General features: G+C 37.2%; 41 protein-coding genes and 2 tRNA genes. 19 read left to right on the forward strand and 24 right to left on the reverse strand.

The window, feature by feature from the left end:
* Positions 1 to 266 precede the first annotated feature (266 nt).
* From GX311_07165 to GX311_07195, 7 genes are all read right to left on the reverse strand, one after another.
* A complete protein-coding gene (locus GX311_07165; GenBank protein NLK16158.1) occupies positions 267 to 1,658 on the reverse strand; it encodes an aminopeptidase P family protein in 1,392 nt (463 codons plus the stop codon).
* A gap of 12 nt (positions 1,659 to 1,670) precedes the next feature.
* On the reverse strand, positions 1,671 to 3,908 hold the full coding sequence (locus GX311_07170; GenBank protein NLK16159.1) for a prolyl oligopeptidase family serine peptidase: 2,238 nt from the start codon (positions 3,906 to 3,908) through the stop codon (positions 1,671 to 1,673).
* 77 nt (positions 3,909 to 3,985) lie between these two features.
* Positions 3,986 to 4,888: a glycyl-radical enzyme activating protein gene (locus GX311_07175; protein NLK16160.1), complete on the reverse strand. Its 903-nt coding sequence runs from the start codon at positions 4,886 to 4,888 to the stop codon at positions 3,986 to 3,988.
* Between the two features lie 24 nt (positions 4,889 to 4,912).
* On the reverse strand, positions 4,913 to 7,276 hold the full coding sequence (locus GX311_07180; protein ID NLK16161.1) for a glycyl radical protein: 2,364 nt from the start codon (positions 7,274 to 7,276) through the stop codon (positions 4,913 to 4,915).
* A 289-nt stretch (positions 7,277 to 7,565) separates the two neighbouring features.
* Positions 7,566 to 8,624, reverse strand: a complete 1,059-nt coding sequence (locus tag GX311_07185; GenBank protein ID NLK16162.1) for a hypothetical protein — start codon at positions 8,622 to 8,624, stop codon at positions 7,566 to 7,568.
* On the reverse strand, positions 8,599 to 9,471 hold the full coding sequence (locus GX311_07190; protein NLK16163.1) for a hypothetical protein: 873 nt from the start codon (positions 9,469 to 9,471) through the stop codon (positions 8,599 to 8,601). The genes GX311_07185 and GX311_07190 overlap by 26 nt, the downstream gene beginning before the upstream one ends.
* Before the next feature lie 80 nt (positions 9,472 to 9,551).
* Positions 9,552 to 10,340 (reverse strand): hypothetical protein, encoded by a 789-nt coding sequence (locus GX311_07195; GenBank protein ID NLK16164.1) that lies wholly within the window; start codon positions 10,338 to 10,340, stop codon positions 9,552 to 9,554.
* Positions 10,341 to 10,947: 607 nt separating this feature from the next.
* Between GX311_07195 and GX311_07200 the strand changes: the two genes are divergently transcribed.
* From GX311_07200 to GX311_07215, 4 genes are read left to right on the forward strand one after another with little or no spacing between them, the layout of a single operon-like run.
* Entirely contained in the window at positions 10,948 to 12,858 is a 1,911-nt protein-coding gene (locus GX311_07200) for a RecQ family ATP-dependent DNA helicase (protein ID NLK16165.1), read from the forward strand.
* Between the two features lie 7 nt (positions 12,859 to 12,865).
* Entirely contained in the window at positions 12,866 to 13,405 is a 540-nt protein-coding gene (locus GX311_07205) for a DUF5063 domain-containing protein (protein ID NLK16166.1), read from the forward strand.
* Between the two features lie 13 nt (positions 13,406 to 13,418).
* Positions 13,419 to 14,069 carry a 3'-5' exonuclease domain-containing protein 2 gene (locus tag GX311_07210; GenBank protein NLK16167.1) on the forward strand — a complete coding sequence of 217 codons (651 nt, stop codon included), beginning with the start codon at positions 13,419 to 13,421 and terminating at the stop codon, positions 14,067 to 14,069.
* Positions 14,059 to 15,249, forward strand: coding sequence for a class I SAM-dependent rRNA methyltransferase (locus GX311_07215; protein NLK16168.1), 1,191 nt, complete (start codon positions 14,059 to 14,061; stop codon positions 15,247 to 15,249). Before GX311_07210 ends, GX311_07215 begins: the two co-directional genes overlap by 11 nt.
* Before the next feature lie 181 nt (positions 15,250 to 15,430).
* On the opposite strand, the gene GX311_07220 is transcribed toward GX311_07215, so the two are convergent.
* Positions 15,431 to 16,699 (reverse strand): adenylosuccinate synthase, encoded by a 1,269-nt coding sequence (locus tag GX311_07220; GenBank protein NLK16169.1) that lies wholly within the window; start codon positions 16,697 to 16,699, stop codon positions 15,431 to 15,433.
* Between the two features lie 235 nt (positions 16,700 to 16,934).
* Between GX311_07220 and GX311_07225 the strand changes: the two genes are divergently transcribed.
* The 4 genes from GX311_07225 to GX311_07240 are packed head-to-tail and all read left to right on the forward strand — an operon-like array spanning position 16,935 to position 20,731.
* Entirely contained in the window at positions 16,935 to 17,819 is an 885-nt protein-coding gene (locus GX311_07225; protein NLK16170.1) for a GTPase Era, read from the forward strand.
* Positions 17,820 to 17,838: 19 nt separating this feature from the next.
* Positions 17,839 to 19,149, forward strand: a complete 1,311-nt coding sequence (locus GX311_07230) for a ribosome biogenesis GTPase Der (GenBank protein ID NLK16171.1) — start codon at positions 17,839 to 17,841, stop codon at positions 19,147 to 19,149.
* 30 nt (positions 19,150 to 19,179) lie between these two features.
* Positions 19,180 to 19,698 (forward strand): hypothetical protein, encoded by a 519-nt coding sequence (locus GX311_07235; protein NLK16172.1) that lies wholly within the window; start codon positions 19,180 to 19,182, stop codon positions 19,696 to 19,698.
* A 52-nt stretch (positions 19,699 to 19,750) separates the two neighbouring features.
* On the forward strand, positions 19,751 to 20,731 hold the full coding sequence (locus tag GX311_07240; protein NLK16173.1) for a nitronate monooxygenase: 981 nt from the start codon (positions 19,751 to 19,753) through the stop codon (positions 20,729 to 20,731).
* Between the two features lie 291 nt (positions 20,732 to 21,022).
* On the opposite strand, the gene GX311_07245 is transcribed toward GX311_07240, so the two are convergent.
* The 4 genes from GX311_07245 to GX311_07260 all read right to left on the reverse strand — a co-directional run bounded on the left by GX311_07245 (position 21,023) and on the right by GX311_07260 (position 26,467).
* Entirely contained in the window at positions 21,023 to 21,769 is a 747-nt protein-coding gene (locus GX311_07245; protein ID NLK16174.1) for a copper homeostasis protein CutC, read from the reverse strand.
* Between the two features lie 33 nt (positions 21,770 to 21,802).
* Positions 21,803 to 24,010: an amino acid permease gene (locus GX311_07250; protein NLK16175.1), complete on the reverse strand. Its 2,208-nt coding sequence runs from the start codon at positions 24,008 to 24,010 to the stop codon at positions 21,803 to 21,805.
* A gap of 104 nt (positions 24,011 to 24,114) precedes the next feature.
* A complete protein-coding gene (locus GX311_07255) occupies positions 24,115 to 25,749 on the reverse strand; it encodes a Zn-dependent hydrolase (GenBank protein ID NLK16176.1) in 1,635 nt (544 codons plus the stop codon).
* A gap of 19 nt (positions 25,750 to 25,768) precedes the next feature.
* On the reverse strand, positions 25,769 to 26,467 hold the full coding sequence (locus tag GX311_07260; protein ID NLK16177.1) for a hypothetical protein: 699 nt from the start codon (positions 26,465 to 26,467) through the stop codon (positions 25,769 to 25,771).
* Positions 26,468 to 26,781: 314 nt separating this feature from the next.
* Between GX311_07260 and GX311_07265 the strand changes: the two genes are divergently transcribed.
* A complete protein-coding gene (locus GX311_07265; GenBank protein ID NLK16178.1) occupies positions 26,782 to 27,285 on the forward strand; it encodes an RNA polymerase sigma factor in 504 nt (167 codons plus the stop codon).
* 135 nt (positions 27,286 to 27,420) lie between these two features.
* Here GX311_07265 and GX311_07270 read toward each other — a convergent pair whose 3' ends face one another.
* On the reverse strand, positions 27,421 to 28,896 hold the full coding sequence (locus GX311_07270; protein NLK16179.1) for a proline--tRNA ligase: 1,476 nt from the start codon (positions 28,894 to 28,896) through the stop codon (positions 27,421 to 27,423).
* Between the two features lie 300 nt (positions 28,897 to 29,196).
* On the opposite strand from GX311_07270, the gene GX311_07275 reads away from it, so the two are divergent.
* On the forward strand, positions 29,197 to 30,498 hold the full coding sequence (locus GX311_07275) for a hypothetical protein (protein ID NLK16180.1): 1,302 nt from the start codon (positions 29,197 to 29,199) through the stop codon (positions 30,496 to 30,498).
* A gap of 67 nt (positions 30,499 to 30,565) precedes the next feature.
* Entirely contained in the window at positions 30,566 to 32,014 is a 1,449-nt protein-coding gene (locus tag GX311_07280) for a hypothetical protein (GenBank protein NLK16181.1), read from the forward strand.
* 60 nt (positions 32,015 to 32,074) lie between these two features.
* Here GX311_07280 and GX311_07285 read toward each other — a convergent pair.
* From GX311_07285 to mqnB, 4 genes are all read right to left on the reverse strand, one after another.
* Positions 32,075 to 32,162, reverse strand: a tRNA-Ser gene (locus GX311_07285).
* A gap of 413 nt (positions 32,163 to 32,575) precedes the next feature.
* Positions 32,576 to 33,616: a DUF4421 domain-containing protein gene (locus tag GX311_07290; protein NLK16182.1), complete on the reverse strand. Its 1,041-nt coding sequence runs from the start codon at positions 33,614 to 33,616 to the stop codon at positions 32,576 to 32,578.
* Between the two features lie 3 nt (positions 33,617 to 33,619).
* Positions 33,620 to 34,447: a 1,4-dihydroxy-6-naphthoate synthase gene (locus tag GX311_07295; GenBank protein ID NLK16183.1), complete on the reverse strand. Its 828-nt coding sequence runs from the start codon at positions 34,445 to 34,447 to the stop codon at positions 33,620 to 33,622.
* Positions 34,437 to 35,123 (reverse strand): futalosine hydrolase, encoded by a 687-nt coding sequence (gene mqnB / locus GX311_07300; GenBank protein NLK16184.1) that lies wholly within the window; start codon positions 35,121 to 35,123, stop codon positions 34,437 to 34,439. The genes GX311_07295 and mqnB overlap by 11 nt, the downstream gene beginning before the upstream one ends.
* Positions 35,124 to 35,370: 247 nt before the next feature.
* Between mqnB and folE the strand changes: the two genes are divergently transcribed.
* Positions 35,371 to 36,006, forward strand: a complete 636-nt coding sequence (gene folE, locus GX311_07305; GenBank protein NLK16185.1) for a GTP cyclohydrolase I FolE — start codon at positions 35,371 to 35,373, stop codon at positions 36,004 to 36,006.
* Positions 36,007 to 36,028: 22 nt separating this feature from the next.
* Here folE and GX311_07310 read toward each other — a convergent pair whose 3' ends face one another.
* From GX311_07310 to GX311_07320, 3 genes are all read right to left on the reverse strand, one after another.
* Positions 36,029 to 37,075, reverse strand: coding sequence for a hypothetical protein (locus GX311_07310; GenBank protein NLK16186.1), 1,047 nt, complete (start codon positions 37,073 to 37,075; stop codon positions 36,029 to 36,031).
* A gap of 115 nt (positions 37,076 to 37,190) precedes the next feature.
* Positions 37,191 to 38,219 carry a hypothetical protein gene (locus tag GX311_07315; protein NLK16187.1) on the reverse strand — a complete coding sequence of 343 codons (1,029 nt, stop codon included), beginning with the start codon at positions 38,217 to 38,219 and terminating at the stop codon, positions 37,191 to 37,193.
* A gap of 67 nt (positions 38,220 to 38,286) precedes the next feature.
* Positions 38,287 to 38,832: an RNA methyltransferase gene (locus GX311_07320; GenBank protein ID NLK16188.1), complete on the reverse strand. Its 546-nt coding sequence runs from the start codon at positions 38,830 to 38,832 to the stop codon at positions 38,287 to 38,289.
* 125 nt (positions 38,833 to 38,957) lie between these two features.
* Between GX311_07320 and sucC the strand changes: the two genes are divergently transcribed.
* From sucC to GX311_07350, 6 genes are all read left to right on the forward strand, one after another.
* On the forward strand, positions 38,958 to 40,151 hold the full coding sequence (gene sucC, locus GX311_07325; GenBank protein ID NLK16189.1) for an ADP-forming succinate--CoA ligase subunit beta: 1,194 nt from the start codon (positions 38,958 to 38,960) through the stop codon (positions 40,149 to 40,151).
* A 127-nt stretch (positions 40,152 to 40,278) separates the two neighbouring features.
* Positions 40,279 to 40,353, forward strand: a tRNA-Asp gene (locus GX311_07330).
* Between the two features lie 216 nt (positions 40,354 to 40,569).
* On the forward strand, positions 40,570 to 42,726 hold the full coding sequence (locus GX311_07335) for an elongation factor G (GenBank protein ID NLK16190.1): 2,157 nt from the start codon (positions 40,570 to 40,572) through the stop codon (positions 42,724 to 42,726).
* A 185-nt stretch (positions 42,727 to 42,911) separates the two neighbouring features.
* Positions 42,912 to 43,775: a YicC family protein gene (locus GX311_07340; protein ID NLK16191.1), complete on the forward strand. Its 864-nt coding sequence runs from the start codon at positions 42,912 to 42,914 to the stop codon at positions 43,773 to 43,775.
* Positions 43,775 to 44,347 (forward strand): guanylate kinase, encoded by a 573-nt coding sequence (gene gmk / locus GX311_07345; protein NLK16192.1) that lies wholly within the window; start codon positions 43,775 to 43,777, stop codon positions 44,345 to 44,347. Before GX311_07340 ends, gmk begins: the two co-directional genes overlap by 1 nt.
* Before the next feature lie 2 nt (positions 44,348 to 44,349).
* Positions 44,350 to 44,934 (forward strand): nicotinate-nucleotide adenylyltransferase, encoded by a 585-nt coding sequence (locus GX311_07350; protein NLK16193.1) that lies wholly within the window; start codon positions 44,350 to 44,352, stop codon positions 44,932 to 44,934.
* Between the two features lies 1 nt (position 44,935).
* On the opposite strand, the gene GX311_07355 is transcribed toward GX311_07350, so the two are convergent.
* The 4 genes from GX311_07355 to rfbD all read right to left on the reverse strand — a co-directional run bounded on the left by GX311_07355 (position 44,936) and on the right by rfbD (position 50,623).
* Entirely contained in the window at positions 44,936 to 45,769 is an 834-nt protein-coding gene (locus GX311_07355; GenBank protein NLK16194.1) for a GntR family transcriptional regulator, read from the reverse strand.
* 55 nt (positions 45,770 to 45,824) lie between these two features.
* Positions 45,825 to 47,927 carry an ATP-dependent DNA helicase RecG gene (gene recG, locus GX311_07360; protein NLK16195.1) on the reverse strand — a complete coding sequence of 701 codons (2,103 nt, stop codon included), beginning with the start codon at positions 47,925 to 47,927 and terminating at the stop codon, positions 45,825 to 45,827.
* Complete coding sequence (locus GX311_07365; GenBank protein NLK16196.1) at positions 47,927 to 49,669, reverse strand: phospho-sugar mutase; 1,743 nt, start codon at positions 49,667 to 49,669, stop codon at positions 47,927 to 47,929. The genes recG and GX311_07365 overlap by 1 nt, the downstream gene beginning before the upstream one ends.
* 72 nt (positions 49,670 to 49,741) lie before the next feature.
* The gene (gene rfbD, locus GX311_07370) at positions 49,742 to 50,623 is read right to left on the reverse strand and encodes a dTDP-4-dehydrorhamnose reductase (GenBank protein ID NLK16197.1); all 882 of its coding nucleotides are present in this window, start codon (positions 50,621 to 50,623) and stop codon (positions 49,742 to 49,744) included.
* A 163-nt stretch (positions 50,624 to 50,786) separates the two neighbouring features.
* On the opposite strand from rfbD, the gene GX311_07375 reads away from it, so the two are divergent.
* Complete coding sequence (locus GX311_07375; protein NLK16198.1) at positions 50,787 to 52,205, forward strand: T9SS type A sorting domain-containing protein; 1,419 nt, start codon at positions 50,787 to 50,789, stop codon at positions 52,203 to 52,205.
* Positions 52,206 to 52,261: the final 56 nt, after the last annotated feature.

Genomic DNA, 52,261 nt, shown 5'->3' on the forward strand with positions numbered 1-52,261 from the left:
ACTCGGATGAGCATAAACAATAAAAACGTGCATTCTTCTCCCCCTTAAACTTTAAACCCAAAATTGTTTCAATTTCTTTCCATCCGCGCAGGACGCGCGGGCCTTCGCGTCATCTTTCCGATAACGGTTTATTTACGAAACAAATATAAAACATTCGTATATATTTAACTTATAACGTTCGTATATTATTTTCCATTCGTTTTAATACTTATAGAATATATGCCAGTAAAATCAATGACTAACACATTAAACCATTCCTTTGTTAACTATTTCATAAACGCAACTCTTCTTTCAGCTTCCACATCTTCAATGCTTTTAGCCAACGGCTTACCGAGTATGCGATTTCCTGTTTCTGTAATTAACAGATCCTCTTCGCTACGGATACCGCCAAAGTCACGATATTTATCGACTTTGTCGAAATTGATAAAATCGGTATTGATTTTATTCGCTCTCCAATGGTCAATCAGTTCAGGTATAAAATAGATTCCGGGTTCGATGGTGATTACAAAACCGGGTTCAAGTGGTCTTCCTAATCGAAGAGATTTTAAGCCGAATTGCGTACTTTTGGGCACATTGTTATAACCTACAATCACTTCTCCCAGATTCTCCATATCGTGTACATCCAATCCCATCAGGTGACCTGTTCCGCAAGGGAAGAATAGTGCGTGTGCTCCGTTTGCAACGGCATCTTGCGTGTTGCCTTTCGTTAAGCCGAGAGTTTTAAGCCCGTCGAAAATAGTTTCGCAAACATGCAGATGCACATCTTTGAAGTTGACGTTGGGCTTTGCCATTTTAATAGCGTTGTTGTGAGCTTCCAATGTTATTTGGTAAATTTCCTTCTGGCGTTCGGTAAATTTCTCAGATACGGGAAATGTGCTACTCATATCTCCGGCATATCCTAAAGGTGTTTCGTAACCAGCATCTAACAAAAAGAGTTGACCCTCTTTTATGGTGTTACCATGATAGTGATTATGAAGGAATTGCCCGTTGATAGTGGCAATAATTGGGAAAGATAGATTTCCGCCCGCAGCAAGTGCAGTTTCGTGAACTACGGCAGCTACTTGTGCTTCCGTCATGCCGGGACGAGCAAAATTCATGGCTCTCTTGTGCATCTCTGACGTTACGGTAACCGCCTTTTCAATTTCTATAATCTCCTCTTCCGATTTGATATTACGCTGATTAGCAATTGCTTCAATCAACTTTTTGCTTGCTTTTGCAGAGATCTCTTCTATAGAATATCCCAAAAGGTGATTGAGTTTCAAAATATGCTCTGGGCGATAGGGTGGCAGATAGTGGATCTTCTTCTTATCAGTTTTCTTTATTTTTTCCGTTAAACGTGATAAACTATCGGTATTCTTAACGCCAACCCTATTGGCTAACTCTTGTATGCTTGGTTGGGAACCTGTCCAAATAATCAGATCTATGGTAGCTTCATCGCCAAAAATATACTCTCTGTTTTCGTCTATATCGATTAATGCTGCAAGATTGGGCTTGCTTATTCCGAAATAGTATAGAAAACTGCTGTCCTGACGATAAAAGTAGGTATTGTCTTCATAATTGATTCCACACTCGTCGTTACCTAAAAAAAGTAGAATTCCTGATTGAAATTGTTTTTTCAATTTCTCTCTTCTCGATATGTAAGTTTCTTTTGAGAACATAAGCTTTATATTTTATTGATTATTATTGTTGTCCCATTGTGGAGGCTCGATTTTGAGAATGTGCTTAACAAAAAAATCGCGACGCTTTCTCTCTCCGTATTTTCCGCCCATAGTGTGTCTTTCTCCCGGAAGCATCACAAACTCGAAATCCTTATCATGTTTGACGAGCTCGTTAACCACTTGCAATGTGCTTGACGGGTCAACGTTGTTGTCCAATTCACCCAAAATAAGCATCAGTTTTCCTTGCAGAAGGTGAGCATTCTCCATATTGGAAGATTCCGAGTAATGCTCGCCGATAGGGTATCCCATCCACTGTTCGTTCCACCAAATTTTATCCATTCGGTTATCGTGACATGCACACGATGAAACACCTACTTTGTAAAATTCGGGATAAAACAGAAGTGCTCCCATAGTGCTTTGTCCGCCTGCTGACATGCCGTAAATACCCATATTGTCGATATTCATCTCTGGATATTTCGCTGCAGCAGCCTTTATCCACGCAATTCGGTCGGGGAAGCCTGCATCTTTTAGGTTTTTCCAACAGACATCGTGAAAGGCTTTAGAGCGGTTTGCTGTTCCCATTCCGTCTATCATCACAAAGATAAATCCCAACTCGGCAATGGCAGAAGTATATCGATGCTCAATAGCGAACCGCTTTGGTACGTGAGAATCGTGCGGTCCGGCATAGATATATTCGATAACTGGATATTTTTTCGAAGAGTCGAAATTTGAAGGACGAACAATCATGCCCCAAATATCGGTTTTTCCGTCACGCCCTTTCGCAGAGAAAACTTCGGGTTGTTGCCATCCAACAGCCTTAACGGCAGAAATATCGGGTTGTAAATCGGGTTTGTATATGACTTTTCCTCCCTCTTCAACAGAGCGTACAACAAGGGTTGGCGGCAAATCTACCCGAGAATAGGAATCAAACATATAGGCGTAATCGTGCGAGAAAGTTACGCTATGATGTGCGTTTTCGGGTGTAAGAGCCACTATTTTGCCGTTATCAATATTAAGAGAATAATATTTTTCGAGATAGGGATCTTCATCTTTATCCATTCCGCATCCTATAAACAAGATTTGTCTCTTTTTTTCATCCACCTTCACCACCTCTTTAACGACCCATTCACCTTTAGTCAGCTGCTTTTTAACTTTTCCTGAAAGGACATTGTACAGATAAATATGTCGCCAACCGTCACGTTCTGAGATCCAAAGCATTTCGTTGGAATCTTCTAGCCAATGTTGATAAAGTGAATAGTAATAGATAAAGGTGTTACACTCCTCATTAACAACGGTACGCAGCTCTCCCGACAGATTTCCGGCATAAATTATATATTGTTGATGCCCTCGTTTGTTAAAATCGAAAGTGAAGAAATCGCTCTCTTTATTCCACCTGATATTACCTAAATAGTATTGCTGTTCAATGTTGGGAATATTGAAAAGAACAATTTCGCCTGTTTCCACCATAAAAAGTGTAGGACGTCTGACGGGCAAAGCATCACCGGGTTTCGGGTATTCATACTCTTCGGTTACAGGCTGCAATTGTGTAGTGGGCGATGATGAGATTAACAGCAACTTCCTGAATTCTACTGGACTGTATTTGCTGCATACAATTTTACGTGAATCGGGCGACCAATAGATGTTTGAGGAATAATATTCGTAAGGAGAGCCATCGTTGCTAAGCTTTTTTCTCTCACCTGTTTCAATATCTTTTACCCATAGATTTCCTTCGGAAATATAGGCTTCTTTTTTACCGTCTGGAGAGGGTACATTTACCTTTTCGTTTTCTTTGTTTATAAGTCCCCAGTAAGGTCTGGAATAATCGTTTTGCTCCTGACATTTAGTTATTTTGTAATCGGACAGAGTTATAAAGTGGTCTACATTGTCAATGGTAAAAAAGAGCGAATCCTTTTCCGGGCGTATTCGGCGTATAGGAAGATTGTTGGGGTCAACTTCTCGATTAAGAAACTCCGAAAGTGAAACGGACATGCGTTCCCGGTCGAATGCTTTTTTCTGAGTTGCTGTTATGGGGTCTATAATATAACACTCACGTCCATCGGGTGTTTGTGTCTCATAGGCAAACAGATATGCTCTTTTGCCTGCCCGTACATTCTCAGCACCATAATAATATTTTGAAGTAAACACTTCGGCATAGTTGTCAGCCAAACGGTACAGACTGTCAATCCCTTGCGCCGATAGAATAAAGGGAGAAAGCAAGAATGCTATTACAAAATAGTGTCTATGTTTCATAATTGATAAGATTATTTTAGTTAAAAACACCTAATATAAGTGATTTTGTTGGAAATGCTCCCTGTTACGAACAAGTTTTAACCGCCGATTACTGCATTAAATCCGTTATCGATAAACGTATTTAGAATTTCAAACAATCTCTCTTTACTGGGCTCGGATAAGCCTTTATCATCGTAAACTCTTCCAAGTTTTTCATATTTATTCGTTGCTATGTTATGATAGGGTAGAAGTCCCACCATATCAGGCTTTCGTTTTAGAGATTTCAGAAAATCAATTGTTGCACCAATGTTTTCATCCGTAGTGTTTACACCCTCTACCAATGGAATTCGAATATGATAATCTTTGTTGCTTTCGGCAATAAATTGAAGATTTTTAAGAATAGTTACATTGTCCACTCCAACCCATTTTCGATGTTCCTCTGCATCCATAAGTTTTAAATCGTATAAAAACAGATCGGTGTGCGGTAAAATATCTTCAATTACCGATTTGCTGGCATATCCTGATGTGTCCACAGCCCTGTGAATGCCTTCTGCTCCGCATCTTAGCAACAGTCTTTTTAGTGCTTGGGGATAAGCCAACGGTTCACCACCAGAAAAGGTGACTCCACCGTCCGAAGAGTCTATAATGGAGCTCTCTTTCAGAATAATGGATATCACTTCATCTTCCGAATATTTTCGTCCGCTCATCTCCATTGCGTTAGTGGGGCATACTGCGGCGCATTTACCACAAACAGTACACTTTGTAAAATCGGTTTGGATGCCGTCATCGGTCAATAAAAGAGCCTTTTCAGGACAGATATCCACACATGATGAGCAGCCGATACACTTTTTTTTGTTGTATAGCTTCTCGGTTTTAAACGATTGGCTTTCAGGATTGTGACACCATAGGCACGACAGCGGACACCCTTTGAAAAAAACGGTCACACGTATGCCTGGTCCGTCGTTGATAGAGTAACGCTTTATATCGAAAAGAAAAGCCATGCTTAATTTGCTTTTTACCCTCTTTTAAAACGATTCGTTTTCGGTGCGCTCAATAACTTCCTGTTTCAGGTTATCGTTCATATCGTTGAAGTAGTCGCTATAACCCGCCATTCTGACCAATAAATCTTTATATTCTTCGGGATTTTCTCGTGCAGCAATCAAAGTTGCTGTATCCACGATGTTAAACTGCACATGGTGCCCTCCCTGTGAGAAATAAGAGCGGATAAGTTTTCCCAATTTTGCCACATCTTCGTCTCGTTTTAGCAGACTTGGTAGAAAACGTAAATTGAGCAGTGTCCCTCCAGATTTTACTTGGTCTAATTTTGCAAGCGAGCGTATAACTGCCGTTGGACCGTGTGTATCGCAACCGTGCGAAGGCGATGTGCCGTCGGAAATGGCTTTACATGCCAAACGTCCGTTGGGCGATGCACCCATTACGTTGCCAAAATAGTTATGGCAAGTAGTAGATAGCATATTTAGATGATATTTACCACCCTCTTTTCCGTTGGGACGACCATCTATCAATTTGAACAGATCTTCGTAAACTCTCACGGCAATATCATCGGCGTAATCGTCGTCGTTACCAAAGAAAGGAGTGTTGTTAAGAATTCGCTGACGCAATACCTCTTCGCCTTCAAAGTTTACGGAAACAGCATGAAGTAGGCTGTCCATATCAATAGATTTATCCTCGAAAACATGCTTTTTCAAAACTGATAACGAGTCGGTTATCGTTCCTAATCCTGTACATTGGATATAGGTAGTGTTATATCGCGGTCCTCCGTTATAATAATCTCGTCCTTTTTTGATACAGTCATCGATAATTACCGATAAAAATGTTGCCGGTGCATATTTTGCAAACATGCGGTCGATATAGTTATTTATCCTGATTTTCAAATCGATAATATACTTTAACTGTGCGTGGAATGCATCGTAAAGCTCTTCAAACGATTTAAAATTGCGTGGGTTGCCTGTTTCAATTCCCACCTTTTTGCCTGTTACGGGATTGATTCCGTTAAACAGTGTAACTTCAAGAATTTTAGGCACATTCAGGTAGCCAGTAAGCAAGAAAGCCTCTTTTCCGAAAGCTCCCACTTCAATACATCCGCTGCAACCACCTTCACGAGCGTCTCGGATTGATTTTCCTGAGCGCAACATCTGTTGGATATAGATATCGGGATTGAATACCGAAGGGTAACCGTGTCCCTGGCGAATAACTTTAATCGCAGCATGCAGAAATTTGTCCGGTGTGCGGGATGAAATATGCACCGAGTTACCGGGTTGAAGAATATGCAACTCTTCAATAATTTCGAGCATCAGATACGAAACCACGTTCACACCATCTGAGCCGTCGGGTCTTACACCACCGATATTGATATTGCAGAAGTCGTTGTAAGTGCCGCTTTCGTTTGCGGTGATACCCACTTTTGGCGGAGCAGGTTGATTATTTACCTTTATCCAGAAGCAGGAGAGAAGCTCTTTTGCATCATCGCGTGTGAGCGTTCCGTTGGCTAAATCGTTTTTATAAAATGGTTCAAGATGTTGGTCGAAATGTCCGGGGTTGAAGGAATCCCAACCGTTCAATTCAATAATAACTCCCAGATGCATAAACCAGTACATTTGAATTGCCTCCCAAAAATTACGAGGTTTATTTGCCGGAACATGACGACAAACTTGTGCTATCTGTAACAATTCGCTTATCCGTTTCGGGTCCTTTTCGTTTTTTGCCATCTCTTCTGCTTTTTCGGCGTATCGTTCTGCTAATCTGATAATAGCGTAGCATGATACCGCCATAGCCTTCAACTGCTCCTCCTTATCGGTGGCTTCGGGGTCGTTAAAAAAATCAAGTTTAGCTATCTCTTCATTTATTTCCCTTTTAAAATCGAGCATACCCTTTTTATAAACTTTCCCATCTAAACAGGTGTGTCCGGGGGCACGCTGTTCCATAAACTCCGTGAACAATCCGGCTTCATAGGCTGCGCTCCACTCTTCTGGTACATAATTGAAAATGCGCTCGCGTTGGGTACGACCTTGCCAGTATGGAATAACTTCGGTTCGATAAGTTTCAATATCCTCTTTGCTGATAGTGTAGCGCTGCTGCTCGCGTGTGTTGAGTACATTCAAATCCTCAACAGTATGGCAGGTAAGTTCGGGAAAAGTGGAAACAGCTTTTGGTTTTTCGCCTCGTTCGCCAACTATTAGCTCATTTTTGCCGATATAAATAGCTTTTTTCTCGCAAATTTCCATAAAGTTCAGGGCGCGCATCATAGGGATGGAATATTTTCCATTGTTTTCCTTATAAAATCGGGTCGTTATCAGTGCACGCTCAATGGACAGAGTTGCAGGGGTTGTAACACTCTCTTCCCTCAAATCCTGTATGCGCTGGTTCATACCCGGTTTTTTATGATTTTCTTTGTAGAAATTGCCTTCCTGATTCGATTTTCTTTCAGGTATTCTATTTTTGGATTTTATTTTTTCGAACATTTCTTTCTCTCTTATTTAAATGTAACGTAAAGATAGCTAATATTTTTAGAACTGTGATTTTCTTTAAGGGGAACTCAATAGTTATATGTGTGACCTCTATTCTTATTTATAAAAGTCATTGATAAGCCCATTCAACTTATCTTATAACAAATTAACTGTATAAAGGTTCAATCTGTAATTTGTGTTACAATCAATATCATTTTAGTATGATTCTATAACATTTGTCAGCATAAGTTATGTAGTATTTTAACATTATCTGCCCGTTGGTATTAGTTTCAAAAGTTGATAGGCTTAAGTCTATCCACGGATAATCATCCGTGCATTCTTTAATCTCATCATTTACAATTTTCCTGTCCGGTATGTTTACAAGATGATAAAGTGTTTCAACCCGTCCCACGCCAATATCAGCCGGTGCCGACATTATGATTGCCCATCTGTTATTAGTTGATATATCGATAAGCTGTAAAACCGACTGTGGATCGTGATAAATTACCATACCTTGGTTTTGTTCGTCATCGGCTAAAAGGGTGTTTTCGGTCTGGTTTATGTAAACTTTTTTTATTGGTATCAACGGAGTTGAACTGTTCAATGTGCACTCTTCTCCGGTTAAAAACAGTTCCGAGATACAGATATCATCATATTTAGTCCCCGGTAATGATTCTACTATATCGATTTTTACAAAAAAACAGGAATCAAGTATCGGTTGCTCGAAATGTGACCGTGCTTGCTGGTATACTTTCTTGCTGAATTCATTAAGTTCTTTTCGCGAAAAATCTAATTCAATTGTTTGAATACCAAAAGTATCGACTAATGTTACAATTTGTTCGCGCGGGTATTTTAATCCTACATATACGTCGGCAATTTCACTAACAAATCCTCCATCGGGATGAACAGTTGCATAAACCGATAATTGTATTTTTTTTGGGCGGGCATTTTTATAAAACAGCTCTTGGCTCTTTCCGTATCCGGAAAAAATATTAACGTACACCTTGTTGTTGTCATGGGGCATCCTTAAATAGGTGCCGGCAGGGTTGTTGTTTTTATATGAGCCACATACCCAGCAGGTTTTAATATTACCATCAAATATGTTCGATTCAGGGTAGGGCTCAACGGGCATATCTTCATAATCGTAATCGCAGACATTTAAAAAAAAATCCTCCCATTCACTTTCCGATTGTGCCCATCCGTTACTCGTTGTATAGATGGCAATTATAATAAGACAAGCAACTTTATAATAATGATTTAATTTGATCATAGGTCTTCTTTGATTTTTGTTCGTATATGCTCTTCCAAGGTTCTTCGAGACTATTTTTATAGTCATCCATTTCTTTGAGTATCGACTCAATCTTAGATTTTCTTTTTTTTGCTATTATTTGTTCGACTACTGCCCGTCGGGTTTTGGATGAGCTATTTATCAGGTAGATTGTCTCCTCAATATATTCCCTGTCAGATTTAGGATATATTTCATCCAGAATCAAGTCCCAATCTGCCAAAGGAATTTCTGCAAGTTGCCTATTGATCGAAGTTAGATCGCATTTTTCTGATTTGATGAGAAGATTATTGAATGTCGTGGTATCAATAGCTGTATCGGTTTTGGTATATACATTAAAAGCACGGGGCTGCCCATATTTTTCTTTTAACGATGTTATAGCTTGTAGGCTTTTTGGGGTTCTGGCATTTTCAATTATCCAGTCCCAGTACGGAACTGGAGATATTAAGTAATAAGCCATGGTATCGGTTAGTGCTAATGTTACACTCCATTTTGCTCTCCACGGGCCTAACAAGCTTGTTAGGTCACTAAAGGTAATTAGCTTCTCAAGTAATTTGCTTTCGCAATCAAAAACATAAAGTCCAACATCCTTTAATAAATACTTGGGTTTTCCCCCATCGGGGAAAGCGGCAATACCCTCTGCGCTACGGTAGGCCATTTTTGAGGCTACAAAAGCTACTTTTGTATGATTATCGTTCCAAGCAGCACCCCAATGGACGTCGTAATCAATTGTCAAATACTCGGAATAGCACGATGTAAGCAAAAAAACCATACTTACTGTGAGTGTCTTAACAGTAAATATGGCTTTAAAATAGAAATAGAACTTTTTCATGGTGTTTTTATCGATATTTAGGATATTAATCAATAACTAAGTCGAAAGCACCATTGTCAAGATTTTTTTAATTATATGGTCTATTCTGTTTTTTTCCAAATAATTTCTTTTTTCCAATTATCTTTTCCTTGATAATAATCTTTAAATAATTGGATAGTCTCTTCTTTTGTTAGCACTTTCTCAGCGGCGAATTGTTGTCCATTTTCTTTATATTCAGCAACAAAATTACCATCAGAAAAGGCTGCTTGAATAAAATCATCCTTGTCATTCAAAATAATAAAGAAATTATCATCGTTAAGGCTGTTGATACATTCCACCACTTTCTCTTCACTTACTTTATCAAAAGTATCACCATTTGCCAATTCGACTGAGAAATTTGACACTTTTTTTACTTCCTTTTTCGCCCCGTCATTTGATTCTTTTCCCGCTCCATCAACAGGTATGGTTTTGCTTAATTGTTCAAACTCTGCTTTTTTAAAAGTATCCAAACCACTACCTACAAAAACCCAGTTTTTTCCATTATCCAAGCTTGATAAAAGGACAGCATGAATTTGGTCTGGTCCAGCATCAGCGTAATATGCTGTAGCAAAAACTGCTTTTCTGCCCATAATATTACCAACCTCATAGCGCACCTCTTTTATAGTGCCATCCCATCCAGCAACAGCTTTTGCATCTTCCTTAACGCCTTTATCTTCGAAATAACCTTCCGAGATTGCATATTTTAGAATTCCGGAGGCGTTCTTTTTGAGCAATTCAACATCTTTGTTTTTGTACGCATTTAACACCTCTTTAGCTACATTTTCTACCTGAGAAAAGGCAGTAATAGTAGAGACAAAAATTAAAGTGGAAATAATTACTAATTTTTTCATAGCTACAATTTTTAAGTTAATTAATAGAATTTAGAAAATATCATGAATGATATTTTTTATTTGCAGTATTTAAATTTCAACTATATGTATTTAGATATCATTCAAATATATGAATATTTTTTAATAAAAGTCAAACAACTATTTTAAAAAACAAAAAAACTATGTAAAATGCACAGTAAAAACTACCGCTATTGAAGCTACGTTCTTATATACAGTGACCGATGTTTTATTAAATGTTTTTAGTTTTGCATTTCAGTATATCTGATCAAATTCTCGAAAATAATTGTCCGTTGGACAAAATCAATCCTGAAAGGATGACAAGATTATAGATTAAAATTTAAAAGCGATATAGTAACCCTGAAAGGGTGAAATAGCTTATTGAAATTGGCGGAACAATTATGTCACTCTATGGGGTTTGGGCAAACCTTTGATATTCATTGGGTTATAATAATATCATCCCTGCGAGATTATGGGTTGTATAAAATTACAATTGGTATAATATAACCAATATCTGAAACTCTTAATCCTCTTTTATCACTAAACATATTGTTACTATATTTGCAAATAGGTAACAACGCCTTTACAATCATTACTACGAAAAAAATATATGAACCAGTACGAGAGTATTTTAAAAGAATATTGGGGTTACGATAAGTTTCGACCATTGCAATTAGAAATTATCGAATCCACTTGTTCAGGCAAAGATACTCTCGGGTTACTTCCTACAGGAGGCGGCAAGTCCATAACTTTTCAGGTTTCAGCACTTTCAAAGTCCGGGATTTGTATCGTTGTTACTCCATTAATAGCCCTTATGAAAGATCAGGTTGAAAACCTGAAAAATAAGAATATTAAAGCTTATACGATCTATTCCGGACAGTCGAAACAAGAGATAGATATCATGCTAAATAATTGCGTTTACGGCGATATTAAGTTTCTGTATGTCTCTCCGGAAAGATTAGGTACCGAAATTTTCAAAGCTCGTGTGCCAGATATGAATGTTAATCTTATTGCTGTTGACGAAGCTCACTGTATATCTCAGTGGGGCTACGATTTTAGACCATCATACTTAAAGATAGCCAATCTGAGACAATTACTACCCAATATTCCTGTCTTAGCACTTACGGCTACTGCCACTTCGAAAGTGGTTGACGATATTCAGGATAAACTAATGTTTAAGCAAAAAAACGTTTTCAAGAAAAGTTTTGAGCGTAAAAACTTGGTTTACTGGGTAAAAGAGAGCGAGAACAAAGATAACGATCTGCTAAAAATCACAAAACGAAATCAGGGGACAGGCATTGTTTATGTCCGCAACAGGCGCAAAACCAAAGAGACTGCCGAGTTCCTTGTGAGAAACGGAATATCTGCCGATTATTACCATGCAGGATTATCGCCCGAACTCCGCGACCTGAAACAGCAAGAGTGGATGGATGACAAAACAAAGGTAATTGTCTCTACTAACGCCTTTGGTATGGGTATCGACAAGTCAGATGTGCGATATGTTGTACATTTAGATTTGCCTGATTCGCTTGAAGCATATTTTCAGGAAGCGGGCAGGGGAGGTCGAGACGAGAAAAAAGCGCATGCAATTTTACTCTACAATCGTCACGATAGGGCTAAGCTTAGGCAAAATCTCACAAACTCATATCCTGAAATAGATTTTATTAAAGATGTTTACGAAAACGTAGGAGCATTTCTCCAAATCCCCATTGGCGCAGGCAAAGGAGGCTCATATAACTTTGAGTTGGGTGAATTTATTACAAAATACAAATACAGTGCGGTAAAAGCTCTTAATGCTCTTAAAATATTAGAGATGGAGGGATATATCGCAGTTACCGAGGAGGTAAATATTCCACCAAGAGTAAAATTTATTGTAAATAGGAACGATTTATATAAATTTCAGGTTGATAAATTGCAGTTCGATGCATTTATAAAACTTCTGCTAAGAAGTTATACGGGCTTGTTTCAGGAGTATGCCGCTGTAGATGAATACGTATTGGCTTCGAAAGCTCAATGCAGTGTCGAAACGGTGCACGAATATTTGGTAACATTAGACAAAATGAAAATTATTGACTATATCCCTCGCTTAGATAAACCGCAAATAGTGATGACCGAGGAGAGACTAGATATCAAAAGCATCTATATCTCCAAAGAACACTACGATGTTCGCAAAAATAATTATCAGGAGAAGATTGAGGCAGCTATAAGATATGCAGAATCGACTCAAATATGTCGTAGTCGTATGTTGTTAGAATATTTTGGAGATACATCAGCCAATAATTGTGGGCAGTGCGATATTTGTCTCAAAAATCGCAAAAATTCGGTATCAGTCAAGTCGTTTGGAGAGATAAAAGAGGAAATACTCGGTTTATTTGATGTTAAGCCAATGAAGTTAGTAAATTTGGTTGATGAGTTGCATTACGAAGAGAACTATATTTTACACGTTCTACAGTGGTTGTTGGATAATAATTCGATATATAAAAACAGTCAAGGAGAGTACGAAAAGAAGAAAACAAAATAGTAACTATATGGATAACAGTGAGATAAATGAAAGATTGATAACAGAGTTCGTAACCATGTCTGCAGAATATTGCAGGGCATTGAATAGTTTAGATCAATTTACGCCACACGGGTTTGCAACATTTTCGTTGCAACTGCTACCGATGCTATATGTCAGAGCCTTTAGCCTGCCAAGTTTTGATGATTATGACCGCGAAGCAGTCGAAAAATTTGTCACAGAGGAGGAGTGGACGCGAGTAAAACTGCAACTCTCAAAGCTGTTTGGCAAAAACGACAAATATGCCGAGCAGTTTACCCGTTTTGGGGATGAAGCAACCGAATCGCTCTCGGAAAATTTGGCAGACGTCTATCAAGATCTCAAAGATTTTACGCAGTTGATAGCATTCGGCATAGATGACGCAATTGTCGAAGCTGTTGGCGAGGTAAAACATAATTTTGAAGATTATTGGGGACAGCGATTGCTAAATGCTTTGCGAGCAATGCACAATCTGTATTTTGACAACAAATTTTCGAAAGAACCTGTCTTCAAGGTGACAGAAGATTATTAAAAACTCATATTTGATGATTGATTTTGATAAAGAGATTACAAGAGACATTATAGATCAACTACCATTGAAATCGTTTGAGGGTGAGATAGTTGTCGTTTCCGACCCATCATTTTTAGATGAAGTTGTAAATGAGATTTCAAAATCGAAAGTTTTAGGTTTTGATACCGAAACGCGACCAGTGTTTAAAAAAGGCGAGAAACGAAATATCAGCCTGTTGCAACTTTACGATGGAAACAGGGCTTATCTGTTTAGAATCAACAAAATGGGATTTGCAGAACAGTTAAAAGAGATATTGCAAAATAAAGATATAATAAAAGCCGGTGCAGCTGTTCATGACGATATTAAGGGACTACGAAAGTTAAGCTCCTTTAATCCGCAAGGATTTGTTGATTTGCAAAAAGTAGCAAATCAATTTCATATCAACGGCATAAGTGTCAGGAAATTAGCGGCACGAATTTTAGAAATCAAAATCAGTAAAAGGCAACAACTTTCAAATTGGGATAACGATATACTTGAAGCCTCGCAAATACGCTATGCAGCAACCGATGCATGGATTTGCTATCTGCTATATTTTGAACTCAAAAAAATGCAGGAAGAGTTAGGCAAAAACTCAAATATAACTACTAATAAAAACCGATTTAACACAACCTCCAATGAGCAATAAATACCCCACAATCATCATAAAACGAGGGAAAGAGCATGCTATAAAACGCCGTCACCCATGGATTTTTACAGGAGCAATCGACAAGTACGACAAAAACCTAACTGATGGCTCTATTGTACGCATTATCGACCACGGAGGGGAGTTTTTAGCCTTGGGTCACTTTTCTGATGGACCCTCAATAGCAGTTAGAATTTTTGCATTTGAAGAAGCTGAAATTAACTACACCTTTTGGTTAAACAAAGTTAAGGCTGCCCACAATCTACGCATGGCAATGATAAGCAGAACGCCAGAAACCAACGTATATAGGCTGATACATGGCGAGGGAGACGGCTTGCCCGGGCTTATTATCGACATCTACGGAGATTCAGCAGTAGTGCAGTTCCACAGTATCGGAATGTGGAGCGAGCGCGAGCATATTAAGAATGCTTTGATTGAAATTTATGGTGGCAATTTAAAAACCATTTACAATAAAAGCAGTGAAACTATGCCAGCAGCCTTTAAAGACGAAGTGTCAGACGGTTTTTGGTTGGGTGCCGATGAAAATGGAATTGTGTTAGAGTACGGCAATAAATTTATTGTTGACTGGATTGAGGGTCAAAAAACAGGCTTTTTTATTGATCAACGCGAGAATCGACAACTCCTAAAACAATACGCTGCAGGGCGTACCGTATGTAATATGTTCGGCTACACAGGAGGTTTTTCCGTTTACGCACTGGCTGGCAACGCTTTGAGTGTCGATACAATAGACAGTTCAAAAACAGCAGTAGCCAAAGCATCGCAGAACGTAGCACTGAATTTCCCAGAAGCCAATAACCACCGAGCAATTGAGGATAACGCTTTCACTTATCTATCAAATTTCGGTTCGAAGTACAACCTCATTATTCTTGACCCGCCCGCGTTTGCAAAACATCACGGTGCTATAGACAATGCCCTGAAAGGCTATAAGCGTATTAACCAAATAGCAATGGAAAAAATAGAACCAAACGGCATTATTTTCACATTTAGCTGTTCGCAAGCTGTAAGCATGGCAGAGTTCAAGAAGTCAGTTTTTGTAGCGGCTGCCAATGCAAAGCGCAATGTGCGTATCCTGCACCAATTGTCGCAACCAACCGACCATCCAATCAGCATTTTTCACCCCGAGGGGGAATATTTAAAGGGATTGGTGTTACACGTTGAATGAATATCAATTAGCAATGTGCAATGAACAATTAATACCGATTGGACACATGCTATAGCCCAAATTTCGCTGTAGTGTTTGTACAATTGGTATAAAACAAGAAAACCTCTTAACTCGAAACACACAATCCAAGAAATCAACTGACTGAAAGTCTGACAATTGTTCATTGTTCATTGTTAATTGCTTAACGCATTGTGACAATCTCGTCCCGGTCTGGACCCACAGAGATGTAAGCAACAGGTACATTCACAAAATCTTCAATAAATTTTACAAACTCTAAAAACTGTTTAGGAAAATCTTTTTTATTACGAACTTTGTTTATTGGTGAGTTCCAACCCTTTAAGGTCTTGTAAACAGGTTCAATTTTTCTATCGGTATCGAAAGGAAACCTGTCTGTCTCTTTTCCTTCTACGATATATTTTGTACATACCTTAACCTCTGAAAAGGTGTCCATAACGTCAGATTTTGTCAACAACAACTGAGTAACACCATTAAGCATTACAACATATTTAAGTGCTACTAAATCAAGCCATCCGCAACGGCGTGGTCGTCCTGTTGTACTGCCATATTCGCGACCAATATCGCGGAGTTTTTGCCCAGCTTCGTCAAACAGTTCAGTTGGGAAAGGTCCGGAACCAACACGTGTGCAATATCCTTTTACAATTCCGATAACTTCGCCAATTCGGTGTGGAGCAATCCCCATTCCTGTACAGGCTCCACCACAAGTTGTGTTCGAGGATGTTACAAACGGATACGAACCAAAATCAATATCCAACATCGCACCTTGAGCTCCTTCTGCTAATATTCGCTTGTTGCTGTTTAGCAAGTTGTTTATCTCATATTCAGAGTCAATAAATTCAAATTCGAGCATTGTTGCCAATGAGTTAAAAAATATCTCCTCTCGTTCAGCTAAGTTAAGAGTCTCTTTTATAGGCGATAATACAGAATCATACAATGCACGAGCCTCGTAATATTTATCTTTAAAATCGGGACGTTCTATATCTCCAACTCTTAGCCCCTCACGCCCTATTTTGTCGCGATATGCAGGCGCAATACCTTTAAGCGTAGAACCAATTTTTTTGTCACCCTTAGCATTTTCGCTTATAGCGTCTAAAAGTGGGTGGAAAGGTAAAATCAAGTGTCCCTTACGGCTGATTTTCAAGTTGTTCACAGGATTTACTCCAATATTTCTCAATCCCTCTATCTCCTTTTTGAAGATAATAGGGTCAATTACAACACCATTACTAATGATATTTAAACAATCCGGATGAAAAATCCCTGAAGGTATAAGATGCAGAACATGTTTGCGTTGATTAAACTCCAAAGAGTGCCCTGCGTTCGGACCCCCTTGAAACCTTATAACTACGTCATAATTAGGAGTTAACACATCAACACCTTTTCCTTTGCCTTCGTCTCCCCATTGCAATCCAAGCAATACATCTATTTTGTTCATTGTTCTTATCTTTTCTTATTTTAATATAATGTTTAGACTTTGTTACAACAAAACACAAAAAAACATAAACGACTGATATTTAGCTGACTAAACCACAATCGTTTATTTAAATCAAACACTCGGTTTTGTCGCTCGAAGATAGCAATAATTTTGTATACAATTAATGATTTTGGTAATCGTTTTATCAACGTTTGATTAACTATTTGTACCTTTGCAAGCTAGTAGTCAACGTATCATGGAAAAACATAAAGCTGGTTTTGTAAATATTATAGGAAATCCCAATGTGGGCAAATCAACCTTAATGAATAGGTTGGTTGGCGAGAAGCTATCTATTATTACTCCCAAGGCACAAACCACGCGACACCGTATTTTTGGTATTATCAATGGAGACGATTTTCAGATTGTGATTTCCGATACACCGGGCATAATAAATCCGCACCACTCGCTACACAAAAGCATGATGCAATTTGTTGAAACAGCAATAAAAGATGCTGATATTGTGCTATATATGACTGATATTTATGATAATCCTGAAAAAAATCCCATTTACGTTGAAAAAGTTTCTAAAATAGATTTGCCCACATTGGTTATAATCAACAAAATAGACCTAAGTAATCAACTTGAGGTTGAAAAGAAGGTTGAGGAGTGGAAACGATTAATACCCAATGCCAGCGTACTTCCTGTATCGGCACAGTACAATATGAATGTGGATTTAGTGCTGAAATATATTTTAAATAATCTGCCCGATGGGGAAGCATACTATCCAAAAGATACGTTGACAGACAAAACAATGCGTTTTATTGTGTCAGAGTTAATTCGCGAAAAAATATTCTTAAATTACCAGAAAGAGATTCCATATAGCGTTGAAGTAGTTGTTGATAGTTATAAAGAGTCTGAAAAAATGGTACGTATTGAGGCAACAATATTTACCGAGCGCGAAAGTCAAAAACGGATTATTATTGGTCATAAAGGCGAGATGATAAAACGTGTAGGAATTGAGGCACGTGCTGATATTGAGGCATTTATAGAACAACACGTATTTTTGGGATTACACGTTAAAGTTGATCCCGATTGGAGAAACAATAGCCAACGTCTTGCGAGATTTGGCTACATTAATTAAACAATAAAGGACAAAACAGATGTCAGGAATAATTGCAATAGTTGGACGACCAAATGTCGGCAAATCAACACTTTTTAATAGATTAGTTGGCAGACGTGCTGCTATAGAAAATGAAGAGGCAGGCGTAACCCGCGACCGACATTACGGAAAATGTGAGTGGAATGGGGTAGAGTTTTCTCTTATAGATACTGGGGGTTATGTTGTTGGAAGTGAAGATGTTTTCGAGAGTGAAATAAGAAAACAGGTTTTGGTTGCTGTGGAAGAGGCTGATGCTCTGATTTTTGTTTTAGATGTACAAACTGGTGTAACAGACTTAGATACAGCTGTAGTTGATGTTTTAAGAAGATACCCCGACAAAAAAATATTTCCTGTTGTCAACAAAGTTGATAATAACGAACTTTTGTTGCAATCATACGACGCATATACGTTAGGATTCGAGAAAATATATCAAGTTAGCTCGCTAAGTGGTTATGGTACAGGAGATTTGCTCGATGACGTTGTCGAAGCACTACCAAAAGAGGTAAAGTCAGAGGATACAGACGATCTTCCACGTATAGCTATTGTTGGTCGTCCAAATGTTGGAAAATCCTCGTTAGTCAATCTTTTATTGGAAGACGAACGCTCGATTGTCACTCCAATTGCAGGAACCACGCGCGATTCCATACACACTCGCTTTAATAAATATGGACACGATTTTATACTTATCGATACCGCAGGACTAAGAAGAAAAGCCAAAGTGCACGACGATGTGGAATTTTATTCAGTAATGCGAACTATTAGAGTAATCGAAGATTGCGATGTTTGCGTACTTATGTTAGATGCGACCATTGGCATAGAAGCGCAAGATTTGTCGATTCTGAATGTAATATTGAAAAACCGTAAAGGATTAGTTGTGTTTGTCAATAAGTGGGATTTGGTCGAGAAAGAGAAGAACATTGACGTTGAATTTGAAAAAAGCATAAGACAGCGTACAGCGCCGTTTACAGATTACCCAATTCATTTTGTCTCTGCGCTGACAAAGCAGAGGGTTTTAAAATCGTTAGACTCTGTTGTGCAGGTATATGAAAACAGAAAACAGAAAATCCCCACTTCAAAACTTAACGATATAATGTTGCCTGAAATAGAGGCGTTTCCACCACCGGCAACTAAGGGTAAGTATATCAGAATAAAATATATAACTCAGCTTCCTACAAAAACACCGCAAATAGCTTTTTATTGCAATCTGCCACAATACGTTAAAGAGCCATACAGACGGTTCTTAGAGAATAAAATCAGAAGTCATTTTGATTTTTCGGGCGTGCCAATTGAGATTTATATGCGAAAGAAATAGTAACTTTGGTAAAGTTTTAAAGTAAATAACATGAATGTAATAATTGAAATAGCTAAATGGCTGTTGCCCTCACTGATGGTCTTTCTGGCAGTGTGGATTGTTTTTAATCACGTAAAGAATAGCGACAAACGGCGTTATGCCTATGAATTGCGATTAAAAGAGAAACGAGCTATCCTGCCCGCGAGGTTGCAAGCGCACGAAAGAATGATGTTGTTTCTTGAACGAATTAGTCCAGAAGCATTGATAATGCGACTACAACGACCAAATTTAACAGTACAGCAACTACACTCCATGCTTTTAAAAACGATACGGCAAGAGTGGGATCATAACGTTGCACAACAACTATATCTGTCTGACAAGGCGTGGACGTTAATTAAAAACTCACGCGAAAATATTGTAAAGCTAATAAACACCGAAGCCGGCAAATTAAAACCATCAGACCCTGCAATGCAATTAAGTCAAAAAATATTGGAGGAGTGTTCTGGCGAAAGACCCCTCACAGCCGATGCTATAAGACTACTTAAAGAAGAGGTTAGAAATCTGTTTTAATCAAATACTTCTAACCCTCTTTTTACTGTACGGCATATTTAATTAGTCGATAATGATATATAATTCTCGTATTCTTAATCTTTTAGATATTGAAATTCCTTTAATAGTTGCACCAATGTATCTCGTTACCAACGAAGATATGGTTATTGCAGCTTGTAATTCGGGTGCAACAGGTGCGATACCAGCAATGAATTGGGCAACTCCAGAGTTAATGCAGGAGGGGATAACGAAAATAAAGTCGCAAACAAATAAGCCTTTCGGGATAAATATTATTACACACTCATCTAATCCTAAACTTAACGAGCAATTGCAAGTGTGTATTGATGAGCAGGTTAGCTTTATTATCACATCATTAGGAAATCCAGAAGCAGTTATAAAAAAATGCAAACAGCATGGTATAAGAGTTTTCTGTGATGTTGTTGATGAAAGACACGCCAAACGCCTTGAGGATGCAGGCGCAGATGCCCTGATAGCTGTAAACAAAAATGCTGGCGGACATGCCGGAGCCTTATCTCCTGAAATGTTAATTAAACGCTTGCGAAGCGAGGTTTCAATACCAATAATTTCGGCAGGAGGCGTTGCTACAACTGATCAGCTACAACACATATTTGATTTGGGGGCCGAAGCAGTAAGCGTGGGAACGGTATTTATCGCCACCCACGAGTGCAGTGTCTCTGATGAATACAAACAGGCTGTTATTCAATACTCTGCAAAAGATATCGTTATGACTGATCGACTGTCGGGAACCCCGTGTGCCGTTATAAATACTCCCTACGTAAAAAAAATAGGAACCAAGCAGAACCTCTTGGAAAGAATCCTGAACAGAAACAAAAAGTTAAAACGATACCTAAAACAGTACGCCTACTCACGAGGAATGAAAATGTTGAAAAGAGCAGCCTTTAGTGCCACCTATCAAACAGTTTGGGTTGCCGGACCTTGTATAGAACACGTTAAAGGCATTAAAAGTGTAAGCGATACCATAAAAGATATTGTTGGCAACGTGGAGTTTAGCGACCGAAAAGGTACAATATAAAAGGTAAAAGGAGCAAGGTACAAGGCGGCACACTGAGCCCCCGGTGGCTGAGTTTATCGAAGCCACCTCATACCACCTATGACGGTCACTTCGATAAACTCAGTGCCCGTGTCCCAGTACACAGCCCAATTCCCCACTTTTAAACTTCGATTGCGCTCAGTGTAATGCTCTGCTCAGCAATCCATCCTTCAAAAATCTATTACCTAAAAAAATGGGTTTGGGATTAATTGAATATTAGGGGTTGTGTTATTAACGTAATCCCATTAATTGTTAATTGCTAATTGCACATTGCTAATTGATTTTGGAAACCATTTTTCTTACAACCTCAAAATCACACTCAAACCAATTGTGGTCGTCGGTATCCGTAGTTGAGCTTAGTTTTACCTCTGACAGTGGTTTCATTTTGCTTTTAACCAGTCGCTTACCTGAAAAGTGTACCTCGCTGGCTTTTGTAGCACTCAGAATGTTTAAAACATTTTCTGAATTTATACCTCCGCCGGGTAGAATTATAATTTTATTGGCTGCTCGCTTTACAAATTCTGATAGTGTTTGTAGTCCTTCAAAGGCACTGCTTTTTCCTCCCGATGTTAGAACTCTGTTTACACCGCAACTAATAAGTACGTCCAACGAAGAGAATAAGTCGCGTGATATATCAAATGCCCTATGAAACGTAACTTGCATTGGATAAGCAGTTTCCATAACCGTTTTTACAAAATCTACATCAATGTCACCACTCTGAGTAAGTACTCCTACGACAATTCCGTTAACATCAGAGGCTTTGCAGAATTTAATATCCTCTAAAATTACCTTTTTCTCGAATTCGGAATATAAAAAATCGCCAATACGTGGTCTAATCATCACATGTAGTTTGCAATCAACACTTTGTCGAACAAGTTTTATGCTTGCAGCAGATGGCGACAATCCACCCTCGGAGTAGCCTGAGCATAATTCTATCCTGTCAGCACCTGCCTGACATGCAATTATAGCCGATTCAGGAGTAAATACGGCAACTTCTAAAAGTGTACGTTTTTGTGACATACAAGGGTTTAATTTGGTTGCGTTCTTGGGTTATCAATCAATACGTACTTGAGAGCTTGAGTTAACAAACAAAATATTACCCAATTTATCGTAACCCGAGAAAATCTCCTCGCCACTATGCTTAATACTTTCATGCATGAAACCTATAAGTGTCAGAGCAGCGTCGCTTGAATACTTATTAATTATCTCTTTGACAGGCACATCGCTCTCTCTTATTACAATTTCTACATTTTGGTGCGTTATTGGCAATCGACCTGTTGTTATTAGATCGTTCATTTTAGCATACACAGAATCAATATCTTCCTCTTTACACAGCTCGTATATTTTTATATTGCTTTTTTTCCAGTCTGGGTGCCCAAGAATAATAAAACTAAGCAGTATCATTAGGTTTGCGTTATCTGCGTCGCTACTCTTTATCCAGATATGTATTCCGTTTTTATAATAAAAAGGCTTACGGCTTGCTGCTAAGATACATATATCGAAATCGCCAGCGTTAACAAGTCTTATATTTGGGATAATTTCACTTAGCTCTTTAGGATCTTCTTTGTCGTAATCAAAAATCACCATATTATTCTCCATTCCCGCAATTCCGGGTATCTGTATGGCTTGTGCCACAGCTGATGTGCCTGACGGAGAAATTATAGTATCCAAATAGACACTATTTTCGGTTTCTATGTTTTTCAAAATTTTCTCGAGTTCAAGTTTCGATTGCTCGTACGTCTCTTTTGAATAATAGCCATCAATATGATGTAAATATGTGCCGAAACCATATTTATATGATATCCAGTTGATTAATCTAAATGCATTATCGTATTTGAATGAATTTTTGGAGATACAAATAGCACTTGGTCGCCACTCTTTTTCCGATTTTGAAAATCGCTGACGTTGCATATAAACCTGTAAACGTCTGTTTATCTGGAAAATAGAGTTGGCAAATATTGCAGCTAAACCTTTTCTGTCTTTATGATAGTTATCTATATATAGATACAGGGCTATCATAACAGTAAATGCAATAACTGTATATATTACGCTGATTTTGAACATAATCCACACCGATGCAATAAACCCAATTAGTGAAAATATCCATTTTGATTTAAAAGAAGGACGGTATGAGGGAGACGACCCAAAATGATTAAGGAACGATATTAGACAAATGGTACCGTAAGTTACCATAAAAAACATTGAGATTATTTGAGCTACAACGTCAACGTCACCTATAGCTACAAAAACTAAGGCTATTGCACAGGTTACTAATGAGGCGTTAGCGGGTTCGTTATCTGATTCTCTACTTAGTCCTAGCCAATTATTTATTTTTTGCATTGGAAACGATTCGTCATTTGCTAATGCTTGCAAAGTTCGTGGTGCAACCATTATTGACCCCAATGCCGATGAAAATGTACATGCTGCTAATCCCAATGGAATAGTTATGCTTCCGTAAACTGCGATTTTTGACATAATTAGCTGGTCAGCAAGTAATTCTTCAGCAGATGCAGATACTGCAAGTTTGTATGCTACAAAGAAATATATTACCATGCCAACGAATGTTGCTGACAAAGTGCCTAAAGGTATTGATTTTCCGGGGTTGCGTAAATCACCAGAAAGACCAACACCTGCAGTCACTCCTGTAAATGCAGGGAATACAATCGCAAATACTATAAAAAATGAATCAGAGTTACGGAATTGAAAATTTGAAATAAAGTGTGACGTTTCGCCCAGATTTTCAGGTCTACCAATGAAGAAAAGTAAAAGTGATACTGCTAATATTGCGTTAATAATGTATAGTGCTTTAATACCCATATTCGCCCCTTTCTTGAATATTAAAACAGATAGTATCAACATTACAGGAATACCTATGATCTGTCTAGGCAACCATATACCATGGTTGACAAGCAAATAATCAAACATAAACGAAAACGCTTCTGTAAAGGCGATAATATAGAAAGCTACGCTAATGGCTTGCGATAAAAAGAGTGATATTCCGATTGTGGCTCCGATATTCAAGCCAAAAGAGCGTGAAATAATGTAATACTCTCCACCACCTTCAACACGTTTGTTTGTGGCAATTTCTGACAGCGCTAGCGATGTAGGGATTGTCACGGTGTGAGCAAGTAGAATAATAAATACTACTCCTATAAAGCCCAGGGTGCCAACTGCGTATCCAAATCTTAAAAATAATACAGCACCCAATATTGTTGATATTGCTGTAAAAAATACCGGTGCTGTTCCAAATTTTTTTTCCATATTTATTAAACGTGTTAATTATTCATAAAAAGGCCAACGCAAGAAAAAAATTGCGTTGACCTTTATCTTTTATGGAAAGTATTTTTTCAAATTACAATAATGTCTTATTTTAGACCTAGAACTTCTGCTCCTTGATTGAATCTAATATCAACAGGAATACCTGCAGAGTTTATTTTATCCAAATCAGATTGTAAAGTACTAGACATTACACCTTTTTCTAAAATCCACTCTTTAGCCTCTTCATAATCACCTTCCCCTTGCATTTCAAGTATCTCTTCTACCAATTCATTCATAGCTTCGGTCATTTTTTCAAAATCAACTTTGTAGAGACCTGTTTCCGAGTCGCGTGTAAATGCTTCGGCTTCAGCAAAATAGTTGTAACGCATTAAGTTCGCAACACCGTGTGCACTTGTTGCTCCAAATCGTACTGAACGGAACAAACCAGCCATAAATGTTACATAGTTGTCCATCAAATCTTTTTCCGGGAACTCGCCCATTTCGTAAAGTTTTGCAACCATATAAAGTCCCATTATATCGGCTTTGTTCTCTTCAATTGAGCTATAAGTTTCTTTAAGAGCGTCGCGAACGGTTCCTTTTCCGTTAATAGTCTCTTTTACACCTAAGCCATGACCAACTTCGTGGAACATTACATTTTCAAAGAAAGCGTCAAATTTTACGTGTTTTCTTTGCGATTCGTCAATAACTATCTCTGAAATAGGAAGAAGTATTTTGTCGAATTTTGCTTTCATCGCGTTTTTTAGTTGCAGTTTACGGCTGCCTTTTGCTGCATGTACACGTGTGTCATTTGGCAGGTTTATAGCGATGTTTTTACTACCTGCATTACAATCTCCCCTGTATAGAATTACGTCGTAAACATACATATTGGCGTCAGCATGAACCTCTTCTTGTTTGTATTTTTCGTCGCATGGAAGTGATGCTTGTAGCTTTGGAAGTAGCTCTCCGTACTTATCTAAACGGGCGCTCCAATCTAAATCTTTAATCAATATTTGTGCACTATGAGCTGCTTTTACACCTACTAATTGATCTTCGTAGCTTTCAATTGGTCCAACGACAAAATCTATTTTGTTGTCGCGCATATCCATCCAAGCCATATCTGATGCTAAATAGTCATCGGTTTCGAGAGCCTCGGCTCGTAGCTGAAGATATTTTTTAAATCCCTCATCTTCCGAAAGTTCAGCTGCTTCGCGAAGTAGGGATGCTGCTTTGGTTATCTCTTCACTATAGGCAACGTGATACGGTATTTGAACAAGTTTTCCGTTATCATCGCGACGCACCAACGAGTACCAATCCATTTTATTAGGTTCTTCCCATGCTTCAAACTCCTCTTTGGTAATATCAGCGGGATAGTAGTTTGCGCCGGCTGGCTTTTCGCCAAATCCTTCAACAAAAGGCTTATTTGCGTTCATGCGATCCCATGGACCATACATTATTTTGGCAAATTCACGTGTTGCATCATCTGGTAATGATTCCAAAAATGCTGTTTTATCACCAGGAAAGGCATCTTTCCAAAACAGCTCTTCCATAATTTCGCTAACTTCAATTAGCTTGAGTAACATTGCTTTGTCGTTAGCACCTAAATGGCTAAGGTCTGTGGTTAAATCAACCAATGCAAACTGATCTACCTTTTCTTGCATAGGATTTACTTCCTTTTTTTGACTACAACCTGACAATATCAGTAGCGACGTTGCCAAAGTTGCCATAAATAATTTTGTTGACATGTTTTTGATATTTAAATAGTTAAATTGATTCGTTTTCACTATAAAACCTGAAACCTAAACGTTTCCCAGTTTTTAAATTTGCGTACTCGTTGTTGTCTTTGATTTGAGCAACAGTTACAACAGCACTTTGTTCGTATGGTGGTACAAGCAGGTCAAAATCAAGCGAATATAGTATTGCCGATTGTACAACATTTCGCATTGTTTTTGTATTAACTTGCTGATCACCAAAGTTATTATACAGAACCCCAAGTTGACGTTTACCTTCAACTATAAAGTTCATATCTTGGTTTATAAAAATACGCCCAATCAAATATCCCGCATCTTCTAAACGATTGTATCTGAAAGAGTCAGCCAAAAAATTGTAGATATTTATAATTCCACAATAGGCTGAGTAATTATCTTCTTCCACAATTGACGTTTTCCATATAGGGTGGCTTCTATCGAAGACAAAGACATTGGTATGTTTCGAAAATACCAATAAATCGCCTGCAACCATGAGTTCTATTTGGGAATGCCCCGACTCGCGATAACTTGATGCAATTTTGGCATTTACCCCCTTCAGTGATTTCTGAGTGTTTTGGGCAACGTATTTGCATACATTTTTCAAAATTTTGAAAGCCTCATTTGTGTTTTGGTAAACTGTCTGCTTTACGACAGCTTTTTTGGTTAATGTCTCTAATATCAGTGTTTGAGGGTCAATGTTTTTGTTGATATTCATGCAGTGGACTATTTATTGTTGCTTCAATCATCTAATATACGCAAAAATAACTGATTTTATTAAAGATTGAAACAAAAATATTAAGAACTTTCTCTTTACTTATTGCATTGGTTTTATTGTTGAATTATAATGTTTGTTTAATATTAATTAAGGATAATTATATCTTTATATAAAAATGTAAAAATTGATATATTTCTGTGTATAAGGTAATTGTGTAAACATGATAAAAAAATTAACAAATCGTTAACAAATAAAATCTTATTATTGTTTAATAAATTGTTTTATTTGTAACTGAAACTTTAAACAATACGGTTATGACAACAACTGAATTTTCTAATCAAATTGTCGGACTGCAGGAGAGTCTTGGCAGATTCGCATACAAATTAACAGCAAACCGAGAAGAGGCTCGAGATTTGGTTCAGGAAACAATATATAAAGCACTTAGCAATCAAGATAAGTTTGAAGACGAAACTAACTTGAAATCTTGGACGTTTACTATTTTAAAAAACACATTTATAAATAGTTACAGGAGAAATACCCGCTTTCGTGTTATTCTGGATCAAACTCAAGACCTATACTTTATTTCCAAACCTCAGGATTCAGGCTTTATCAGTCCTGATAGTAATTTTAGTGTAAAAGAGATAAGGAAAGCCATAAATCTTTTGAAAGATGATTATAGAATACCGTTTATTATGCATACTGAGGGTTATAAATACAAAGAGATAGCTGATGAAATTGGTATCCCAATCGGGTCGGTTAAAAGTCGCATTTTTATTGCACGTAAAAAACTTATGTCTTACTTAAAAGATTTTCAATAATAGTAAGAAATAATGAGAGCATTTAGTTGACTGTCAGCTTGATGCGTATAAAGAAAGTGATTTATTGGTTTATCGCTTTCTTTTTTGTGTCATATATATTGTGAAACCTCATTCACAAAATGTCGTCAGCTTTTATTAGTAAGCTCTTGCAAACAATACTCTCTCTTTTGATGGTTTGCCACTATAAATACATTTTCCATTCTCCTGCGGATTATCGAAAGGGATACAGCGTATAGTTGCTTTCACCTCCTCTTTTATTGCAGCTTCCGTCTCGGCTGTGCCGTCCCAGTGCGCCAATACAAAACCGCCTTTGTTTTCTAATATATCTTTGAACTCGTCCCACGAATCTGTTTTATAAGTGTTGGCTTCTCTGAAATCAAGGGCTTTTTTATGCAAATTAGCTTGAATATCTTCTAATAATTTAGGGATATGTTTTTCAATATTGTCAATAGGAATAGTCTCTTTCGTAAGAGTGTCGCGGCGAGCAACCTCAATAGTATTGTTTTCAATATCACGCGAACCAATCGCCAATCTAACGGGAACGCCTTTCATCTCATATTCGGCAAACTTCCAGCCCGGTTTTTGTGTATCGCGGTCATCGACTTTAACCGTAATATTGAGTTTTCTTAATTTTTCAGCAGTTGCATGAGCATGTTTACACGTTGTTTCATATTGCTCTTGATTTCTGTAGATAGGAACAATTACAACATGAGTAGGAGCAAGCTTCGGCGGTAAAACTAACCCTTTATCGTCTGAGTGAGTCATAATTAAAGCTCCCATTAAACGGGTAGAAACACCCCACGATGTAGCCCAAACGTATTCGAGTTTACCATCTTTGTCAGCAAACTTCACGTCAAAAGCTTTTGCAAAGTTTTGTCCTAAAAAGTGAGATGTGCCTGCTTGCAGTGCTTTGCCATCTTGCATTAATGCCTCGATACATAAAGTGTCAACAGCACCTGCAAAGCGTTCGCTTTCGGTTTTATGTCCCTGAATAACAGGCATTGCCATCCAATCATTTGCGAAATTGGCGTAAACATTAATCATTTTCATTGTCTCTTCAATCGCCTCTTCGCTTGTAGCGTGTGCAGTATGACCCTCTTGCCACAAAAATTCTGCAGTCCTTAAAAAGAGACGTGTACGCATCTCCCAGCGCACAACATTTGCCCACTGATTGCACAGAATAGGAAGGTCGCGATATGATTGAATCCAATTTCTATATGTGTTCCAAATTATGGTTTCCGATGTTGGTCGAATAATTAGCTCCTCTTCGAGTTTAGCTTCGGGGTCAACAATAACCCCATTTCCTTTCGGATCATTCATTAATCTATAATGCGTTACAACCGCACACTCTTTCGCAAATCCCTCAACGTGGGCAGCCTCCTTACTCATGAATGATTTAGGAATAAACAGTGGAAAGTAGGCGTTTACGTGTCCCGTATCTTTAAACATTTTGTCTAATTGTGCCTGGATTTTTTCCCATATCGCATATCCATAAGGTTTTATTACCATGCAACCGCGCACTGCCGAATTTTCAGCCAATTCTGCCTTTAAAACCAAATCATTGTACCATTGTGAGTAGTTTTCTGACCGAGGTGTAATCTCTTTTGACATAATTTATTTTGAATATTAATTGTGTTTAAAAGTAATTAATCAAATCTTTTGGCAAAGAAACAAACAATTAGTGAAAAATCGAAACATCTTTGGCTTTCAAACGGTATAAAAATTGTGGATTAATATAGTTAGATTCTAATTGTATCAATATATAGAGTTGAAAACGTTAGCGTTTAACTTTTTTTTAACTATATTGCAACAAATAAAATCAATTAATCGTTTTAAATTTGAGAACTAAAGAGTCAGGCAATTGTTAATTATAATAAGAGTAAGCAACTAAAATTGAGAAAGGGTCAGATTATGAAGAACAGATATTTTATAATGGTATTTATAGCATCAGCTCTATTTGGTTGTAATCCATCTATGTATCAGGCTGGATACAGTGACGAGTTATACTTTGATGGAAGTGCAAGAGAGAGCAATGCTTATCAGCAAAAAGAGAGTCGAGACGATAGAAAAATTGTCACAACTGATATGTATACAAATCACAACGATTATAACGATGTTACTGAAGAAGAGTACTATGACAATGAGTATTCAGGGAATACATATATTTCGTTCTCTATTGCGGCACCAGGATTTTATGCCGGCATAAACTCTCCTTTCTGGGGAGGATGGTATTATCCTTATTATGGTCCTTACGCTCGTTATCGTTGGGTTGATTGGTATTGGGACGCATATTTTTACAGTCCTTACTACGCAGTTTATTGGAATCCATATTGGTACGATCCTTGGTATGGTCCGTGGTATGCCGGTTGGTATCATCCTTGGTATGCACCGTATCATTATCATTATTGGGGATATCACTATTGGGGTTACCATTGGGCTTATTGGTCACACAGCTCTCCAGATTATAGGCGAGAGACTATTACACACCGCAACTCTCTTGTGACAAATCGTCCAAACAGCAGAGGAACGAGTATCCGACAAGGAGGAACACTTAAAAGAGATGCGACAAGCCAAGATATTTCGGTTGTGCAAGGTGGCAATCGTCCCGACAATACAAGAGGCGGTATTCGTAGTACTCGTCCTGACAATAGGCTGGAAAACGATGAGAGAAACAATCAAGTTGTTGTGAGAGATGTTCGTCAAACAACATCCGACAGAGATGGAAGTGTCGTAAATAATCGCACTGGAAACAGAAATACTGATAGGGGTAGAATTACCCACACTCGCGAGACAAGACCAGTAAAAAATGATTTTTCAGATAAACAGATTGCGCCTATTCGTTCAAACCTAGGTGTAGGAAGCAGTGTAAAACCTTCACAAGGGGCGAACAGACCTTCAAACAGTAATACGCATTTTTCTAATCCACCGGCAAGCAATAACCGTACTACTCCGACACAAAGAGACAACATTCGTCCAAGTCAAAGTAATACAAAGACAAACAGCGAACCACGTGTTATCAGACCAAACACCAGAAACGATTATAACTATGACAAAGGAAGTAACAGTAACAGAGGAGGAAGTAATAGTCATTATACCCCATCGCGTTCAAACACTTCAACAGGGAGTGGTAGTAGATCTTCTGGAGGAAGTAATTCAAGTCGTCCGTCTGGAGGCAATTCAAGTCGTCCATCAGGAAGTAACTTTAGAAGGTAGGATTTGTTGAGTTAATTCAAAATTTAAAGCAAAATACATCAACCTAAATTATTAAAAATATTGAATCATGATAAATAATTTTAATAAAGCTCTCTCAATCATGGGTATAGGGCTACTTATTCTGACAAATAGTTTGTTTGCACAAAATGAAATTGATGCTTTGAGGTACTCAACAACTTATCATGGTGGCTCAGCTAGGGTTATGAGCATGGGCGGAGCTTTTTCTGCACTTGGAAGCGATATTTCGTCTGGTAGTATAAATCCGGCAGGAATAGGCTTGTATCGCTCATCTGACGTTCAGTATAGTGTTGGTATTGATTATACAAAAACCAAGAGCAATTACTTGAACGAAATGTCAACCGATTATAAGTATGGTTTTAAGACACAAAGTTTTGGTTTGGTTTTCAGTATGCCCAATGCTGCCAATTATGAGTCGGGAAGTGGCCAAGTAAGTACAACATTCGGGGTCTCTTACAACCGTATAAATTCTTTTAATCAAAATGTTTTTGCAACAGGAAGGCACGATAGTCGTTCTTATTTAACGCATTTAACGGATTACTATAATCAGAATAGCAATTATTGGGATATGTTTTGGGAAACGGGCATTTTATTTGAAGATACTGTCACCGGATTTGTGACAAACGATTTTGCTCGTGACTCGGCTTACCAAATAAAGCAGTACTTTGAGCATCGTCAAAAAGGAAATATCAACGATTTCAACTTTACTATTGGTTTTAACCAGTCGAATAAATTTTATTACGGTTTTTCACTAGGTGTTTTGTCTTTAGACCACACTGAAGATATCGGTATTACTGAAAACGACGATAAAAATTTGACACAATTTTTAAAAGGATTTTACTATAATAACTATTTTTCTCGATCTGGTTTGGGTTTGAATTTTAAGGCTGGTATGTTATATCAAGTTACCCCAACCGTTAAACTATCTTTAGCAGCGCATACCCCGACAATTATAAGCATTGATGAAGATTGGGACGAAAAACTCAAAGCTCGTTATGACAATCCTGCTAATGATACAATTACAGCACGATATTACGAAACAACATTTTCGGTTGTAACTCCTGCCAGAATAATAGCTGGAGCCTCGATGGTCTTGGCTAACAGGGTGTTAGTAGGTGTCGATTACGAAACAGCTGCTTATCAAACAATGAGATTAGATAGTGACAGATATTCATTTATAGACGAAAATCGTTCAATAAGCGACAATTACACTTGGCGTCATGCCGTGCGCTTGGGTGCAGAGTTAAGAGTATATCAATTTTTTGTACGAGGGGGTGGATTTTACTATTCATCGCCGATGAAGTCTGCAGGAAGCAATATGTCAACTTTAGGATTTGCAGGAGGTTTAGGTTTCCGTTCAGGAAACTTTTATGCTGATTTTGCTTACAATAACTCTTCTATGCCTTACAAATACTACATTGACGGTACAGATGATATGCGAATTGATGTTGATAAAACATCGAACAACTTCTATTTGACGTTTGGATTAAGGTTCTAGACAAGAGCTATATAAAAACAAAAAACCATAAGTAACTTTACTGTTATTTATGGTTTTTTTTGGCGGAGAGAGAGGGATTCGAACCCCCGGAGCCTCGCAGCTCAACGGTTTTCAAGACCGCCGCAATCGACCACTCTGCCATCTCTCCGGCGACAAAAGTAGATTTTTTTTTTATTATGCCAAAACTTTTCAATCAATAATTGAAAAATTCATATAAGCTACGGAGCTAATATCTTGTTATTCTTTGTATTATATTTAGAACAAATAGTCCAAAATATATAACAGATTTATCAATTTTATAATCAGTAAAACATAAAGTACCAAAAACGATACTCAAACCATAATTTTAAATAAGTATTCATTTTTTTATTAGCGTCTAATGTATGATTGATAGAACTATTAAATTGAAATTAAATTACTTATTATTTGGTTATTATGAGAAAATGTAATATGTTTGTTTACATGAGAACCGAAAGGGCGCGTGCTTCACAAGCCTGTGTTGTCAGTAAAGCCAAAGGATAATTCTTTTGGCTTTAATTTTTTTATCACTGATTTTATATTTTAACGAAAAACTTTACTATTTGATAACCTGTGTGCATCAAAACGATAACCAACAGATAGTTCTGTTTGCCCATGTCCAAAAGAAAAAGAGTAGGGAGATTTACTTATAGTGGTTTGAGTACCAGTAACTCCGGAAAAACAGGCATAAAAGTTATTTTTTTGATAAAGAAAAGAGACCCGAGATTGGAAAAAGAAAGCAGATTTAAGCCCTTTTTCAATAGGTGTGCCGTCATCATAATGTGCAGAATTGCTGTAAACTCCGTATCCCGGAATTAAACTTATATTTAAACAAAAGTACTTTTTAAAAACAAATGTATGAGCGTATCCAACGGTTGCACCAAAACTAACCGTGCTCATATTGCTTAACTGCGAAATATTTTGAAAGTAGTTTATTGCAAAATGAGGTATGAAAGTCGTATCAGCATTTAAAGTGTTGTAGAATACGAAAGTTCCTAAAATTAATGAGCCTACGGTCTTCTTCTGCTTTTCATTAAAATTGAATACAGCTTTATATGAAAACTTGTCGTAGTTAACAATATAATTTGCAACAATGCCGTAATTCCCAATATTTAAATCTGTTTTTGGGTAGTTGCTATCATAATCCCACAAATCAAAGTAGTCTGACATATTTGAAAAGTAGAAACCTTTGTACAACTGAAAATATCCGTCAATAGCCCAACGTCGTAAGTTGAAATTATATTGAAAATCAATACTTTTAGTATTTCCTAGTTGCTTGCTACTTTTTTTGCTTGATGGGAGTGAATATGCTAACCCAAGTCCAAACCATTTGTAAGATGCCTCAAGACCTATAGCCAACTTGCTATTTGGTTGGTACTCAATTAATTTACCCGAAGCAACATCGAAAGTGCTGAAACTTACAAATTTTTGAGGGAAATAGATACCTGCAATTAGTTTGTCGTCAAAGCTTACAATGTACGAGGTATCAACATCTTTGCTTTTAAATGGAAAAGAAGCTAACGATTTTGCTGGAATATCAAGCCAAATTATTGTAAATGCCAATATAAAAGTTACCCTAACCATATTTTAATCTATAAAAATCGGTTTGTTTAATATTACGTTGTTAAATTCGGATGAGATTGACAGCAGTTCATTTATTGCACTCTCTGATTCACTATCAATTCTTATGCTTTTACTATTCACATAGAGGTCAATATGCTGATTAACAACCTCATCACTAATTTCTTGCGCGTGACGCTTTACGTAAGGCATTGACATTTCTGGATTGTTTGTAGCATATTTTACACTTTCTTGCATAATTTGCTGAATATCAGTCTTTACCTTTTCAGATAAATCTCTTCTAATTACAATGCCTCCAAGAGGTAAAGGTAATCCTGTTTGTTTTTCCCATTCATGTCCAAGGTCGGCAATTTGTTGTAATCCACGTTGTTTATATGTAAAACGGGTTTCGTGAATAATCAAACCTGCGTCAACTTCATTTTCTAAAATTGCGCGCTCAATATCTGAAAAAAGATAAACCTTTTTTGTTCTGATATCAGGAAAAAGCCTTTTTAACAACAGGTTTGCTGTTGTGTTTTCACCAGGTATAGCTATTTTCTTATATTTCAACTCATTAAGTTCAATTTTATGTTTACTGATTATCATGGGACCATTTCCAAAGCCAATAGCTGAACCCGAACGTAAAAGCTGATAATTTTTAGAGATAAGAGGGTAATTATTAAAGCTAATTTTAGCGATATCAGCCTCATTATTAGATGTTAATTTATTAAGCAAGTCAATGTCGGCAAGCGTAAGTTCGAAGTCGTAATTCAGAGTGTCAACACGCTTATTAACAATGGCTTCGAACATAAAAGTGTCGTTCGGACATGTTGAAAAGGCTAATTTAAGCTTCATTATCAGTTTTTGTTTTTTTTATTATTGTGGTAACAGTCTCATTTACAGCAAACGATAAATTATTTATTGCAAGTTCAGTTTTCCACTCTCTTTTATCTCTAACTCCAACCATATTTGAAACAGCCCTCAGTTGCATTGATTTTACCCCCATAAAAAAACAAACATAAAAGACAGCTGCACCTTCCATTGATTCAATATCGGGATTAAACCTTGATTTCAGAGCTTCAATAGTTTCCTGATTTGTATGTACTGTGTCGCTGGTAATAGCTTTAACTTTTCTGTATGATTTTACTTTTGTCTGAAAAGTTGATTTTAAGCAAGATGTTTGTTCAATACTCTTATCAAAAATATTAAAACCTGCTTCAACCCAGGACATTACATCATTCCCTGTTTCAACAATTCGGTCAGAAAAGCAATCTTCAATAACTTCAACAACACTGCCTAATACAATGTCTGAGTTGTATGTTCCGCAAATCCCTACATTTAAGACTATGTCGTAGTTATTTTTTGACAGACACTTTGTAAGATTAAAAATAGTTGCCGCTATTCCTATTCCTGTTACTAAAATATCAACATTCGCTATTGTTGAACTTAACAATGTTTTTTCTTGTTTTTGTTTTGTGTCAACCAGCAGTCGTATTTCATCAAATGTTGCTGCAACAATAAGAATTCTCATTATTCTAATTTTAATCGTTTGAGTATTGATTAGGCTACTAAAATACAAAATATCAACTTTAAATCCGTAGTTTTATTATTTTTGCAGTTCCAAATGTGTAAACAAAGTTGATTATCTTTTTATGTATATGGTTAGATGTAAGAGTTTTAATTTAAATTTTAACCTATTTTTGGGAACAGTTAAGATAACGAAACGGATTGATTTACACGGTAATTGTTAAAAAATATAATATAGCACATTAAAAGCGATGGATAACAATAAAAACAGAGAGACAGATTTAGAGAATGGCTATTTGCAAGTTGATCAGTTTAATAAAGAATCAACGAGCTCTATTAGTTCACACTACAAAGATATATTGAGACATTTAGGTGAAGATCCTGAGCGTGAAGGGTTGTTAAAAACACCAAAACGGGTTGCTAAAGCGCTTCAGTTTTTAACTCAGGGTTATTCCATGAACCCCGATGAGATACTTCGCTCTGCGATTTTTGAGGAGGAGTATCGCCAGATGGTTTTAGTAAAAGATATTGATTTGTATAGTTTGTGTGAACATCACATGCTACCTTTTTTTGGAAAAGCCCACGTTGCTTATATACCCAATGGGTATATAACAGGATTGAGCAAAATCGCGCGAGTAGTTGAAGCTTATGCACGCAGGCTACAGGTACAGGAGCGATTAACAGTTCAAATTCGTAATTGTATTCAAGATGCATTGCATCCATTGGGAGTAGCTGTTGTTATTGAGGCTCAGCACATGTGTATGCAAATGCGAGGTGTACAGAAACAAAACTCAGCAACTACGACATCTGCCTTTACCGGGGCTTTTTTAAACTCGCCGGCAACGCGTGAAGAGTTTTTTCATCTAATAGGAAAAACATTACGTTAAGCATGGGATAATGCAACGAATGTTAATCTAATTCATATATCTTGTTAATGGTATAGTTTGTAGGCGAATCAAAACCATATAGATTTCTCATCTCAGGATCCTCATAAAACCCTTTAACAGTAGTGCTTACAGAGGGTTTAAATCCTTTTCTTATTACGTAGCTTCGACATGCAAAAAGCCCGTATCCGCCGCTGATATTTGTAATAGGTGGGACTTCGCTGCTAATTCCACTGCTACGAAACCAAATTTGTTCGGCAAAATTTTCGTCTGCTATAACATATTCAAAATCGACTTTGCCCGGGTATCTTCGCATACCACCTGTAGGTGGTGTTAAAACCTCTTTTAAAGCATTGTATATATCAGCACCTCTAACACCCATTGATTCCTCGTTCTCGTAGCCCATTCTTTGCATTGCAACTGGGAGACTTATGGTCTTTCTGTCGTACCTGTCGGCACTATACCATTCGTAGTAATGAAAATAGACTTTAAGTTTCGCTCCTCCTGAATATTTTGGCAGTTTAAATCTAGCACCCAAAAACTTATCTTTGGTGAGATTGTACAGTTGTCCAGGAGCGGGGTTGGTCTGATGAAATGCAACTAAAGGGTGGCATAAGGAGGTTACAACTTTACCATCCGGCAAAATAACTTCCAAATCGTAAGTATATATCTTATCTTTATTGTTTTCATATGGCAATGTTTCTGTACTTGCGTAAACATGGTGTTTGTCAATAGCAAAAACAGTTTGTCCTTGTGCATTTACACTATCTTTTGTTAAAAACAGTTTATTGAAGACAATTGTCTTAATGAGATGGTTTTGTTCATTTTTCACATATATCTTAACGCTTAAATCAGCATCGTATATTAAACTATCGGGATTTGTTGCCATCTCATATGCCGATTCATTCCCCAAAAAAACTCTGTTTACTCTAACATAATGAATAGTATCGTTTGGGTCAAGTATTGAATATACCACAGGTATATTTTCCCAAGGAGCTGAAATGTCAATTTCTGTTTCACACGAAACTAGTATTACGCAAGTGGCAATAAGTGATAAGAGTGAAAATCTCATTTTATTAAGGTTGATTTATTTTGCCACAAATTTAGCTTTTTATTGAAAAATACAACTATTCTGTAATAAACTTTTGTGTGCAGTATTTTTTTTACCACTTCACAAGTTGACTTTTCTACGGCAAAGAGTCAATACCGTATGTTGCGTAAAATATTGCCTTTTGAAAGCCCAAGTAAGCTAATTCAGGATTGGTGGCAAACAGACATTTTGTGTCATCGGTGGGTTTGTATCCCCTTAAGATAATGTGACTCCTACAGGCAAACAATCCATATCCACCAATTATATTGGTAATAGGAGGAGTTTCGTAGTTAAATCCGCCTACACGTTTCCATATTTGTTCGGCATAGTTTTCATCTGCGATAACATATTCGTAATCAACTTTTCCTACAAAACGTTTTTCACCCGATTCTGGAGGATTTAATTCAGTTTTAATACGATCGAATATTTCGTTTGAGCGAAGTCTCATTGTGGTCTCTTCTTCTCCTTTTTGACGTTCCATTTTTATAGGGAACATCATGGTTTTTCTTGTATAGTTTATTTCGTCTGTAAACTCGTAGTAATGAAAGTATATGTTGAGTTTAACGCCTGCAGAATAACGGGGGAGCTTAAAATTGGGACCAAAAGATTGATTAAGTTTTAAGTTGTATTTTTCACCGAAGCCAGGGTTTACCTGAACAAAACCAACCAACGGATTACATGTTGAAGTCACTACTTTTCCGTCTGGCAGTTTTACATTAAGCTCATAAATTAAATTACTTTCATTTGGCAGAGTTTGTTTTGAAAAATAGACGTGATGTTTTTGAGTTGAGAACACGACATTTCCGCTACTGTTTACGCTATCTTTCTCTATATCAGTTCTGTTAAAAACTATGGTTTTTATTAAGTTGTTATACTCATCTTTAACCTTAATTTTCACATCAAGCGTATCTTTATAAACAAGACTGTCAGGTTGCATTGCCATAACATATGCTGATTCATTTCCCGAGAAAACTCGGGTTATGCGGACATAATGAATAGTGTCTGATGGATCTAGTATGGAATACACAACAGGTATGTTTTCCCAATCGGCTGATATATCAATATCTGTTTTGCAAGAAACAGCAATTACACAAACAAGAAGGATGTAAACCAGACTCTTTGTCATCTTAGCAATTAAAAAACGTTACAAGCAAATTTAACTAAATTGATGCTAATAAGCAAGGCTAATTAGTTTATGGTAAATTCATCTGTTTTGCAAATTCCCATAAAACTACTCCACCAGAAACTGCAACGTTGAGAGAGTGTTTTGTTCCCCACTGTGGTATTTCTATGCAATGGTCGCAGAGTTCCATTGTTTTGTCGTCAATTCCGTTTACCTCGTTTCCAAAAATCAGTACAAACGTTTGATTTTTAGTACTAATATTATATTCATTTAGTTTTATTGATTGTTCAGCTTGTTCAACAGCTATTATGGTAAAATTTTGGGCTTTGAGCTTTTTAACAGTATCGTATGTGTCAGATACATATTCCCATTCCACAGATTCAGTAGCACCAAGAGCAGTTTTTTGAATCTCTTTATTAGGAGGATATGAGGTTATTCCACACAAATATATTTTTTGAATACGAAAAGCATCCGCAGTTCTGAAAAAAGATCCAACATTGTGTGCACTTCTAATGTTATCTAACACAATAATCATGGGTCTTTTTTCTAACTCCCTGAATGTGTTGACACTAATGCGGTCAAGTTCATCCATGCTTAGTTTGCGAAATCTTGTCATGATTAAAAAGAGTTGGGTATTATCAAAAAAATCTATATTTTCGTTCGTTCAAATAACGATTTCAAAATTAGGTCGAAAAATTGATTTTTAAAAACATCATATTATAAACTATAAAATAAAAATATATGAATATTCATGAATATCAAGCAAAACAAATTTTACGTTCGTTTGGCGTTGCAGTTCCTGTAAGCTATCCCGCGTTTAGTGTTGACGAGGCTGTTGAAGCAGCAAACAAGATTGGTAAAGAGACAGGTTGTACAGTTTGGGCAGTCAAGGCTCAAATTCATGCAGGCGGAAGAGGCAAAGGAGGAGGAGTAAAAATTGCCAAAAGTATAGATGAAGTAAAAAAATATGCTTCCGATATTTTGGGCATGCAGTTGGTTACACCACAAACCGGTCCTAAAGGCAAGCTCGTTAGAAAACTTCTTATTGAACAAGGAATATATTATCCAGGACCTGAAGAGATTAAAGAATTTTATATGAGCGTTCTGCTTGACAGACAACTAAGCCAAAACATTATAATGTACAGCCCTGATGGAGGGATGGATATAGAAGAAGTTGCAGCTAAAACACCCGAAAGAATTTTTAAAGAGGTGATTGATCCTGCTGTTGGTTTGCAACCATTTCAAGCCAAAAAAATAGCTTCAAACCTTCAGTTAACAGGCGATGCATATAAATATATGCTAAGTTTCGTAAACTCTTTATATAATGCGTATATAGGTAGCGATGCACAACTTTTTGAAATAAATCCAGTAGCAAAAACATCTGACGGTAAGATAATTGCCGCTGACGCAAAAGTTGTGCTTGATGACAATGCTCTGTACAGACATAAAGAGTACGCAGAGCTACGAGATACTTTCGAAGAAGATCCAATTGAGGTAGAAGCCAGTAAATATGGACTAAACTTTATCAAGCTAGATGGAAACGTTGGCTGTATGGTCAATGGTGCGGGGCTTGCAATGGCTACAATGGATATTATTAAACTTAGTGGGGGAAATCCTGCGAACTTTTTAGATGTTGGCGGTAGTGCTAATGCCGAAACTGTAGAAGCTGGATTTCGTATTATTTTAAAAGACCCGAATATAAAAGCTATATTGATAAATATTTTTGGAGGTATAGTACGTGGCGAGCGTGTTGCACAAGGGGTCGTTGATGCGTATAAATCAATTGGTAAGATAGATGTTCCCGTAATAGTTAGATTACAGGGAACAAACGCAAAAGAAGGAAGAGAAATTATTGACAAAAGTGGCTTAAAAGTGTTTTCGGCAACCACTTTACAAGAAGCTGCCGATTTAGTGCAGAGTAAGTTGGAAAATTAGAAATTAGAAATTATAAGGTAAAGCAATTAACAATTTAAATTACAAAAATCCTTTTTATTATTTTTTACTATTAAAATTTTGCCGATAAATAATTAGTTGCTAAATTTGCACCGCAATTGAACAAAATGGTGTGGTAGTTCAGTTTGGTTAGAATACCGGCCTGTCACGCCGGGGGTCGCGGGTTCGAGTCCCGTCCACACCGCAGAAAGCCTTTCGTGAGAGAGGCTTTTTTTATAGCTATTAGGCTTTTGAGTGAAAATCCTAAATTCACCAATTACCAAAATACAACAATTTCGCGAGGATATTAAAAAAATCTTTAAAAGCGGTAAAAGAAATCATACAATTATCAAATTATTACTATTTTTACAGTCCGTTTTGAAAATTGAGTAAAACAAATCATAAATAAATACTAAGAAATATGAAGGTATATCAATCAAAAGAGATAAGGAACATTGCGTTGGTAGGCAGTGCTGGGTCGGGTAAAACCACACTTGCCGAAGCTATGTTATTTACCGCAGGAACAATTAATCGAAGAGGCGATATTGAGAGCAATAACACCGCTTCTGACTATCGTGAAATAGAACACGAACAAGGTAGGTCAGTATATTCTACTGTATTGTATGCTGAATATCAAAACAATAAAATAAATATTATTGATACTCCGGGACTTGATGATTTTAACGGTCAGGTTGTTGGAGGCTTGTCTGTTTCAGATAGCAGTCTATTGCTTATCAATTCTCAACAAGGTATAGAAGTAGGTACAGAACTTGCTTGTAGAATTACAGATCGCGGACATAAACCGATGATTATTGTAATTAACCAGTTAGAGCACGAAAAAGCTAATTTTGATAAATGTATCGACGATTTAAAATCAAAATTTGGAACTAAAGCCATAATCACTCAATACCCCGTAGAAACAGGTCTTGGATTCAAAGCTATTGTTGATATACTTAAAATGAAACTTTATGAGTATAAAGGTGATAGTGGAAATGCTGAAATAAAAGATATTCCCGCTTCTGAAATGGATAAAGCAACCGGATATCACAATGCATTAGTAGAAGCAGCCGCTGAAAGTGACGAAGCCTTAATGGAGCAATTCTTTGAAACAGGAGAACTAACAGAAGAACAGATAATTGCAGGTGTTCGTAAGAGTATAGCCAGCCGTTCAATGTTCCCTATTTTGTGCGTGTCTGCTAAAAAAGATATAGGTGTGCCCAGATTAATGGAAATTATTAACACATGTGCTCCCTGTCCAACAGATGTTCCAGCTCCAAAAGATACCGAAGGAAAAGAACATGCGATTTCAAGTAGTGGTCCAGTTTCATTGTTTGTTTTTAAAACATCATTCGAGGAGCATATTGGCGAGGTATGTTATTTCAAAGTTATTACTGGTAGCGTAAAAGAGGGTACTGATTTAATAAACAGAAGATCTTCCAATAAAGAGCGGTTTACACAGCTATTTTTTGTAGCAGGTAAAAGCCGTGATAAAACAACCGAAATTTCAGCCGGAGACATAGGTGCTGTTGTTAAACTAAGAGAGTGTAAAACAGACGACACATTCTCGGAAAAAGATGCCGACTGGATATATGAGCACATAAAATTCCCTGCTCCTAAGTACCGTACAGCTGTTAAAGCTGTTAGCGAGGGCGATGACGAAAAACTTGCTGAGGTTATAAATCGTATTTCGAGTGAAGATCCGACTATCATCATGGAGATGAGTAAAGAGTTGCGTCAAATGATTGTTCACGGACAAGGCGAGTTCCACTTAAATACAATGAAATGGCAAGTGGAAAAACTGTTCAAAATTCCTATTGAATTTATTGCACCTAAAATTCCATACCGTGAAACAATTACCAAAGCTGCACAGGCTGATTTTAGACATAAAAAGCAATCTGGTGGGGCAGGACAATTTGGAGAAGTGCACCTTGTTGTCGAGCCATATACCGAAGGAATGCCAGATCCTAAAGCATTTAATTTGAACGGAAAAGATATCGCTGTTTCTGTAAGAGGAATCGACGAGCATAAGTTGGCTTGGGGCGGAAAACTTGTTTTTGTAAACAGTATTGTTGGTGGTAGTATTGATGCACGTTTCTTGCCCGCTATTTTAAAAGGTATTATGGAACGTATGGAGCGTGGACCATTGACAGGTTCATATGCACGTGATATTCGCGTTATTGTTTATGACGGAAAAATGCACCCTGTTGACTCAAACGAGATTTCGTTTAAACTTGCAGGTAGTAAAGCGTTTAGTGAGGCTTTCCGCAATGCAGGTCCAAAAATTATGGAGCCAATATATCGTGTAGAGGTGTTAGTACCAGCAGAACATATGGGTGATGTTATGGGCGATTTGCAAACACGTAGAGCAATGATTGAAGGTATGAACAGTGAAGGATCTCATGAGAAAATTACTGCTCGTGTACCTCTTGCTGAAATGAATAAATACTCAACTGCTCTAAGCTCTATTTCATCCGGTAAAGCTATGTATTCGATGGAGTTCTTAGAGTATGCTCCAGTACCGAGTGATATTCAAGACAAGCTCTTGAAAGCATACGCAGAAGAGGAAGAAGAAGATTAAGATTAAGATTAAGATATCTGAAAACATTTTACTAAACAGCCCAAGAAAAAGTTGGGCTGTTTTTTTATTTGCATTAAGCAGAGTTAGACATTACGAATCAATTTTCTTAAATTTGCACAATAACAGACAAACAAATTTGTAATTACAATAATATGGAATTAGATGCCCAGAACTATATACTATCAATGACTGGTTTCGGTCGCGCAACAAGCGAATATAAAGGCAAACAGTTTACAGTTGAGCTAAGATCATTAAACAGCAAGGGATTAGATTTAAATTTAAGAATGCCACCGCTTTATCGCGAAAAAGAGCCAGAAGTGAGAGCCCTATTGTCAGAAAAACTGACACGTGGAAAAATTGATTTTACGTTACTCGTAGAGATGTCATCTGCGGAGACCAAAACACATATAAACAAAGAGAATTTTATATCATATTATAATCAGCTGAAAGAAATATATTCGCAGATAGGCGAAAGTATTAATAATGAAACTATAGCATCAATAACACGCTTCCCTGATGTTCTTGAAACGAAAAGTGAGGATTTAGAAATTGACGAATGGGATATAATCAGCTCCACTATTGATAAATCAGTTGAAGAGTTTATCTCTTTCAGACAAACAGAGGGCGAATCGTTACGCAATGATTTGATAAGTAAAGCCAAAAATATCTCTGCTCTGAAAGAGAAGGTGTTACCCTTTGAAGCTCAAAGAAAAGAGATTGTTCGCGAACGACTATTAAAAGCTATATCAGAATTGGAAGAACCTTCAAAGTTTGACCCAAACAGATTTGAGCAAGAGTTGATTTATTATATCGAAAAGTTCGATATAAATGAGGAGAAAGTGCGATTAGAGCAACATTTAGATTACTTTATAACCACATTGAAATCGGGAGGTAATATTGGCAGAAAGCTAGGTTTTATTGCACAAGAGATTGGGCGCGAGGTAAATACATTAAGCTCCAAAGCTAACCATGTGGAGATACAGCAGTTAGCAGTACTGATGAAAGATGAGTTGGAGCAGATTAAAGAACAGGTACTAAATATATTGTAATGCAACAGAACGAAAAATTGATTATAGTAAGCGCGCCGTCAGGTTCGGGGAAAACTACACTTATTAAACATTTGATGAGCCAATTACCACTGTTTGAGTTTAGTATCTCGGCAACAACACGTCCAATGCGTGAGGGAGAGACAGATGGTAAAGATTACTATTTTTTAACTATTGAAAAATTCAAGGAACTAATTGAACAACAGCAGTTTATAGAGTGGGAGGAGGTTTACGAGGGACGTTTTTACGGTACACTAAAATCGGAAATATCACGCATTGCTAATGAGGGGAAAGTAGCAATCTTCGACGTTGACGTAAAAGGCGGAATAAATATCAAAAAGCTTTACGGTAGCAGTGCATTATCTATATTTATCCAACCACCTTCAATTGAAGTACTTGAAGAACGATTAAGAATACGCGCAACCGACACCGAAGAGGATATAAAGGCACGGGTAAATAAAGCGGCAGAGGAGATGACCTATTCTTCCCAATTTGACCAAATAGTTGTAAATGACAATATTGAGGTGTCAAAAATAAAATTAGTTGATGTAGTAAAAGAATTTTTAGGAAAATAGATATGGATGGAAAACAGCAAATAGGACTATTTTTTGGAACTTTCAATCCTATTCATGTCGGACATTTGGTTATTGCCAATTATATCAAGGTTTTCGGTAATTTAAGCGAGGTTTGGTTTGTTGTAAGTCCGCAAAGTCCGTTTAAAAAAGATCAAAGAATTTCAGACGACCGCAATAGGCTTGAAATGGTGCATTTAGCTATCGACAAATCACCTGGATACCGAGTGAGTGATGTTGAATTTAATATGCCGAAACCCTCTTATACAATTGATACAGTGGCATATTTAAAAGAGAAATATTACAAACACAACTTTTCGCTTATTATGGGTGCTGATAATTTGCAAAATCTGCATAAATGGAAAAATAGCACTGAACTTTTACGTCTATGTCCTATTTTGGTTTATCCACGTCCCGGATTCCCAAATGAAAACCCACATATAGCTGGAGATATAAGCGTTATCGACGCTCCTTTAATGGAGATAAGTTCAAGCTTTATTAGGCAATCAATTGCAAACTATCAAGATGTTAGGTTTTTCCTACCTGATAAAGTTTGGAAGTTTATTGAAGATACGCAATTTTACAGATAGCTTATTTTAATTCTATACCCTTGTCAGTAAGCCTAATAAGTTGCTTTTTATATAGAGTTCCTATTGATTTTTTGAAAAGTTTTTTGCTCATATTAAAGTGTCTGTCAATTTCTTCGGGCGAGCTGTTGTCGTTAAATGGTAAAAAGCCGTTTTCGGCATTTTTTAGCTTTTCTAAAATTTCTTCAACTGCATTATCGTGACCTTGATAGCCGTGAAGATTTAGAATTATATCAATTTTATTATCCTGTCTGATTTTAGATACGTAACCAGTGGTTTGTTCGGCAATATTAAGCTTACGATGCGTATGATCCAAATGAACCAACCCAATGTAACGATTTTCAATAACTACGCTATAACCAAGCGGGGTTTTTCGATATACAATAATGTTAACTTTTTGATTTTCTTGTAAATCTATATCTGTGTTTGTCAAATAGTTATCAATTTTTTCTGAAGCAGCTAATCTTTTGGTTTTTATATCAATATAGAGTACCACGACAACTTTTTGTCCTATGCGGATTTCTCCAATCTGCTCGCGATGTGGCAATAGTAAATGTTTGTCTAATCCCCATTCCAAAAAGGCTCCAAACTTCGCAATATCAACAACTTCGAGCACAGCAACTTTACCAAACTCTATCAACGGTTTTTGTGTAGTGGCTATAATCCTATCCTCGCTATCTTTATAAACAAACACCTCTACCTCATCGCCCACAGAAAGATTTTCAGGAACAAATTTGTTGGGCAATAATATCTCTTCTTCTTGATTGTCAGATAAATAAAATCCCTGTGGTGTAATCTTAACTGCTTGAAGCTTTTGAAAATGTCCGAGTAGTGCCATTGATTATAATTTTGTTGTAAAGATATGGATAAATAATTCTGTTGTAAACTTGTTGCTACGATATCATTCCCCAAAATGTGCTCTCTTTTAATTTATATTGCATAAATTGTTTAAGCTTTTGGTTTTGAGGTTGTTCTAAGAGTGGGTCTTCTTCAATAAGTTCGTTTGCGACCTTTCGGGCATATTCGAGGATAGCATGATCGCGACTTACACCCGCAATTTTAAGCTCAAACGGTAGTCCGCTTTGGCGTGTTCCATCAATATCTCCGTAGCCGCGAATTTTCAAATCTTCCTCGGCAATAATAAAACCGTCGTTTGTTGATGTAATTACATTAATTCGCTTCCTGCTCTCTGATGATAGCTTGTATGATGTTAATAAAATGCAAAATGACTGTTCCGAACCGCGTCCAACTCTGCCTCTTAATTGGTGTAGCTGCGCTAGTCCAAAACGTTCAGCGCTTTCAATTACCATTATCGAAGCATTTGGAACATCAACCCCAACCTCTATTACTGTTGTGGCAACCATTATTGCAGCTTTTTTTGATATAAATCTCTGCATAGCTGCGTTTTTTTCATCGGCTTTCATTTTGCCGTGAACCATTACTACGTTTTCCTTTCCAAAATAAGCTACCGTCCTTTCGTATCCCTCTTCTAAGTTCTCATAATCAAAACTTTCCGATTCTTCAATTAATGGAAAAACAATATATACTTGCCGCCCTACGTCAATCTGTTCTTTCATAAACTCGTACAGCTTTTTGCGTTTGGTGTTGTAGTAATGCACGGTTTTGATAGGTTTACGTCCCGGTGGCATTTCGTCAATTATCGAAATATCCAAATCGCCGTAGAGGGTTAATGCCAATGTTCTTGGAATTGGTGTTGCCGTAACTACAAGTACATGAGGAATTTGTCTTCCCTTTTTCCAAAGCTTGGCTCGTTGGGCTACGCCAAAACGGTGCTGCTCATCTACTATTACCATTCCTAAGTTATCGAAAGTCACTATATCTTCGATCAAAGCGTGTGTGCCAATCAGTAAATGTGTAGTGCCGTCTGCGAGTTTTTCGTGAATAATCTTGCGGTCTTTCTTTTTAGTAGAACCTGTAAGCAAATCGACGTTAAAGCCCAATCCCGACACAAATTTCGATATGCTTGCAAAGTGCTGTTTTGCAAGTATTTCTGTAGGTGCCATAAAACATGTTTGATAACCGTTATCGGCACACAAAAGAGCTGCCAAAAGTGCTACTAAAGTTTTGCCGGAACCTACATCGCCTTGTAGTAAACGGTTCATCTGTTCGCCACTTTTGATATTCTCAAAAATTTCGCGTACCACACGTTTTTGCGCTCCAGTAAGTTCAAACGGAAGGTTTTGTTTGTAAAATGTGTTAAAAAAGTTGCCTACAACAGGCATTCTTATTCCATCAATGTTAGCTTTACGTAATTTGAATTGCCTTAGTAAATCCAATTGCAACAAAAAGAGCTCATCGAATTTTAGTCTGCGTTCGGCATTTATTAATATTTCGTGCGAGGAAGGGAAGTGTATGTTTTTCAGAGCATCTTGCAGTGGTATAAGATTGTGTTTCTTGCAAAAATCAGGAGTGTAAAAGTCCCTAATTTGCACAAATGTAATTTCAAGTGCCTGTTCAACAAGCGATTGGATTGTTTTAGAACTTATATTGCTTTTCTTTAACTTTTCGGGAATGCTATAAACCGGAGAAAAAGTGTAGTTGTGTTTAGTAAAATAGTTTTCAATTGGCTCAATCTCAGGATGTACAAAATTGATTTTGCGGTTAAACACATTTGGTTTCCCGAAAAAGAGATACTCAACACCAACTTTGTATGTGTTTTGTATCCAGGAATGACCTGCGAACCATACAACTTCAATGGTTGCACTTCCGTCTGAAACTTTTGCTGTTAGCAATCGTCTGTTGCCTGCAATACTGGTTTTAAAGTCAATAAACTTGCCTTTAAACTGTACAAATGCGCCTGTTACCGGTATTTCTGATATTTTAAAAAGTACACTTCTGTCAATGTGCTTATACGGAAAATAGAACAACAAATCGCTTATGGTGTTGATCGACAAGCTCTCGCTGAAGAGCTTTGCGCGTTTCTCGCCAACACCTTTTAAAAACTTTATCTCTGTTGTTAAGTTGTACTCTGCCACTACAGTTTTAAATCATCAAGCATTGCAGTTATTCTATTGTCAAGCTTTTCGACAGTTTTCTCAAAATCGGCAACATTATCAAACTTATCGCGCGCTCCGGCGTAAATTTTTATCTTAGGTTCCGTGCCGGACGGACGTATAGACAGTATCGAATCGTCTGCCAGAATAAATTGTAAAACGTTTGATTTTGGCAATTCTATAGGTTTTTCTTTTCCTGTTTCGATATCGAGTGTTTTTTGTGTCAAATAATCTTTAATACAAACCAATTTACTGCCATTAATTTCTGCAGGTGGATTTTTCCTAAATCGGGTCATTATTTGCTCAATTTCGTCTGCACCGCTTTTACCTTTTTTGGTAATGCTAATTAAGCGTTCGTAAAATAATCCAAACTCTTTGTATATTTCGATTAACATCTCGAAAACGCTCTTTCCTTTGCTTTTAGCCCAAGCAGCAGCCTCAGCAATTAACGCACATGACATTATTGCATCTTTATCGCGGATAAACTCTCCCATCAAATAGCCGTAGCTCTCTTCTCCACCGCCAATAAATGTTTTTTCTCCTTCGTTTTTTGCAATGATGTCAGCAATGTATTTAAAACCTGTTAGAACGTCATAAATTTCAACATTGAATTTTTCAGCCATTAATGGCAAAATTTCGGTTGTAACAATAGTTTTAACCAAATACTCCTTGCCTGTGAGCATTCCCTTTTCTTGCCAACTTGTTAATAAATAGTAAATTAGAAATGTGGCTGTCTGATTTCCGTTGAATAGTATAAATTCTCCTTTTAGATTTTTTACCGCTATTCCAACGCGATCGGCATCAGGGTCGGTAGCTAAAATTAAGTCAGCATCAACCTCTTTCCCTTTTTTTAGGGCGAGTGCAAGAGCTGCGGGTTCTTCGGGATTTGGAGATTTAACTGTAGGAAAATTGCCGTCAACAACGTCTTGTTCAGGGACATTTATTATGTTTTCAAATCCAAATGCTCTCAATGCCCTTGGCGCAAGTTTAACTCCCGTTCCGTGAATAGGAGTGTAAACGATTTTCATATCCTTATGTTGTTCAATAATATCAGGTCGCAACGAGAGTGATGTAAGTGCTTTGATATACGCACTATCGATCTCTTCGCCAATTATTTCAATTAATTCCTGATTGCCCTGCATGTTGATTTGATCAACTGACTTTATTTTTAATACCTCGTCGATGATGTTTTTGTCATGTGGAGCAATAACCTGAGCGCCATCTTCCCAATACGCTTTGTATCCGTTATACTCCTTGGGATTGTGGGACGCAGTCACGACAATTCCACTTTCACATCGTAAATATCGAATTGCAAATGATAGCTCTGGCGTTGGGCGCAAAGCGTCGAATAGATACACTTTGATACCGTTTGATGAGAATACGTTTGCAGCAGTATCAGAGAATAGCTTACCATTGTTGCGATTATCGTGGGCAATAGCAACCGAAATTTGTTTGCGATTTGAAAATGCTTTTTTTAGATAGTTGCACAGTCCTTGAGTTGACATCGCTACGGTATAAATATTCATTCTGTTTGAGCCAACTCCCATTATCCCCCTGAGACCGCCTGTTCCAAATTCCAAAACTTTGTAAAACGAGTCTATCAGTTCGTCTCCCTGTTCGGCAATCATTCTCTCTATCTCTTTTTTTGTATCTGAATCGACATTTTTCATCGCTAGCCAACCTTTGGCTTTCTCGGTCACTTCTTTTAATAATTTCTTATTCATATATTTATATCAGTTAAAAGTTTGTAAAGTTAAAAGTACTTTTACCTTGTACCTTGCAACTTTTTCCCTTAGTTATTTATTGCTCTTTTGTTTTTCGATAACAACTTTTTCCAGACTCTCTTCCCAGTGTGGTATCTCAATTCTGAGAAACTGTTTGATTTTTGTTTTATCCAACACGCTAAAGGCCGGACGTTTAGCAGGGGTTGGATATTCGTATGTGTGAATAGGTAATACTTTACATTTCAGACCCGCATGCTTCATAATAGCCACAGCAAAATCGTACCACGATGCTACTCCTTCATTGGAAAAGTGTAGGATTTTTGGCATTACGGTTCTCTCTTTCAGCCACTTATCGGCTAATAGTAGAAGTGCGTTTGCCAAATCAGCTGCCGATGTTGGAGTTCCAACTTGGTCAAATACAACGTTTAAGGTTGATTTTTCGCTCCCTAAACGTACCATTGTATTGAAAAAATTGTTGTTCGCTGACGAATATAGCCACGCAGTGCGAACAATTGTTGCGATATCATGATTTTGCGTAACAGCAAGCTCTCCAAGCTGTTTTGTGCGTCCATATTCGCCTATGGGATTAGGTTTATCTTCTTCGGTATATGGTTTTGAGCTGTTTCCATCAAATACAAAATCGGTAGAGACGTGCAACAGGTATGCGTTATGTTCTTTTGCTGCTTTTGCAAGGTTTTCGGGACCAGTTACATTTATGGCAAATGCTTTATCTGTTTCGGTTTCTGCCTTATCAACAGCAGTATAAGCAGCACAATTAACTACCACAATGGGTTTTGTTTTTGTGAAAAAATGTCTCACTTCCTCGGAATTGGTAATATTCAACTCTTCTACATCTGTATAGATAAAGTTGTAGTCTTTATATTTAGCAGATGTTTTTCTAAGTTCGTTACCTAATTGACCGTTTGCACCAGTAATTAGAATATTTTGAGACATAGATATTGCTTTTATTAATTAACAATGATATTTGTGTTTTAGTGTCTCAAAAATAGCGATTTTTTAGGATAATCCTCCAAATATTGCTTATATTTGTTGAAACTGAGGTAGAGTGATATAACGGTAAAATAAGTATTGATATTGACCAAAAACCATACAAGCCATGATTAAAAAACTAACAATTCTAACAGCCACAATGTTTGCTTGCTTTGGAGTTTTTTCACAGCAAGCCATAGCACAGCAAGTTGATGCATCTCCAATTGAGCAAATTGAAAATATTGTAACACCATACAATTTAACGATATCCCAAGATGGCAATAATGCAATTTTCAGTTGGAACCATGGACCCATCTTCTTCGATGACATTGAAAGCTACGACGATTTTATATTCGAGAATATTGGCGACTATATTCTTGTTGACGTTGACAGCTCTCCTACGTATGGATTTGGATATGGCATTTCATTCCCCAACGAAGGTTATACAGGTTCATATATTGTAATTAACACATTGGCGACTACTCCTCCTTTGTCGGAAGAAGATTGGGCAGCACACAGCGGAAATAAATTTTTAGGTTGTTTTGCCGCGATGTCTCATAATAATAATGACTGGTTAGTAACTCCGGAAGTTACCGTTATTCCTGGAATGGAGTTCTCTTTCTGGGCAAGAACTTCAAATTATATTTATGGATATGAAAACTTTAGAGTAGGTATATCAACAGGCGGTACAACTCCGTCTGACTTTACAATTATTTCAGAAGGAACACATGTTAATGCTCCGCATACATGGACAAAATTCACTTACCCATTAGACGAATATGTGGGACAAAACATTAGAGCTGCTATCAACTATATATTTTATGGACACGTTTTTATGGTTGATGATATCTATATTGGCGTTCCAGAGAAAGAGAAATCAAGAGCATTTAACGGATATACGGTATATTTAGACGGTGAAGAAGTAGCTTCAGGTATTATGGAAGAAACCTACACTTTCCAAAATGTTTCGGTTGGAGAGCACACTGCTGGAGTTAAGGCGGTTTATACTTCTGGCGAGTCTGAAGTAGTGGAGATAGCTTTTGATCATGAGCCTAAATTCAATGTGAAATTTATTGCTCAGAGATATATTTATGGTTCTCCTGTTAAGGGAGTTAATATCATTGTTAGTAACGAGTCGATAACAGAATCGAAAACAACCGATATTAATGGTATTGCTACGTTTGAATTACCGAGAGGTCATTATAATTGGGTTGCAACAAAACTGGGTTTTGAAGATTGGGAAGGTACTGTCGTAGTAACAGATCATACAGAAATAATCATTATCTATAAAAGTATAGAAAGTGAAACCAAAGTACAAGGTATTAAGTTATATCCTAATCCGGCAACTAACACGTTAACAATTACACGTGAGAACACCAATAACGCTATGGTTGAAATCTATTCAAATAATGGAGTAATTGTTAACTCATTTGAAATGAGCGAAACAGTTAAAGAAATTTCGGTTTCTGAACTAAATAGCGGAGTTTATTTTATACGCGTAATTGAAAAAGAGGCAACTAAAGTTCAAAAATTTATTAAGCAATAATATAGTATGTTGTCTCGTCCTGAAATAAACAAATAACATTGATCAAAAAAACACAA

Source organism: Bacteroidales bacterium (assembly GCA_012519055.1).
Classification (GTDB): Bacteria; Bacteroidota; Bacteroidia; order Bacteroidales; family Salinivirgaceae; genus JAAYQU01.

What these genes read in the sequence shown, in the direction of transcription:
- gmk (NLK16192.1), top strand. Translation starts at nt 43,775, where the DNA reads ATGCAACAGAACGAAAAATTGATTATAGTAAGCGCGCCGTCAGGTTCG.
- GX311_07355 (NLK16194.1), bottom strand. Translation starts at nt 45,769, where the DNA reads ATGGCACTACTCGGACATTTTCAAAAGCTTCAAGCAGTTAAGATTACA.
- GX311_07180 (NLK16161.1), bottom strand. Translation starts at nt 7,276, where the DNA reads ATGAACCAGCGCATACAGGATTTGAGGGAAGAGAGTGTTACAACCCCT.
- GX311_07190 (NLK16163.1), bottom strand. Translation starts at nt 9,471, where the DNA reads ATGAAAAAGTTCTATTTCTATTTTAAAGCCATATTTACTGTTAAGACA.
- GX311_07195 (NLK16164.1), bottom strand. Translation starts at nt 10,340, where the DNA reads ATGAAAAAATTAGTAATTATTTCCACTTTAATTTTTGTCTCTACTATT.
- GX311_07210 (NLK16167.1), top strand. Translation starts at nt 13,419, where the DNA reads ATGATTGATTTTGATAAAGAGATTACAAGAGACATTATAGATCAACTA.
- GX311_07265 (NLK16178.1), top strand. Translation starts at nt 26,782, where the DNA reads ATGACAACAACTGAATTTTCTAATCAAATTGTCGGACTGCAGGAGAGT.
- GX311_07320 (NLK16188.1), bottom strand. Translation starts at nt 38,832, where the DNA reads ATGACAAGATTTCGCAAACTAAGCATGGATGAACTTGACCGCATTAGT.
- GX311_07340 (NLK16191.1), top strand. Translation starts at nt 42,912, where the DNA reads ATGACTGGTTTCGGTCGCGCAACAAGCGAATATAAAGGCAAACAGTTT.
- GX311_07365 (NLK16196.1), bottom strand. Translation starts at nt 49,669, where the DNA reads ATGAATAAGAAATTATTAAAAGAAGTGACCGAGAAAGCCAAAGGTTGG.
- GX311_07245 (NLK16174.1), bottom strand. Translation starts at nt 21,769, where the DNA reads ATGTCACAAAAACGTACACTTTTAGAAGTTGCCGTATTTACTCCTGAA.
- GX311_07205 (NLK16166.1), top strand. Translation starts at nt 12,866, where the DNA reads ATGGATAACAGTGAGATAAATGAAAGATTGATAACAGAGTTCGTAACC.
- GX311_07375 (NLK16198.1), top strand. Translation starts at nt 50,787, where the DNA reads ATGATTAAAAAACTAACAATTCTAACAGCCACAATGTTTGCTTGCTTT.
- GX311_07225 (NLK16170.1), top strand. Translation starts at nt 16,935, where the DNA reads ATGGAAAAACATAAAGCTGGTTTTGTAAATATTATAGGAAATCCCAAT.
- GX311_07240 (NLK16173.1), top strand. Translation starts at nt 19,751, where the DNA reads ATGATATATAATTCTCGTATTCTTAATCTTTTAGATATTGAAATTCCT.
- GX311_07335 (NLK16190.1), top strand. Translation starts at nt 40,570, where the DNA reads ATGAAGGTATATCAATCAAAAGAGATAAGGAACATTGCGTTGGTAGGC.
- GX311_07170 (NLK16159.1), bottom strand. Translation starts at nt 3,908, where the DNA reads ATGAAACATAGACACTATTTTGTAATAGCATTCTTGCTTTCTCCCTTT.
- GX311_07250 (NLK16175.1), bottom strand. Translation starts at nt 24,010, where the DNA reads ATGGAAAAAAAATTTGGAACAGCACCGGTATTTTTTACAGCAATATCA.
- GX311_07290 (NLK16182.1), bottom strand. Translation starts at nt 33,616, where the DNA reads ATGGTTAGGGTAACTTTTATATTGGCATTTACAATAATTTGGCTTGAT.
- GX311_07315 (NLK16187.1), bottom strand. Translation starts at nt 38,219, where the DNA reads ATGACAAAGAGTCTGGTTTACATCCTTCTTGTTTGTGTAATTGCTGTT.
- folE (NLK16185.1), top strand. Translation starts at nt 35,371, where the DNA reads ATGGATAACAATAAAAACAGAGAGACAGATTTAGAGAATGGCTATTTG.
- GX311_07275 (NLK16180.1), top strand. Translation starts at nt 29,197, where the DNA reads ATGAAGAACAGATATTTTATAATGGTATTTATAGCATCAGCTCTATTT.
- GX311_07230 (NLK16171.1), top strand. Translation starts at nt 17,839, where the DNA reads ATGTCAGGAATAATTGCAATAGTTGGACGACCAAATGTCGGCAAATCA.
- GX311_07255 (NLK16176.1), bottom strand. Translation starts at nt 25,749, where the DNA reads ATGTCAACAAAATTATTTATGGCAACTTTGGCAACGTCGCTACTGATA.
- GX311_07175 (NLK16160.1), bottom strand. Translation starts at nt 4,888, where the DNA reads ATGGCTTTTCTTTTCGATATAAAGCGTTACTCTATCAACGACGGACCA.
- GX311_07260 (NLK16177.1), bottom strand. Translation starts at nt 26,467, where the DNA reads ATGAATATCAACAAAAACATTGACCCTCAAACACTGATATTAGAGACA.
- GX311_07165 (NLK16158.1), bottom strand. Translation starts at nt 1,658, where the DNA reads ATGTTCTCAAAAGAAACTTACATATCGAGAAGAGAGAAATTGAAAAAA.
- rfbD (NLK16197.1), bottom strand. Translation starts at nt 50,623, where the DNA reads ATGTCTCAAAATATTCTAATTACTGGTGCAAACGGTCAATTAGGTAAC.
- GX311_07280 (NLK16181.1), top strand. Translation starts at nt 30,566, where the DNA reads ATGATAAATAATTTTAATAAAGCTCTCTCAATCATGGGTATAGGGCTA.
- GX311_07215 (NLK16168.1), top strand. Translation starts at nt 14,059, where the DNA reads ATGAGCAATAAATACCCCACAATCATCATAAAACGAGGGAAAGAGCAT.
- GX311_07220 (NLK16169.1), bottom strand. Translation starts at nt 16,699, where the DNA reads ATGAACAAAATAGATGTATTGCTTGGATTGCAATGGGGAGACGAAGGC.
- mqnB (NLK16184.1), bottom strand. Translation starts at nt 35,123, where the DNA reads ATGAGAATTCTTATTGTTGCAGCAACATTTGATGAAATACGACTGCTG.
- GX311_07200 (NLK16165.1), top strand. Translation starts at nt 10,948, where the DNA reads ATGAACCAGTACGAGAGTATTTTAAAAGAATATTGGGGTTACGATAAG.
- GX311_07295 (NLK16183.1), bottom strand. Translation starts at nt 34,447, where the DNA reads ATGAAGCTTAAATTAGCCTTTTCAACATGTCCGAACGACACTTTTATG.
- GX311_07310 (NLK16186.1), bottom strand. Translation starts at nt 37,075, where the DNA reads ATGAGATTTTCACTCTTATCACTTATTGCCACTTGCGTAATACTAGTT.
- GX311_07235 (NLK16172.1), top strand. Translation starts at nt 19,180, where the DNA reads ATGAATGTAATAATTGAAATAGCTAAATGGCTGTTGCCCTCACTGATG.
- sucC (NLK16189.1), top strand. Translation starts at nt 38,958, where the DNA reads ATGAATATTCATGAATATCAAGCAAAACAAATTTTACGTTCGTTTGGC.
- GX311_07270 (NLK16179.1), bottom strand. Translation starts at nt 28,896, where the DNA reads ATGTCAAAAGAGATTACACCTCGGTCAGAAAACTACTCACAATGGTAC.
- GX311_07350 (NLK16193.1), top strand. Translation starts at nt 44,350, where the DNA reads ATGGATGGAAAACAGCAAATAGGACTATTTTTTGGAACTTTCAATCCT.
- GX311_07185 (NLK16162.1), bottom strand. Translation starts at nt 8,624, where the DNA reads ATGATCAAATTAAATCATTATTATAAAGTTGCTTGTCTTATTATAATT.